General features: G+C 66.1%; 61 protein-coding genes (2 of these 61 only partly in view). 32 read left to right on the forward strand and 29 right to left on the reverse strand.

The window, feature by feature from the left end:
* Positions 1 to 551: the 5' end (the start) of a [protein-PII] uridylyltransferase gene (locus HCO70_RS18140; protein WP_172298777.1), read on the reverse strand. It extends 2269 nt beyond the left edge of the window; only the first 551 of its 2820 coding nucleotides appear in the window; the start codon lies at positions 549 to 551; the stop codon falls past the left edge of the window.
* Positions 511 to 1689, reverse strand: coding sequence for a penicillin-binding protein activator (locus tag HCO70_RS18145; protein WP_172298779.1), 1179 nt, complete (start codon positions 1687 to 1689; stop codon positions 511 to 513). Before HCO70_RS18145 ends, HCO70_RS18140 begins: the two co-directional genes overlap by 41 nt.
* A gap of 94 nt (positions 1690 to 1783) precedes the next feature.
* On the opposite strand from HCO70_RS18145, the gene rsmI reads away from it, so the two are divergent.
* The 4 genes from rsmI (at position 1784) to HCO70_RS18165 (ending at position 5020) form a co-directional block, all read left to right on the forward strand.
* On the forward strand, positions 1784 to 2641 hold the full coding sequence (rsmI, locus tag HCO70_RS18150; RefSeq protein ID WP_371742262.1) for a 16S rRNA (cytidine(1402)-2'-O)-methyltransferase: 858 nt from the start codon (positions 1784 to 1786) through the stop codon (positions 2639 to 2641).
* A complete protein-coding gene (locus HCO70_RS18155; RefSeq protein WP_172298783.1) occupies positions 2638 to 2991 on the forward strand; it encodes a YraN family protein in 354 nt (117 codons plus the stop codon). Before rsmI ends, HCO70_RS18155 begins: the two co-directional genes overlap by 4 nt.
* A gap of 167 nt (positions 2992 to 3158) precedes the next feature.
* On the forward strand, positions 3159 to 4106 hold the full coding sequence (gshB, locus tag HCO70_RS18160; protein ID WP_172298785.1) for a glutathione synthase: 948 nt from the start codon (positions 3159 to 3161) through the stop codon (positions 4104 to 4106).
* Complete coding sequence (locus HCO70_RS18165) at positions 4103 to 5020, forward strand: alpha/beta hydrolase fold domain-containing protein (RefSeq protein WP_172298787.1); 918 nt, start codon at positions 4103 to 4105, stop codon at positions 5018 to 5020. Before gshB ends, HCO70_RS18165 begins: the two co-directional genes overlap by 4 nt.
* Here HCO70_RS18165 and HCO70_RS18170 read toward each other — a convergent pair.
* Genes HCO70_RS18170 through cobU form a run of 4 tightly spaced genes read right to left on the reverse strand, consistent with a single transcriptional unit; the run spans position 4977 to position 8569 of the window.
* Positions 4977 to 6500, reverse strand: coding sequence for a YifB family Mg chelatase-like AAA ATPase (locus HCO70_RS18170; protein ID WP_172298789.1), 1524 nt, complete (start codon positions 6498 to 6500; stop codon positions 4977 to 4979). The two genes, HCO70_RS18165 and HCO70_RS18170, sit on opposite strands and share 44 nt — an antisense overlap.
* A 45-nt stretch (positions 6501 to 6545) precedes the next feature.
* Entirely contained in the window at positions 6546 to 7418 is an 873-nt protein-coding gene (locus HCO70_RS18175) for a glutathione S-transferase N-terminal domain-containing protein (RefSeq protein WP_172298791.1), read from the reverse strand.
* Between the two features lie 60 nt (positions 7419 to 7478).
* A complete protein-coding gene (locus HCO70_RS18180) occupies positions 7479 to 8039 on the reverse strand; it encodes a histidine phosphatase family protein (protein ID WP_172298793.1) in 561 nt (186 codons plus the stop codon).
* Positions 8036 to 8569, reverse strand: a complete 534-nt coding sequence (gene cobU / locus HCO70_RS18185; RefSeq protein ID WP_172298795.1) for a bifunctional adenosylcobinamide kinase/adenosylcobinamide-phosphate guanylyltransferase — start codon at positions 8567 to 8569, stop codon at positions 8036 to 8038. Before cobU ends, HCO70_RS18180 begins: the two co-directional genes overlap by 4 nt.
* A 98-nt stretch (positions 8570 to 8667) precedes the next feature.
* On the opposite strand from cobU, the gene HCO70_RS18190 reads away from it, so the two are divergent.
* The 11 genes from HCO70_RS18190 to HCO70_RS18240 all read left to right on the forward strand — a co-directional run bounded on the left by HCO70_RS18190 (position 8668) and on the right by HCO70_RS18240 (position 19700).
* Positions 8668 to 9546, forward strand: coding sequence for an RNA polymerase factor sigma-32 (locus HCO70_RS18190; protein ID WP_172298797.1), 879 nt, complete (start codon positions 8668 to 8670; stop codon positions 9544 to 9546).
* Entirely contained in the window at positions 9543 to 10367 is an 825-nt protein-coding gene (locus HCO70_RS18195) for a ChaN family lipoprotein (protein ID WP_172298799.1), read from the forward strand. The genes HCO70_RS18190 and HCO70_RS18195 overlap by 4 nt, the downstream gene beginning before the upstream one ends.
* A gap of 71 nt (positions 10368 to 10438) precedes the next feature.
* A complete protein-coding gene (gene coaBC, locus HCO70_RS18200) occupies positions 10439 to 11635 on the forward strand; it encodes a bifunctional phosphopantothenoylcysteine decarboxylase/phosphopantothenate--cysteine ligase CoaBC (protein WP_172298801.1) in 1197 nt (398 codons plus the stop codon).
* A gap of 25 nt (positions 11636 to 11660) precedes the next feature.
* Positions 11661 to 12131 (forward strand): dUTP diphosphatase, encoded by a 471-nt coding sequence (gene dut, locus HCO70_RS18205; RefSeq protein WP_172298803.1) that lies wholly within the window; start codon positions 11661 to 11663, stop codon positions 12129 to 12131.
* Complete coding sequence (locus HCO70_RS18210) at positions 12131 to 13168, forward strand: HesA/MoeB/ThiF family protein (RefSeq protein ID WP_172298805.1); 1038 nt, start codon at positions 12131 to 12133, stop codon at positions 13166 to 13168. Before dut ends, HCO70_RS18210 begins: the two co-directional genes overlap by 1 nt.
* Positions 13165 to 13644, forward strand: a complete 480-nt coding sequence (locus HCO70_RS18215; protein WP_172298807.1) for a GNAT family N-acetyltransferase — start codon at positions 13165 to 13167, stop codon at positions 13642 to 13644. Before HCO70_RS18210 ends, HCO70_RS18215 begins: the two co-directional genes overlap by 4 nt.
* A gap of 76 nt (positions 13645 to 13720) precedes the next feature.
* Positions 13721 to 14506: a transporter substrate-binding domain-containing protein gene (locus tag HCO70_RS18220; RefSeq protein WP_172298809.1), complete on the forward strand. Its 786-nt coding sequence runs from the start codon at positions 13721 to 13723 to the stop codon at positions 14504 to 14506.
* Between the two features lie 145 nt (positions 14507 to 14651).
* Positions 14652 to 15446, forward strand: coding sequence for an amino acid ABC transporter permease (locus HCO70_RS18225; protein ID WP_172298811.1), 795 nt, complete (start codon positions 14652 to 14654; stop codon positions 15444 to 15446).
* Between the two features lie 49 nt (positions 15447 to 15495).
* Positions 15496 to 15927, forward strand: a complete 432-nt coding sequence (locus tag HCO70_RS18230) for a DUF4399 domain-containing protein (protein ID WP_172298813.1) — start codon at positions 15496 to 15498, stop codon at positions 15925 to 15927.
* A 62-nt stretch (positions 15928 to 15989) separates the two neighbouring features.
* A complete protein-coding gene (locus HCO70_RS18235) occupies positions 15990 to 18017 on the forward strand; it encodes a M3 family metallopeptidase (protein ID WP_172298815.1) in 2028 nt (675 codons plus the stop codon).
* Positions 18018 to 18116: 99 nt separating this feature from the next.
* Positions 18117 to 19700: a pyruvate kinase gene (locus HCO70_RS18240; protein ID WP_172298817.1), complete on the forward strand. Its 1584-nt coding sequence runs from the start codon at positions 18117 to 18119 to the stop codon at positions 19698 to 19700.
* A gap of 119 nt (positions 19701 to 19819) precedes the next feature.
* Here the strand turns inward: HCO70_RS18240 and HCO70_RS18245 are convergent, their stop codons facing one another.
* From HCO70_RS18245 to HCO70_RS18255, 3 genes are all read right to left on the reverse strand, one after another.
* On the reverse strand, positions 19820 to 20683 hold the full coding sequence (locus HCO70_RS18245; RefSeq protein WP_172298978.1) for a cation diffusion facilitator family transporter: 864 nt from the start codon (positions 20681 to 20683) through the stop codon (positions 19820 to 19822).
* Positions 20684 to 20805: 122 nt separating this feature from the next.
* Positions 20806 to 21792: a hypothetical protein gene (locus tag HCO70_RS25115; RefSeq protein WP_172298819.1), complete on the reverse strand. Its 987-nt coding sequence runs from the start codon at positions 21790 to 21792 to the stop codon at positions 20806 to 20808.
* Between the two features lie 4 nt (positions 21793 to 21796).
* On the reverse strand, positions 21797 to 22306 hold the full coding sequence (locus tag HCO70_RS18255; protein ID WP_172298820.1) for an SH3 domain-containing protein: 510 nt from the start codon (positions 22304 to 22306) through the stop codon (positions 21797 to 21799).
* A gap of 145 nt (positions 22307 to 22451) precedes the next feature.
* On the opposite strand from HCO70_RS18255, the gene HCO70_RS18260 reads away from it, so the two are divergent.
* From HCO70_RS18260 to HCO70_RS18275, 4 genes are all read left to right on the forward strand, one after another.
* Positions 22452 to 23438, forward strand: coding sequence for a D-glycerate dehydrogenase (locus tag HCO70_RS18260; protein WP_172298822.1), 987 nt, complete (start codon positions 22452 to 22454; stop codon positions 23436 to 23438).
* Entirely contained in the window at positions 23435 to 24304 is an 870-nt protein-coding gene (locus tag HCO70_RS18265; protein WP_172298824.1) for a hypothetical protein, read from the forward strand. Before HCO70_RS18260 ends, HCO70_RS18265 begins: the two co-directional genes overlap by 4 nt.
* A 69-nt stretch (positions 24305 to 24373) precedes the next feature.
* The gene (locus HCO70_RS18270; protein ID WP_172298826.1) at positions 24374 to 25024 is read left to right on the forward strand and encodes a hypothetical protein; all 651 of its coding nucleotides are present in this window, start codon (positions 24374 to 24376) and stop codon (positions 25022 to 25024) included.
* 101 nt (positions 25025 to 25125) lie between these two features.
* On the forward strand, positions 25126 to 27627 hold the full coding sequence (locus tag HCO70_RS18275; protein ID WP_172298828.1) for an FAD-dependent oxidoreductase: 2502 nt from the start codon (positions 25126 to 25128) through the stop codon (positions 27625 to 27627).
* An 87-nt stretch (positions 27628 to 27714) separates the two neighbouring features.
* Here HCO70_RS18275 and HCO70_RS18280 read toward each other — a convergent pair whose 3' ends face one another.
* The 5 genes from HCO70_RS18280 to HCO70_RS18300 all read right to left on the reverse strand — a co-directional run bounded on the left by HCO70_RS18280 (position 27715) and on the right by HCO70_RS18300 (position 31814).
* Complete coding sequence (locus HCO70_RS18280) at positions 27715 to 28314, reverse strand: hypothetical protein (protein WP_172298830.1); 600 nt, start codon at positions 28312 to 28314, stop codon at positions 27715 to 27717.
* 26 nt (positions 28315 to 28340) lie between these two features.
* Entirely contained in the window at positions 28341 to 28475 is a 135-nt protein-coding gene (locus HCO70_RS18285) for an aa3-type cytochrome c oxidase subunit IV (RefSeq protein WP_172298832.1), read from the reverse strand.
* A 98-nt stretch (positions 28476 to 28573) separates the two neighbouring features.
* Positions 28574 to 29056, reverse strand: a complete 483-nt coding sequence (locus HCO70_RS18290; protein ID WP_172298834.1) for a DUF6173 family protein — start codon at positions 29054 to 29056, stop codon at positions 28574 to 28576.
* Between the two features lie 5 nt (positions 29057 to 29061).
* A complete protein-coding gene (locus tag HCO70_RS18295; protein ID WP_253913358.1) occupies positions 29062 to 30084 on the reverse strand; it encodes an MBL fold metallo-hydrolase in 1023 nt (340 codons plus the stop codon).
* A 20-nt stretch (positions 30085 to 30104) separates the two neighbouring features.
* The gene (locus tag HCO70_RS18300; RefSeq protein ID WP_172298838.1) at positions 30105 to 31814 is read right to left on the reverse strand and encodes an acyl-CoA dehydrogenase; all 1710 of its coding nucleotides are present in this window, start codon (positions 31812 to 31814) and stop codon (positions 30105 to 30107) included.
* A 101-nt stretch (positions 31815 to 31915) separates the two neighbouring features.
* Here HCO70_RS18300 and HCO70_RS18305 point away from each other — a divergent pair, with 101 nt between their 5' ends.
* Entirely contained in the window at positions 31916 to 32851 is a 936-nt protein-coding gene (locus HCO70_RS18305; protein WP_172298840.1) for an L-threonylcarbamoyladenylate synthase, read from the forward strand.
* A gap of 15 nt (positions 32852 to 32866) precedes the next feature.
* On the opposite strand, the gene HCO70_RS18310 is transcribed toward HCO70_RS18305, so the two are convergent.
* Positions 32867 to 33442: a YqgE/AlgH family protein gene (locus HCO70_RS18310; protein WP_172298842.1), complete on the reverse strand. Its 576-nt coding sequence runs from the start codon at positions 33440 to 33442 to the stop codon at positions 32867 to 32869.
* 115 nt (positions 33443 to 33557) lie between these two features.
* On the opposite strand from HCO70_RS18310, the gene HCO70_RS18315 reads away from it, so the two are divergent.
* A complete protein-coding gene (locus tag HCO70_RS18315; RefSeq protein WP_172298844.1) occupies positions 33558 to 34379 on the forward strand; it encodes a protein-disulfide reductase DsbD domain-containing protein in 822 nt (273 codons plus the stop codon).
* A 4-nt stretch (positions 34380 to 34383) separates the two neighbouring features.
* On the opposite strand, the gene HCO70_RS18320 is transcribed toward HCO70_RS18315, so the two are convergent.
* The 5 genes from HCO70_RS18320 to HCO70_RS18340 all read right to left on the reverse strand — a co-directional run bounded on the left by HCO70_RS18320 (position 34384) and on the right by HCO70_RS18340 (position 37469).
* On the reverse strand, positions 34384 to 34713 hold the full coding sequence (locus tag HCO70_RS18320) for an AzlD domain-containing protein (protein ID WP_172298846.1): 330 nt from the start codon (positions 34711 to 34713) through the stop codon (positions 34384 to 34386).
* Positions 34710 to 35441, reverse strand: coding sequence for an AzlC family ABC transporter permease (locus HCO70_RS18325; RefSeq protein ID WP_371742264.1), 732 nt, complete (start codon positions 35439 to 35441; stop codon positions 34710 to 34712). The genes HCO70_RS18320 and HCO70_RS18325 overlap by 4 nt, the downstream gene beginning before the upstream one ends.
* Positions 35428 to 36432 (reverse strand): hypothetical protein, encoded by a 1005-nt coding sequence (locus HCO70_RS18330; RefSeq protein WP_172298848.1) that lies wholly within the window; start codon positions 36430 to 36432, stop codon positions 35428 to 35430. Before HCO70_RS18330 ends, HCO70_RS18325 begins: the two co-directional genes overlap by 14 nt.
* Before the next feature lie 33 nt (positions 36433 to 36465).
* Complete coding sequence (gene greA / locus HCO70_RS18335; protein ID WP_172298850.1) at positions 36466 to 36936, reverse strand: transcription elongation factor GreA; 471 nt, start codon at positions 36934 to 36936, stop codon at positions 36466 to 36468.
* Positions 36937 to 37082: 146 nt separating this feature from the next.
* The gene (locus tag HCO70_RS18340) at positions 37083 to 37469 is read right to left on the reverse strand and encodes a VOC family protein (protein WP_172298852.1); all 387 of its coding nucleotides are present in this window, start codon (positions 37467 to 37469) and stop codon (positions 37083 to 37085) included.
* 185 nt (positions 37470 to 37654) lie between these two features.
* Between HCO70_RS18340 and HCO70_RS18345 the strand changes: the two genes are divergently transcribed.
* On the forward strand, positions 37655 to 39298 hold the full coding sequence (locus HCO70_RS18345; protein WP_172298854.1) for an electron transfer flavoprotein-ubiquinone oxidoreductase: 1644 nt from the start codon (positions 37655 to 37657) through the stop codon (positions 39296 to 39298).
* Between the two features lie 48 nt (positions 39299 to 39346).
* On the opposite strand, the gene HCO70_RS18350 is transcribed toward HCO70_RS18345, so the two are convergent.
* Both HCO70_RS18350 and HCO70_RS18355 read right to left on the reverse strand, forming a co-directional pair.
* Entirely contained in the window at positions 39347 to 39964 is a 618-nt protein-coding gene (locus HCO70_RS18350; protein ID WP_253913359.1) for a hypothetical protein, read from the reverse strand.
* Positions 39965 to 40082: 118 nt separating this feature from the next.
* On the reverse strand, positions 40083 to 40832 hold the full coding sequence (locus HCO70_RS18355; protein ID WP_172298856.1) for an SDR family oxidoreductase: 750 nt from the start codon (positions 40830 to 40832) through the stop codon (positions 40083 to 40085).
* A gap of 119 nt (positions 40833 to 40951) precedes the next feature.
* Here HCO70_RS18355 and HCO70_RS18360 point away from each other — a divergent pair, with 119 nt between their 5' ends.
* The 3 genes from HCO70_RS18360 (at position 40952) to HCO70_RS18370 (ending at position 44290) form a co-directional block, all read left to right on the forward strand.
* Positions 40952 to 41551 (forward strand): TetR/AcrR family transcriptional regulator, encoded by a 600-nt coding sequence (locus tag HCO70_RS18360; RefSeq protein WP_172298858.1) that lies wholly within the window; start codon positions 40952 to 40954, stop codon positions 41549 to 41551.
* A 191-nt stretch (positions 41552 to 41742) separates the two neighbouring features.
* The gene (locus tag HCO70_RS18365; protein ID WP_172298860.1) at positions 41743 to 43452 is read left to right on the forward strand and encodes a tetratricopeptide repeat protein; all 1710 of its coding nucleotides are present in this window, start codon (positions 41743 to 41745) and stop codon (positions 43450 to 43452) included.
* On the forward strand, positions 43445 to 44290 hold the full coding sequence (locus tag HCO70_RS18370; protein WP_172298862.1) for a 4-(cytidine 5'-diphospho)-2-C-methyl-D-erythritol kinase: 846 nt from the start codon (positions 43445 to 43447) through the stop codon (positions 44288 to 44290). The genes HCO70_RS18365 and HCO70_RS18370 overlap by 8 nt, the downstream gene beginning before the upstream one ends.
* On the opposite strand, the gene HCO70_RS18375 is transcribed toward HCO70_RS18370, so the two are convergent.
* Complete coding sequence (locus HCO70_RS18375; RefSeq protein ID WP_172298864.1) at positions 44287 to 45282, reverse strand: polyprenyl synthetase family protein; 996 nt, start codon at positions 45280 to 45282, stop codon at positions 44287 to 44289. The genes HCO70_RS18370 and HCO70_RS18375 overlap by 4 nt on opposite strands.
* A 58-nt stretch (positions 45283 to 45340) precedes the next feature.
* Here HCO70_RS18375 and HCO70_RS18380 point away from each other — a divergent pair, with 58 nt between their 5' ends.
* The 3 genes from HCO70_RS18380 to HCO70_RS18390 all read left to right on the forward strand — a co-directional run bounded on the left by HCO70_RS18380 (position 45341) and on the right by HCO70_RS18390 (position 46591).
* Positions 45341 to 45559, forward strand: coding sequence for a DUF2007 domain-containing protein (locus HCO70_RS18380; RefSeq protein ID WP_172298866.1), 219 nt, complete (start codon positions 45341 to 45343; stop codon positions 45557 to 45559).
* Positions 45546 to 46316: a tRNA1(Val) (adenine(37)-N6)-methyltransferase gene (locus HCO70_RS18385; protein ID WP_172298868.1), complete on the forward strand. Its 771-nt coding sequence runs from the start codon at positions 45546 to 45548 to the stop codon at positions 46314 to 46316. The genes HCO70_RS18380 and HCO70_RS18385 overlap by 14 nt, the downstream gene beginning before the upstream one ends.
* Positions 46317 to 46420: 104 nt before the next feature.
* On the forward strand, positions 46421 to 46591 hold the full coding sequence (locus HCO70_RS18390; RefSeq protein WP_172298870.1) for a YdcH family protein: 171 nt from the start codon (positions 46421 to 46423) through the stop codon (positions 46589 to 46591).
* Between the two features lie 66 nt (positions 46592 to 46657).
* Here the strand turns inward: HCO70_RS18390 and gcvA are convergent, their stop codons facing one another.
* The 4 genes from gcvA to HCO70_RS18410 form a co-directional block, all read right to left on the reverse strand.
* Positions 46658 to 47602: a transcriptional regulator GcvA gene (gene gcvA, locus HCO70_RS18395; RefSeq protein WP_172298872.1), complete on the reverse strand. Its 945-nt coding sequence runs from the start codon at positions 47600 to 47602 to the stop codon at positions 46658 to 46660.
* A 278-nt stretch (positions 47603 to 47880) separates the two neighbouring features.
* The gene (gene phbB, locus HCO70_RS18400; RefSeq protein WP_172298874.1) at positions 47881 to 48606 is read right to left on the reverse strand and encodes an acetoacetyl-CoA reductase; all 726 of its coding nucleotides are present in this window, start codon (positions 48604 to 48606) and stop codon (positions 47881 to 47883) included.
* Positions 48607 to 48696: 90 nt separating this feature from the next.
* Positions 48697 to 49872: an acetyl-CoA C-acetyltransferase gene (locus tag HCO70_RS18405; RefSeq protein WP_172298876.1), complete on the reverse strand. Its 1176-nt coding sequence runs from the start codon at positions 49870 to 49872 to the stop codon at positions 48697 to 48699.
* A 180-nt stretch (positions 49873 to 50052) separates the two neighbouring features.
* A complete protein-coding gene (locus HCO70_RS18410; RefSeq protein ID WP_172298878.1) occupies positions 50053 to 50883 on the reverse strand; it encodes an EAL domain-containing protein in 831 nt (276 codons plus the stop codon).
* 133 nt (positions 50884 to 51016) lie between these two features.
* Between HCO70_RS18410 and HCO70_RS18415 the strand changes: the two genes are divergently transcribed.
* Positions 51017 to 51586, forward strand: a complete 570-nt coding sequence (locus HCO70_RS18415) for a DNA-3-methyladenine glycosylase I (RefSeq protein ID WP_172298880.1) — start codon at positions 51017 to 51019, stop codon at positions 51584 to 51586.
* A gap of 90 nt (positions 51587 to 51676) precedes the next feature.
* Here HCO70_RS18415 and HCO70_RS18420 read toward each other — a convergent pair whose 3' ends face one another.
* Positions 51677 to 52240: a TlpA disulfide reductase family protein gene (locus HCO70_RS18420; RefSeq protein ID WP_172298882.1), complete on the reverse strand. Its 564-nt coding sequence runs from the start codon at positions 52238 to 52240 to the stop codon at positions 51677 to 51679.
* Positions 52241 to 52268: 28 nt separating this feature from the next.
* On the opposite strand from HCO70_RS18420, the gene argH reads away from it, so the two are divergent.
* From argH to HCO70_RS18435, 3 genes are read left to right on the forward strand one after another with little or no spacing between them, the layout of a single operon-like run.
* Positions 52269 to 53660: an argininosuccinate lyase gene (argH, locus tag HCO70_RS18425; RefSeq protein ID WP_172298984.1), complete on the forward strand. Its 1392-nt coding sequence runs from the start codon at positions 52269 to 52271 to the stop codon at positions 53658 to 53660.
* Complete coding sequence (locus tag HCO70_RS18430) at positions 53657 to 53794, forward strand: hypothetical protein (RefSeq protein WP_172298884.1); 138 nt, start codon at positions 53657 to 53659, stop codon at positions 53792 to 53794. The genes argH and HCO70_RS18430 overlap by 4 nt, the downstream gene beginning before the upstream one ends.
* A 4-nt stretch (positions 53795 to 53798) precedes the next feature.
* The gene (locus HCO70_RS18435) at positions 53799 to 54116 is read left to right on the forward strand and encodes a DUF2834 domain-containing protein (RefSeq protein WP_172298986.1); all 318 of its coding nucleotides are present in this window, start codon (positions 53799 to 53801) and stop codon (positions 54114 to 54116) included.
* A 102-nt stretch (positions 54117 to 54218) separates the two neighbouring features.
* Here the strand turns inward: HCO70_RS18435 and HCO70_RS18440 are convergent, their stop codons facing one another.
* Positions 54219 to 54227 carry the final stretch of a glutamine amidotransferase gene (locus tag HCO70_RS18440; RefSeq protein ID WP_172298886.1) on the reverse strand. It continues 726 nt past the right edge of the window, so only the last 9 of its 735 coding nucleotides appear in the window; the start codon falls outside the window, past its right edge; it ends in the stop codon at positions 54219 to 54221.

Here is a 54227-nt window from a genome sequence, read left to right on the forward strand (position 1 = left end):
ACGGTGCGGCTGGAATGGCCGACCTTCAGGTGCAGGTCCCAGAAGATGTAGAGCATCGATTCAATCGCGCTCTCGGCCCAGGGGGTGATCTTGTAGGGGGTCAGGAACAGCAGGTCGACATCGGAAAACGGCGCCATCTCGGCCCGGCCGTAGCCGCCGACGGCGAGCAGGGCGAGGCGTTCGGATTCCGTCGGATTGGGCAGCGGGTGCAGCCAGCGGCGGGCGACATCGAACACCGCCATCACGACGCCATCTGTCAGGTAGGCATAGGCCCGCACCGTCGGCCAGGCGTTCAACGGGTTGGCGGTGAAGGCGGCGGCGATGGCGTCACGACCGGATTGCAGCGCCGCCTGCAGGATCTCGACCGTCGCGGCGCGCACGGCCCGGCCGTCTTCGGCGGCCTTGCAGGCGCGGTCCAGGCTGGCGCGGACTGTGGCGGCGTCGAAGATCTCCGCCGCCGGACAGATCAGGTCGTCGGGCAGGTCGGCCGGTGTGGCCACCGGCTCCGGTTCAGAAACCAGGGCCGGTGAAGCTTCTGGGGGCGGGGTCAAGGACGCTCACCTGCTTGTCGATGATGGTGGCGATCGCCAGTCCGCGCTCGTTCGTGCCGTCGGGTTTCAGGCGGAAGATGCCGCTGACGCCGGCAAAACCGGAGGGCTGGGTCAGGGCGGTCACCGTCAGCGCATCGGCGCTGCCGGCGCTGGCCAGCGCGCCGATGGCGGCGATCCCGTCATAGGCCAGCCCGGCGATCGGATGCGGCGGCTCGCCATAGGCGGCGGAATAGCGGCTTTCGAACTGCGCATTGAGCGCGGGCGAGGGCAGCGCGAACCAGCCGTTCTGCAGCCCCGGCAGTTCCAGCGCGCCGGGCGGGATATCCCAGCGCTGCAGGCCGATGAACTTGGTGACTTCCTTGTCGACGCCGTTCTCGCTGACCAATTGCGACAGGATCGGCAGGGCACCGGCGGTGCCGGAGGTCATGAACAGCGCGTCGGCGCCGGTCGCCTGGACGGTGCTGGTCACCTGTTCGACCGCCTGCACGACGCCGTTCTGCGACAGTTCGAAGGTCACGTCGCCGCCGACGGTGGCGCCGGCGCGCGAGACCGAGGCCGCGATGGCATCGCGGCCCTTCCGTTCCGCAGCATCGTTGCCGTAGGCGATGACGAAATTGCGGCGGCCCTGGCCGACGGCATAGCTGACCAGCCGGCCGGCGGAATTCTCGAAGGTGTGGCCGAGGACGAAGACATTGCCACCGGCGATGTCGGTATTGTTGGAGAAGCTCAGCACGTTGACGCCGCGGCCCCGGACGGCGGTGCCGGCGGCGTTGGCGGCCGCGGCATAGACCGGCCCGAGTATGATCTTGGCGCCGCCGTTGACCGCCTCGCCGGCGACGGTTGCGGCGGTCTGGGCGTCGCCCCCGGTGCGGTAGACGCGCAGGTCGATCTCCACCCCCTGCAGGTCGCCCATCGCGAGCCGTGCGGCGTTTTCCAGCGAGCGCGCAAGCGCCTCGTCCCCCGCCTGGCCGGAGCCGGCGGGCACCAGCAGGGCCACGGGCACCGGCCGGCCGGTATTGATGCTGGGTCCGTCGAACCCGCCGATCGGGGCTCCGCCGCAGGCGGCAAGCCAGAGAACGCTGGAAATGGCAAGAAGGCGCACCGCTTTGCGGCGTGCCCGGCTGAAATAGGCAGTCATATTACGATCCAAGCTCCGGTGCTGCGCTTGCGGACCCGGCCAGACTATGCGCTACAACGGGGAGAGTAAACGTCTGCCTAATGTGGAGGCGCCCGTGTTGCCGGAGAAAAAGCAGCTGCCGCCGGGGCTTTATTTCGTGGCTACGCCGATCGGCGCTGCGCGGGATATCACGCTGCGCGCGCTCGACGTGCTGGCCTCTGCCGACGTGCTCGCGGCGGAGGACACGCGTACGTTGCGGCACCTGATGCAGCTGCACGGCCTGAGCGCCGGAGAGCGGCCGGTGATCGCCTATCACGACCATAACGGCGCCGAGGTGCGGCCGCGGCTGATTCGACTGATGCGGGAGGGGCGGTCGGTGGCCTATGCCTCGGAAGCCGGGACACCGCTAGTGGCAGATCCGGGCTATCCGCTGGCGCGGGAAGCGATCGCAGAGGGGCTGCGCGTGGTGCCGGTGCCGGGTCCGTCCGCGGTGACAGCGGCGCTGACCGTCGCCGGGCTGCCGACCGACCGGTTCCTGTTCGCGGGCTTTCCGCCGGCGGCCCCCGGCGCACGGGCGGCATGGATGCAGGAACTGAAGGCGGTGCCGGCGACGCTGGTTTTCTATGAATCACCGAAGAGGATTCACCGAACATTAGGTGAATTGTGCGAGGTGTTGGGAAGTGAGCGGCAGGCGGCTGTCTGCCGGGAACTGACCAAACGTTTCGAGGAGGTGCTGCGCGGTACGCTCTCGGAGCTGGAGGAACAGGTGGCGGAGCATCCGCCGAAAGGAGAAATCGTGCTGGTCGTGGATCGCGGCCGGGCGGTGGCAAGCGAAGAAGACATGGAGACGGCCTTGCGGGACGCCTTGCAGCAGATGTCGGTCAAGGATGCGGCGGCGGAAGTGGCGCGCGCGCTGGGCCTGCCCCGCCGTCAGGTCTATCAGGCAGCGCTGGAGTTGGAGAAACAGCGATGAGCGGCGCGCTGTCCTATCATGCGGGTGTTGCGGCCGAGGAGACTGTTGCCTCCGATTACCTGCGGCGCGGCTTTGCCCTGCGCGAAAGCCGCTGGCGCGGGCCGGGGGGCGAGATCGACCTGATCTTCGAGAAGGCCGGCGCGCTGGTCTTTGTCGAGGTCAAGAAGGCGGGCGATTTCGCGCGGGCGGCGGCGCGGATCACGCAGGCGCAGATTGCCCGCATCTACGCCTCCGCAGGCGGATACCTGGCGACGATGCCAAGCGGGATGGATACCGAAACCCGGTTCGACGCGGCGCTGGTCGATGCGACAGGGGCGGTGGAGATTCTGGAAAACGCCTTCGGGCTTTAGGGCGTTACTGGAAAACCCGGACCGCAGGCAACGTGCCGCGCATCCCGCTTCCGGGCCGCTGGTGGTGAGACTTTCCGCAGCCGGTTCCCGAAACGCCGCAGGCACCTTGCCTGCGGCAGGCGGCTACGCCATGTAGGGCGGGTACGCCGCTGCCCGGAGCCTGCCCCATGTCCCTGAAAGTTGCCATCCAGATGGATCCGATCGGACCCATCAACATCGACGCCGACAGCACCTTCCGGCTGGCGGAAGAGGCGCAGGCGCGGGGGCACGAGCTGTTCTATTACACGCCCGAGCACCTGTCGTGGCAGGAAGGCCGGGTCACGGCGACCGGCTGGCCGCTGACGGTGCAGCGGGTGAAGGGCGATCATTTCACGCTGGGCGAGCGGCAACAGGTGGATCTTGGCGATTTCGACGTTGTCTGGCTGCGCCAGGATCCGCCCTTCGACATGGGATACATCACGACCACCCACCTGCTGGAGCGGCTGATGCCCGGCACGCTGGTGGTCAACGACCCGTTCTGGGTGCGGAACTGCCCCGAGAAGCTGCTGGTCCTGCAGTTCCCCGAACTCATCCCGCCGACCACCATCGCCCGCGATCTTAGCGTGATCCGTGCCTTCAAGGAGGCGCATGGCGACATCATCCTGAAGCCGCTTTACGGCAATGGCGGCGCCGGGGTGTTCCGGCTGGACCCGAACGACCGCAACCTGTCCTCGCTGCACGAGCTGTTTACCGGCATGAGCCGCGAGCCGCTGATCGTGCAGAAATTCCTGCCCGACGTCTCTAATGGCGACAAGCGGGTGATCCTGGTCGACGGCGAGGCGGTCGGCGCGATCAACCGCGTGCCGCAGCCGGGCGAGACCCGCTCGAACATGCATGTGGGCGGCCGCGCCGAGAAGGTGGAACTGACCGCGCGCGACCGCGAGATCTGCGAGACCATCGGCCCGGTGCTGAAGGAATACGGCCAGATCTTCGTCGGCATCGACGTGATCGGCGACTACCTGACCGAGATCAACGTGACCTCTCCCACCGGCCTGCAGGAGCTGGAGCGGTTCGACGGCACCAACGCCGCCGGGCTGATCTGGGACGCGATAGAGGCGCGTCGCGCCGCGGCATGAGCGCGCGTCTGAGGACGCTGAACCGGATGCTGCGCGCCGGCGTGCGGCCCGTCGTCCGGCGTCTGCGCAACTGGGACCTGGCCCGCGGCATGTTCCGGACCGGCGCGATGCTGACCTTTCGCCGGGTAAAGGGCACGCGCTATGCGCCGGCGGAGGGCGTGCTGGCGCCCGGCCTGTGGGTCATGGGCGCGGAAGAACCGCTGCCCGGCGTGATCCTGTACCTGCATGGCGGCGCCTATATCGTCGGCAGCCCGGGCGGCTACTGGGAGCTTGCCGGCCGCCTGGCACGGCAGACCCGGCGCAGGGTCTACCTGCCTGACTACCCGCTTGCGCCGGAACGTCCGGCGCCGGCGGCGTTCTACGCGGCGGTGTCGTGCTGGCAGACGCTGCTCGGGCAGGGTCTGCGGCCGGAACAGATCGTCATCGGCGGCGACAGCGCGGGCGGCGGACTGGCACTGGCGCTGCTGTCGCATGTGCTGGGGCAGGGGCAGCGGCCCGCGGCATGTTTCGCCTTTTCGCCCTGGACCGACCTGACCATGTCGGGTCCGTCGCTGGAATCGAATGCCGAAAGCGACGTGCTGCTGCCCGTGGAACGGTTCGAGGAAATCCGCGACGTGGTGCGCGGCGCGCTGGCGCCGGACGATCCGCGTATCTCGCCCTTGTTCGCGTCGTACCCGAACTGCCCGCCGGTCTACCTGTCATGGTCCGAGACCGAGATCCTGCGCGACGACGCGCGGCGGATGGCGGAGCATCTGCGCCGCTCCGGCGCGGTGGTCGAGACCGAGGTGCAGCGCGACGCGCCGCATGTCTGGCAGCTGTTCCACGGCTGGGTGCCGGAGGCGAACGCCTCTCTGAACAAGACCGCCGCCTTCATTGTGTCAGCGCTTCCTTCGCCTCCGCGATCCGGTAGCTGACCGCCTCGGCGATGTGGGGCCGCAGCACGCCGTCGCAGCCCTCCAGATCGGCGATGGTGCGGGCTACCCGCAGCACCCGGTGATAGCCGCGCGCCGATAGTCCGAAGCGGTCGGCGACCCTCGACAGCAGCGCGCGGCCCGGCTCGTCGGGCGTCGCGACCCGTTCCAGCAGCGCGCCCTCGGTGTCGGCGTTGACGCGGACGCCTGTTGCGTCGACATACCGCGCCGCCTGTACGTCGCGCGCCGCAGCGACGCGGGCAGCGACCGCGGCGGAGCTGTCGCCCGAGTCGGGCAGGTCGAGATCGGTGTAGGCCACGGGCGGGACATCGATGCGAAGGTCGAAGCGGTCCATCAGCGGGCCCGAGATGCGGCCGATATAGTCGTCGCCGCAATTCGGCGCGCGGCCGCAGGCGCGGGACGGGTCAGAGAGGTAGCCGCATTTGCAGGGGTTCGCCGCGGCGACCAGCAGGAAGCGGCAGGGATAACGGACATGGGCGTTGGCGCGGGCGACGACGACCTCGCCGGTCTCGACTGGCTGGCGCAGGGTTTCGAGGACAGCGCGGGGGAATTCGGGGAACTCGTCCATGAACAGAACGCCATTATGGGCGAGGCTGATCTCTCCGGGCTTGGCGCTGCGCCCGCCGCCGACGATGGCGGCCATCGACGCGGTGTGGTGCGGTTCGCGGAAGGGACGGGTGCGCGAGATGCCGCCCTCGTCCAGAAGCCCGGCAAGCGAGTGGATCATCGAGGTTTCCAGCGCCTCGGCGGGGGAGAGCTGCGGCAGGATGCCGGGCAGGCGCGCGGCGAGCATCGACTTGCCGGAACCGGGGGTGCCGATCATCAGCATGTGGTGCCGGCCCGCGGCGGCGATCTCCAGCGCTCGCTTGGCGCGCTCCTGACCCTTCACGTCGCGCAGGTCGCGCGAATGGTTGTCGCGGGTGACCTCGCCCGGGTCGGCGGGCGACAGCATGCGCTGGCCGGTATAGTGCTGTACCGCCTCGGTCAGCGAGGCAGGGGCAAGCACCCGGACGGCACCGACCCATGCGGCCTCTGCTCCGCAGGGCTTCGGGCAGAGAAGGGTCCTGTCCTCCTCTCCGGCGGCCATGGCGGCGGGCAGGGCGCCGATGACCGGGACGAGGGTGCCATCGAGCGACAGCTCTCCGAGGGCCACGGTCTGTTCCACCTCGTCCTTCGGCAGGATTTCCAGCGCCGCCAGCAGCGCCAGCGCGATGGGCAGGTCGAAATGCGAACCCTCCTTCGGCAGGTCGGCGGGGGAGAGGTTGATCGTGATCCGCTTCGACGGCAGCGCAATGGACATCGCCGTCAGCGCCGCGCGCACCCGTTCCTTGGCCTCGCTGACCGCCTTGTCGGGCAGGCCGACCAGTGCGAAGGACGGCAGCCCAGCCGAGACCGCGCATTGCACCTCGACGATGCGCGCCTCGACGCCCTCGAATGCGACCGTATAGGCGCGCGCGACCATTCCGGACCCTCCGCTGGAATGGTTAACGGGTAGCAGCGCGGGCGTTTACGATTGGTAAATGGCCATGAATTTCGGCCAGGCTTCCGGGTCCTGCACGGTCTTGTCGCGGCAGCCCGGGTTGCAGAAGCCAAAGATCTTGCCGCCGAGCTCCAGGTAGTCCGTGACCGGCTTGCCGGAATAGGGGCAGGCGTCATTAACCGAGGGGCCCGCATCGACGGCGCGGGCGGGCAGTGGTTCCGGGCCAGGCCAGGGGCCGGTGGGCATGTCCTTGGCATAGGGAACGGGGTCGTATTTCACGGTCATCCCCATGGCGCGCCAGCGGCGGAAGGCGGGATCGGACAGCTGCGCATCGACATAGGCCCGCGCCTCTGCACTCACGGGCAGGCCGTAGCCGGCAACACGCGCGGCAACAGGGGCAAAGAACACGTCGGCCAGTGAATAGGGGCCGAAGAGCCAGGGCGTATCGGTGCCGTGGCGGCTGCGTGCGAGGGACCAGAGCGTTTCGATCCGGTCCAGATCGGCGAGCACGGCGTCGGAGGGCTGGAAGCCCTGATACTGATAGAGCAACTGCATCGGGCAGTCGCCGCGAAGCGCGGTGAAGCCGGAATGCATTTCGGCCACCATCCAACGCGCGAAGCCGCGCGCGGCGGGATCGGCAGGCCACAGCCCGGAATCGGGGTGACGCTCGTTCAGTGTTTCGGCCATGGCCAGCGTGTCGCCGATCACGGTGCCCTCGGGCGTCCGCATGACGGGGACGAGGCGTGCGGGGGCAAGCGGCGCAAGATCCTCGGCGAAAGTGCCGGAATAAAGCCCGACCATGTGGGTGCGGACGGGCAGGCCGAAGCCCTCGAACATCAACCATCCCCTGAGGGACCAGCTGGAAAAGGCGCGGTCGCCGATGAACAGATCGTATGTCATGGGCGCGACCCTAGCCGCGCTGCGGCGAAGTCGGGAAACGCTATTTTGTGGAGAAGGCCATCACGGCCTGTGATTAAGGACTTCCAGACGCCATACGCCGTCCCAGGAGAGGCAGGTCACCGACAGGTTGTCGATCTTGCGGGCGAAAGTGTCATAGGCCGACAAGCCGAGCGCACGCTGCACCTGTGTCAGGATGGTGCCCATATGCGCAACGAGGATGACATCCGGTCCGTTGCGGGAAACACGTTCGACGGCCGCATTCACTCGGTCGCAGAGCTCGTTCCAGCATTCGCCGCCGGGTGCGCTGACATCGCCCGGGGTTTCGTAGAAGGCGCGGATCAGCGGTTCGTCCTTGATATCGCCGAAGCGGCGGGTCTCCCAGTCACCGAAGTTCAGTTCCCGCAGGTCGGGGTCGTTGGGCAAGCGCGGGCGAGAGCGTTCGATGGCATCGGCGGTCGTAACGGCGCGCTGCAGGTCGGAGGAAACGACCGGAGCCTTTGGCAGATAGTCGGAAAGACGAGTAAGCCGAACCTCGTCGGACAGGTCCGCGGGCAGGTCCGTCCACCCGGTCATACCCTTCGCATGGGTCGGCCCGTGGCGGACCCACCAGAACCGCGTCACGTCAGATCTTTCGGCAATTCGCCCTTCAGCACCAGCGGCAGACCTGCCGTGACCAGAACGACGAGATCGGCCTGCGCCGCCAGTTGCTGATTTAGCAGACCCTGCGCATCCCGGAACCGTCGCGCCAGCGCGTTTTCCGGAACGATGCCGGAGCCGACCTCGTTCGACACGGTTACGACGGTGCCCTGATAGCCGTCGATCGCCTGCAAAAGGTGGTCGGTTTCCGCCTCGATATCGGCCCCCGCCAGCATCTGGTTCGACAGCCATAGCGTGGCGCAATCGAACAGGATCGTAGCGTGGGGCGGCAATTTGGCCAGTGCCTCGGCGGTTTTTCGCGGAGCCTCGACAGTGCTCCATCCGGCCCCCCGGCGACCGGCGTGAGCGGCAATTCTGTCTTTCATTTCATCGTCATAGGCTTCGGCCGATGCCAGGTAGATCCAGGGTGCCTTACCGTACGTTACGAGCGTTTCAGCGAAACGTGATTTCCCCGACCGGGAACCGCCGAGCACTAATATGCGTTGATAGGTCATCTAATGCCGCCGATTGATCCGGGTCCGGCCCTGACACGTAACAGGATCAACGGCGAAAGGTAAGCACCCGCCCCGGCGGGCTGACACAGGGATCGACCATGGCACTTGATACATTCAACGACCAGACACTGCCGCGCCGCGCCATGCAGGCCGAGCTTCTCGACGCCGATACCGAACGCGCGCTGGCCTATGCCTGGCGGGATCGGAGTGACGAGCAGGCCCTGCATCGCCTGATCACTGCCTACATGCGGTTAGCTATCTCGATGGCGTCGAAGTTCAAGCGTTACGGTGCGCCGATGGGCGATCTGATCCAGGAAGCGTCGCTTGGGCTGATGAAAGCCGCGGACAAGTTCGATCCCGACCGTGGCGTGCGCTTTTCCACTTATGCGGTCTGGTGGATCAAGGCGTCGATCCAGGATTACGTGATGCGCAACTGGTCGATGGTGCGCACCGGGTCCACCAGCAGCCAGAAATCGCTGTTCTTCAACATGCGCCGGGTTCAGGCGCGGCTGGAACGCGAGGCCGCCGCTGCCGGAACGTCGATCGACCAGCACGAGATGCGCGAACTGATCGCGACGGAAGTCGGCGTGCCGATCGCCGATGTCGAAATGATGGAAGGCCGGCTGTCCGGCTCCGATTTCTCGCTGAACGCCACGCAATCGGTCGAGGACGAGGGCCGCGAGTGGATCGACACGCTGGAGGATGACAGCCAGCAGGCCGCCGAGTCGGTCGAGCATGACAAGGACATCATCACGCTGCGAGGCTGGCTGGTCTCTGCCCTGGGCGACCTGAACGACCGCGAGCGGTTCATCGTGCGCGAGCGCAAGCTGCGCGAGGACCCGCGGACGCTGGAATCGCTCGGCAACGAACTGGGCCTGTCGAAAGAGCGGGTGCGCCAGCTGGAATCCGCAGCGTTCGGCAAGATGCGGAAAAACCTTGAAGCGCGCTCGGGCGACGTGCACGGCTTCTTTGTATGAAGCACCGGATAGCGATGACAGGGGCCGCCGGAATTCTGGCGGCCTTTTGCTGTGAAGCCTCGGCAGAGCAGATAACGCCTGAGGAATTGGCCGACCTGCCGCCTGCGGATGTGGTGATCCTCGGCGAGGTCCATGACAACCCGATCCACCACGCCAACCAGACTGCCGCCGTGGGCGCGATCGGGGCGAAGGCGCTGGTCTTCGAGATGCTGACCGACGCGCAGGCGCTGCAGGTACGGCCGCAGTTTCTGGTGTCGGAGGAGGCGCTGGAAGGGGCGCTCGGCTGGAGCGAAAGCGGCTGGCCGGATTTCGCGATGTATTACCCGATATTCGTGGCCGCAAAGGACCTGTCCTATTTCGGCGGCGCGCTGCCACGCGACGAGGTGCGCCGCGCGGTCGGCGAGGGCGCGGCGGCGGTGTTCGGAGACGGGTCGACGATGTTCGGGCTGGATCTGCCGCTGCCGGAAGAGGAACAGCTTGTGCGCGAGGCCGGGCAGCTGGAGGCGCATTGCGACGCGCTGCCCGAAGCGATGCTGGGCGGCATGGTCGAGGCGCAGCGCCTGCGCGATGCGGCGCTGGCGCGCGCGGTGATTGCGGCGTTCCAGGAGACCGGCGGCCCGGTCGCGGTGATCGCCGGGGCGGGGCATGCCCGTACCGACTGGGGCGTGCCGGCGGCGCTGGCGCTGGCTGCGCCGGAGCTGACGGTCCTGTCCATCGGGCAGATGGAGGCGCCGCCGGAAGGCGAGCCGCCCTATGACCTGTGGCTGGTGACGGAACCGGCAGAGCGCGACGACCCCTGCGCCGGTTTCGCGCAGGAGTGAGCCTGTCCAGTACCATTGCCCCTTGGAACGGCGCGGCCTAGAACTGTGCCGAAACCGAAAGGGCGCGGCCGATGCTGGCAGGCAAACGCATTCTTCTGATCGTCGGCGGCGGAATCGCGGCCTTCAAGGCGCTGGACCTGATCCGGCGGCTGCGCGAACGCGGCGCGACGGTGACGCCGGTACTGACCAGGGCGGCGGAGGAATTCGTGACACCGCTTTCGGCTTCGGCCCTGTCGGCGCAGAAGGTCTATCGCGACCTCTTCAGCCTGACCGACGAACACGAGATGGGGCATATCGAGCTGTCCCGCGCCGCCGACCTCGTGGTGGTGGCGCCGGCCACCGCCGACCTGATGGCGAAGATGGCGGGCGGGCATGCGAACGACCTTGCCTCGACGCTGCTGATGGCGACCGACAAGCGCGTGCTGATCGCGCCCGCGATGAACGTGCGGATGTGGGAGCATCCGGCGATGCAGCGCAACCTTGCCACGCTGCAGGGCGACGGCATCCTGACCGTGGGGCCGAACGAGGGTGACATGGCCTGTGGCGAATACGGGCCCGGGCGCATGTCGGAACCGCTGGAGATCGTCGCGGCGGTCGAGGCGGCGCTGGCGGACGGGCCGCTGAAGGGGAAGCATATCGTCGTCACCTCCGGGCCGACGCATGAGCCGATAGACCCGGTGCGCTACATCGCCAACCGGTCCTCGGGCGCGCAGGGCACGGCGCTTGCGCGTGCGCTGGCAGGGATGGGGGCGCAGGTGACCTTCGTCACCGGTCCCGCCTCAGTCCCGCCGCCGGGCGGGGTGAAGGTCGTGAAGGTCGAGACGGCGCAGCAGATGCTGGAAGCGGTGACAAGCGCGTTGCCCGCCGACGCCGCGATTTTTGCCGCCGCGGTGGCGGACTGGCGCATGGCCAGCGCGCAGGGCGAGAAGATCAAGAAGGACGGCTCCGGCAGGCCGCCGGTGCTGGAATTCACCGAGAACCCGGACATCCTTGCCACCGTTTCGCAGATGCCCTCCGGGCGCCCGAAGCTGGTGGTCGGGTTTGCCGCCGAGACCGAGACCGTGATCGACCACGCCACAGCGAAGCGCGCTCGGAAGGGCTGCGACTGGATCGTGGCGAATGACGTGTCGCCGGAAACCGGGATCATGGGCGGGACGGAAAACGCGGTGACGCTGATCACCGACACCGGCGCCGACAGCTGGCCCCGGATGTCCAAGGAACAGGTGGCGAACCGGCTTGCGAACGAAATCGCGGCGGCGCTGGGCTGATATTCGACACAACGAGAGGTGGGACGTGGGCGCACCGTTGCTGAAAATCCTGTGGGAAGACTGGGCCGACCGCGAGGTGGAGCTGCCGCATTACGCCACCGAAGGGGCGGCGGGTGCCGATGTGCGCGCCAACCTGCCGCCGGAAATCCGCGAGGCGGGCTTCACGCTGCAGCCCGGCGAACGCGCGGTGGTGCCGACAGGTCTGCGCATGGCGATCCCTGACGGGTACGAACTGCAGATCCGCGCCCGTTCCGGGCTGGCAAAGAACCACGGGCTGGGCCTGCCCAACGCGCCCGGCACCATCGACAGCGACTATCGCGGGCCGGTCGGGGTGCTGCTGATCAACTGGGGCGCCGAGCCCTACACGATTTCGCACGGAGAACGCATCGCGCAGATGATCGTGGCGCCTGTGGTGCAGGTGGCCTTCGAGGTGACCGACAGCCTCGACGAGACCGCGCGCGGGACTGGCGGCTTCGGGTCCACCGGGCGGCATTGATGGTCTGGGTGCTGGCAGCGGCGGCGGGGCTCTGGATCCTCGGGCGCGTGCTGGGTGCCCCGGTAAGCGCGCGCTGGATGATGGTCGCGCTGCTCTACCTCGCGGTGCTCGCGCTGCTGCTGATCGTGCCGGAAGGCCATCCGCTGCAGCGCAGTCTCGGAGGGTCCTACGGCGAATGGCTGGTGCTGGGGCTGCTGGCGCTGGCGGTTTTCGGTTACACGCAGGTGCTTGGCCGGCTGAAGGCGCGAGCGCCGGATCACGCGCCGAAGGTCGCGCCGGGCAGCTTCGCGCCCGGCGAGATCGACCGCTACGCCCGGCACATCATCCTGCGAGAGATCGGCGGTCCGGGTCAGAAGGCGCTGAAACAGGCGAAGGTTCTGGTGATCGGGGCCGGAGGGCTCGGGTCTCCGGCGCTGATGTACCTCGCGGCGGCAGGCGTTGGACGGATCGGCGTGATCGATGCCGACGTGGTGGAATCCACGAACCTGCAGCGCCAGATCATCCATACCGATGCGCGGCTCGGCATGCCCAAGGTTTTCTCGGCCAAGACCGCGATGAAGGCGCTGAACCCTTACGTGGACGTGCGGCCCTACAACCGGCGCCTGACAGAGGAGATCGCGGCGGATCTGATCGGCGAGTATGACCTCGTGCTGGACGGGACCGACAATTTCGACACGCGCTACCTGGTGAACCGCATCTGCGCCGGGGAGGGCAAGCCGCTGATCGCAGCCGCTCTGACGCAGTGGGAAGGGCAGATCAGCCTCTACGATCCGGCGAACGGAACGCCCTGCTACCAGTGCATCTTTCCGCAGGCGCCGGCGCCGGAACTGGCACCGTCCTGCGCCGAGGCGGGCGTGCTGGGGCCGCTGCCGGGTGTCGTCGGGTCGATGATGGCGGTAGAGGCTGTGAAACAGATCACCGGCGCGGGCAGCACGCTGGCGGGCCAGATGCTGATCTACGACGCGCTTTACGGCGAGACGCGGACGATTGCGCTGAAAAAGCGCGCCGATTGCCCGGTCTGCGGAGAGCGCGCGTGACCGACGATCTGCGCTGGGCCGAGCCCGAAGAAGCGGGCGCGCTGGCCGAAATGTGGTACGTCGCCTGGCAGGACGGCCATGTCGGCGTCGTGCCCGATGCGCTGGTCCGCGCCCGGTCGCGGGCAGCGTTCGATCAGCGGGTGCAGGACAATCTGCCCCGGATACGCGTGGCCGGGCCAGTCGGGAAGCCGCTGGGGCTGTGCATCACGCGGGAGGAGCAGCTTCACCAGCTGTTCGTGGCGGCGGAGGCGCGGCGAAGCGGGCTGGCGAGCCGCCTGCTCGCGGACGCGGAAGCGCGGTTGAAGGCGGAAGGCGTGCGGCGGTCCTGGCTGAAATGCGCGGCGGGCAACGAGCGCGCCGCGGCCTTTTACCGGACCCGCGGCTGGACCGTCGCGCGGACCGAGACGTCGCTGTTCGGACAGGAACTGGGCGAGGGCGTGCCGGTTGTCACCTGGATCTTCGAGAAGGATCTGTGACCCGCCGCCCCTTGCGCCTTCCGGCCAAGCCGCCATACGCTTTTCACCAAGATAACCGCCCAACAGGAGTTCCCCGATGAAACGCATTCTCCTTTCCGCCGCGCTTGCGCTCAGCGCCACCGCCGCCGCCGCGGCCGACCTGCCCGACCTTGGCGGCCGCACCGTCGTTGTCGTGACCGAGAACGCCTACCCGCCGCTGCAATTCGTCGATCCGTCCTCGGGCGACGCCATCGGCTGGGAATACGATGCCATGGCAGAGATCGCCGAGCGGCTGAACATGACCGTGGAGTACGAGAACATCAGCTGGGACGCGATGATCCCGGCAGTGTCGGACGGGCAGTACGATATCGGCATGACCGGCATCACGATCCGCGACGACCGGGCCGAGGTGGTCGATTTCTCCGATCCCTATATGCGGTCCGAGATGGTGATGATGGTCCGCGGCGACGAAGAGCGGTTCACCGACGCCGCCAGTTTTGCCGCCGATGACGACCTGCTGATGGCGGCGCAGCCGGGGACGACCCCGTTCTATGTCGGCGTCTACGAGGTTCTGGACGGCGACGAGGCCAACCCGCGCATCGTCAAGTTCGAGACCTTCGGCGCCGGGGTACAGGCGCTGAAAGCCGGCGACGTGGATCTGGTGCTGACCGACGGCACCGCAGGCGAGGGCTATGTCTCCGCCTCGGACGGCGGGCTGAAGATCGTGGGCGAAAAGCTGGGGACAGAGGATTTCGGCTTCATCTTCCCGAAAGGCTCGGACCTCGTGGAACCGATCAACGCCGCCATCGCCGACATGCAGGAAGACGGTACGCTGGACGAGCTGAACAAGAAGTGGTTCCTCGACTACAAGCTGGGTGAGTGACACTCGCTTTCGCAACCTGTCCCGGCCGGGCGCAAGTGTCTGGCCGGGACCCGGAAGCCCGGAAACCTCCTGGTCAGATTATCCGGAGTAATCCGGCGCGTTCTTCTTCAGGAAAACGGCCTTCCGACAGCCCGCAGCCTATCGAATGACCCCAACCCCGAAACCGGAAGAGGATTTCCCCTGGTGGCTCGTGGCCGCCGGGCTGATTGCCGCATATGCCTTCTACCGGATCCTGACGGACGATCTTTACACCCAGATCCTCGAAACCGTGTCCAGGGGCATCGGCATCACGGTGATGGTGACGCTGATCGGCTTCGGCTCCGCCTGTGTCGTCGGCCTCGGCCTCGCCACGGCAAGCCTGTCGCGCTTCATCGTGCTGCGGCAGAGCGCGCGGTTCTATATCGAGATCATCCGCGGCGTCCCGATCATCGTGCTCTTGCTCTACGTCGCCTTCGTCGTCGCCCCGGCGCTCGTCGCCGCCTGGAACTGGGTGGCCGGAAATCTCGGCCTCGAACCGATCCGCACTCGTGATTTCCCGTTGCTCTGGCGCGCGGTGCTGGCGCTGACCATCGGCTATTCCGCCTTCATCGCCGAGGTGTTCCGCGCCGGGCTGCAATCGGTAGACGAAGGCCAGATCGAGGCGGCAGAGGCGCTGGGTCTGAACGGGTGGCAGCGGTTCCGGCACATCGTGTTTCCGCAGGCGTTCCGCACGATCCTGCCGCCGCTGGGCAACGATTTCGTCGCCATGGTCAAGGACAGTTCGCTGGTCTCGGTCCTTGGCGTCGCCGATATCACCCAGCTCGGCAAGGTGACGGCCGCCAGCAATTTCCGCTATTTCGAGACCTACAACGTGGTGGCGTTCCTCTACCTATTGATGACGGTTTCACTGTCGCTCGGCCTGCGAAGGCTCGAACAACGGTTGAGGCGAAAACCCGGCTGACCTAACGTCGCGTTAAGGCAGAATCACAACTCAACCGGGAGGATTATCCATGCGCTACTTCGTGGCCGCTCTCTGCCTCGCCGCCGCGCCCGTCTGGGCCGGCGAAACCCCTGCGCCCGAAGGCGCATCCGTCTACTTCATCACGCCCACCGACGGCGAAGCCGTCTCCGGTCCCGTGACAGTCCGGTTCGGTCTGACCGGCATGGGCGTCGCGCCCGCCGGAACCGAGAAGGAAAACACCGGTCACCACCACCTCCTGATCGACCGACCGCCGCTGGGCGAAGGCGAGGACGGGATGGAAGAGCTCGACTACGCCATCCTCAACGATGACCATAACCGCCACTTCGGCGGCGGCCAGACAGAGGTGGTTCTGGAACTCGAGCCGGGCGAGCACACGCTCCAGCTGGTGCTGGGCGATGCCGGGCACGTGCCCTTCGATCCGCCCGTTGCCTCGGACGTGATCACCATAACCGTCGAATAGCCCTTTCAGCCGCCAACACGGCTGATACGGTGGGGGCGACACCGGAACAGGAGCCGCCCCCGATGACCAATCCGCTGCTGATCGACTGGGACACCCCGTTCGAGATGCCGCCTTTCGACAAGATCTCCGACGGGGATTTCGAGGAGGCGTTCGAAAAGTCGATGGCCGAGGCGAAGGCGGAGATCGCCCGCATCGCCGACAACCCCGAGCCGTCGACCTTCGCCAACACGATCGAGGCGCTGGAACGCGCCGACGAGCGGCTCGGCAAGGTGCTTTCGGTTTTCTATTCGCTCGCCGGGGCCGACTCGAACGAAAAACGCGAGGAGCTGCAGCGCGCTTTCTCGCCGAAGCTGGCGCAATACAGTTCCGAGATCACAATGAACGCCGCGCTGTTCGCGCGGATCGACACGCTGTGGAACGAACGCGACAGCCTCGGCCTGACTGACGAGCAGATGCGCGTGCTGTACCTGACCCGGCGCGGTTTCGTCCGTTCCGGCGCGCAGCTGGAGGGCTTCGCGCGCGACCGGCTGAAGCAGGTCAAGGAACGGCTGGCCGTGCTCGGCACCCAGTTCACGCAGAACCTGCTGGCGGATGAACGCGGCTGGTTCATGGAACTGGACGAGGCGGACCTTGAAGGCCTGCCCGAATTCGTCCTCGCATCCGCCCGTGCCGCCGGCGAGGAAAAGGGCGTGGACGGCCCCGCGATCACCCTGTCGCGGTCGCTGATCGTGCCGTTCCTGCAGTTCTCGCCCCGCCGCGACCTGCGCGAACGGGCATATCGTGCCTGGACATCTCGCGGCGCCAATGGCGGCGAGACCGACAACCGCGACATCGCGACGGAGATCCTGCAGCTGCGCGAGGAGCGCGCGAACCTGCTCGGCTACGACAGCTTTGCCGAATACAAGCTGGAAACCGAGATGGCGAAAACGCCCGATGCGGTGCGCGACCTACTGATGCAGGTCTGGGAACCGGCGCGGACCCGGGCCGAGGAGGACGCGCTGCGCCTTGCCGCCATGATGCACAATGACGGCGTGAACGGAGAGCTGGAGCCTTGGGACTGGCGCTATTACTCGGAGAAACGGCGCAAGGAAGAGCATGACCTCGATGAAGCCGAACTGAAGCCGTACCTGCAGCTGGAACGGATGACCGAGGCCGCATTCGCCTGCGCGAACCGGCTGTTCGGGCTGGAGTTCAGGGAAGTCGACCTGCCGAAATACCATCCCGACGTGCGCACCTGGGAGGTGACGCGCGGCGGCAAGCACATGGCGATCTTCGTCGGCGACTATTTCGCGCGCGGGTCAAAGCGGTCGGGCGCCTGGTGTTCCGCCATGCGGTCGCAGCAGAAGCTGGCGGGCGACATCCGCCCAATCGTCATCAACGTCTGCAACTTCGCCAAACCGGAAAAGGGCAAGCCTGCGCTCCTGTCCTACGACGACGCGCGCACCCTGTTCCACGAATTCGGCCACGCGCTGCACCAGATGCTGTCGGACCAGACCTACGAGTCGATCTCCGGCACCTCGGTCGCGCGCGATTTCGTGGAGCTGCCCAGCCAGCTTTACGAGCACTGGCTGGAAGTGCCGGAGGTGCTGTCGGAATTCGCGACCCACGCGGAGACCGGCGAGCCGATGCCGAAGGAGATGCTCGACAAGGTGATCGCCGCGGCGACCTACGACATGGGGCAGCAGACCGTGGAATACGTGGCCTCGGCCCTCGTCGATCTGGAGTTCCATTCCGGCGAGGCGCCGGACGACGCGATGGCGAAGCAGGCGGAGATACTGGACAGCATCGGAATTCCCAATGCGATCCGGATGCGTCACGCAACCCCGCATTTCAGCCACGTGTTCTCTGGCGACGGCTATTCGTCGGGCTACTACAGCTACATGTGGTCCGAGGTGATGGACGCGGATGCCTTCGAGGCCTTCGAGGAAGCCGGAGGTGCCTTCGACGCCGAGATGGCGAAGAAGCTGGAAACCTACATCCTGTCGGCGGGCGGGTCGGAAGAGGCTGACGTGCTTTACACCAAGTTCCGCGGCAAGATGCCAGGGGTGGAGGCGCTGCTGAAAGGGCGCGGGCTGCTCGACGCCGCCTGACCCCCGCGACGATCTGCGCCTTGCCCGGAGCGGCCGATTGTAATGCACCTGTCACCGAAGCGGCCTAGTGCTGCTTCGGACACTGGCGGGAGCCTTGGGATGGAAATCCGCGACATTCTGGATGGCGGCGCCTGCAAGCGCGACCTCGCGGAGGCGCTGCGCGCGCGGCTGACGGTGCTGCGCGCTCAGGCGCTGGCAGAGGCGGACGGCACGCTTGCCAGTTGGCGGCGCGCGGTGACGCGGCAGGAATTCCTGCCGTCCGTGGAAAACCTCGCGCTGTATCTCTCGCTGCGAAAGCTCGACCTGACAGTCGAGCAGGAGGCGCTGACCGCGCTCGGCCTGTCCTCGCTCGGCCGGTCGGAGGCGCATGTGCTGGGCTCGCTAGACGCCGTGATCGCGGCGCTGACCGCGATGGTGTCCGCCGCGCCGGTCGAAGGACCCGTGCATCGCGACAAGGCCGCCGCCCGCGACCGCATCGGCGCCCGGCGCGACGCGATCTTCGGCACGGACGTGCCGGAACACACGACGCGCATCCTGGTGACGCTGCCGTCAGAGGCGGCGACGGACCCGGACCTTGTGACCCGGCTGATCGCGGCAGGCGGGTCCACCGTGCGCATCAACTGCGCGCATGACGCGCCGGAGGACTGGGCGAAGATGATCGCCCACACCCGCGCCGCCGCAGAGGCGGTCGGACGCCGCGTGCCGATCCTCATGGACCTCGCCGGTCCGAAGGTGCGCACGCGGGATATGTCGATCCCGGCGGACCTGCTGGCGCGGGAGAAGAAGAAAAAACTCAAGCATCTCAAAGAAGAAGGGCTGGAGCTTTCGGATCTCGGGGGCCGGCTGATGCGCGGCGACCGGATGGTTCTGGCCGACACGCTGCGCGCAGATGAACGCCTGTTCACCGTAACGCTCAGCCATCCGGAACTGCTCGACCAGCTGAAGCCCGGCGCTATGGTCTGGTTCGACGACGGCAAGATCGGCGCCCATGTCGAGGCGGTGGAAGGCCGCCGCGCCGAGCTGGAGGTGCTGCACGCCCCCGCCAAGGGCGCGCGGCTGAAGGCCGAGAAGGGCGTTAACCTGCCCGGTGTTGCGGTCGACATTCCGGCGCTGACCGATGCCGACCGCAACGCGCTCGACTTCGTGGTCGGGCGTGCCGACATCATCGGCTATTCCTTCGTCCAGACCGCGCGCGACGTGCGCGGGCTGCAGGAGGCGATTGCCGCCCGACTGCCCGAAGGCGCCGCGCCGCCCGCGATCATCCTCAAGATCGAGACCGACCTTGCCGTGCGCAACCTTCCCCGGCTGATCGTGCAGGCGGGCGGCCGGATGCCGGTGGCGGTGATGATCGCGCGCGGCGATCTGGCTGTGGAGATCGGGCTGGAACGGCTGTCAGAGATCCAGGAAGAGATCCTGTGGCTCTGCGAGGCGGCAGAGGTGCCGGTGGTCTGGGCGACGCAGGTGCTGGAAGGACTGTGCAAGGACGGCTTTGCAAGCCGCGCCGAGACGACAGACGCCGCCATGGGCCAGCGCGCCGAATGCGTGATGCTGAACAAGGGGCCCTATGCCGAGGAGGCGGTGGCGTTCCTCGCGCGGGTGTTGCGGCGGATGAACCGGCACCAGTCGAAAAAGTCGCCGCGTCTGGCGCCGCTGCGCGCCTGGCGGGAGCCGGAGGGGCTTTAAACCGTGTTTCGGATCGCCTTCGGCGATCCGATCCGCCGGGGGGCTTTGCCCCCCAGACCCCCCAGGATACTTTTGACCAGAAGAAGCAGGCGGTGATTTGTCTTGGGCGCAACGCTTGCTCAGCGGCTCGGATCGTCCGGGTGCGGCATGACGCCAACGGGATCCTTGTGGATCATCACGTCCGCCTGCGGGTAGGCCTTGAGGATGGCGCGGCGCAAGCCGGCGCCGATGGCATGAGCCGCGTCGAGGGTCTGCTCGCCATCGAGTTCGATATGCAGGTTGACGAAGACGACCGAGCCGGCGGTGCGGGTCTTCAGGTCATGAAATCCGCGCACGCCTGGATAATCGCCCGCGATCTGCTCGATCCCGGCCACCATTTCCGGGTCGGCGGCGCGGTCCATCAACGCGTCCAGGGCGGATTTGCCGATCCGCAGTGCGCCGAAAACGAGCATGGCCGCGGCGCCGAGGGCGACGATGCTGTCGACCTGTCCGAGGCCGAACTGCGATGAAGCGATCAGCGCGAGGATGGCTCCCACCGCGGGAATGAGGTCGCCGAGGTAGTGCAGCTGGTCCGCCGCCACCACCTTGTTGCCGGTGATGCGGATTACCCGGCGCTGGTACAGCACCAGCGCCGCGGTCAGCGCGATGGAAAGGACCATCACACCGATACCCGCGGCCTCTGCCCCGATGGGCGAAGGCGGGCCGGAAATCAGCCGCGAAACGGCGCCCCAGGTAATTGCGGCGGCCGAGGCGAGGATCACCGCCGACTGCCCCAGCGCCGCCAGATCCTCGGCCGATGAATGGCCGAAGGCGTGATCCTCGTCCGCGGGCTTGGACGCGTAGACGATGGCGGCGAGGCCGCCCAGCGACATCATCAGGTCGAGGCCGCTGTCCACGAGGCTCGCGGCGACGGCCAGCGAGGAGGTAACGCTGAGCGCCCAGAGCTTCGACAGCACCAGGATAAGGGCGACCGAGGCCGACATCAGCCCCGCCGAAAGGTTGAGTCCGTGAGCCTTGTTGCGCGCCACGCCGATCGTTCCGCCAGTTACATTTTTTGATGGCCGTTGAATCGCAGACCCGGCCCGCGAGGCCAAGCCCGAAATCCCTAAAGAAAGACCTTGTCGCGGATGCGGGTCCAGGCGCGGCGGGTGAAATTGTCCTTTGCCGGCTCCAGGCAGGACTGGCCGAGGAACCAGTAAAGGTACTTTTCGTATGGGAATCCGTTCATTTCCTCGGACCCGTAGAGCAGCGCATCGCGCAGGTCGTTCTCGCGGCGCGGCGTCAAGGTTGCGTGCCAGTAGTCGGACTTGCCGCAGGTGATCACGCATTTGCGCTGCATCAGCGCCTCGAAGCCGGCAGAGGAGTTCTGCGTCACCACCATCCGGCTGGCAGCGGAAAGGTCATGGACAGAGGCGACAGTGACGGTGACGTTCCGGTAATCGGCGGCGATCTCGAACAGCGCCTTGCGGTCCTGTTTCGACTGATCGGGATGCGGCTTCACATAGATCCGCTCCTCGGCGCAGGTGGTGGCGGCGATCCGGATCATCGCCTCCGCCGTAAGGTAATGGCTGCGCCCCGGCCCCGTCGTTTCCGGCTGGCAGAAGACTGTGGCGGCAGCCGGCTTGAGGCCGCCGGGCACGCGCGGTTCCTGCGTCCGGTTCGAAACGTTCTCGCGCAGCATGTAGCCGGTGACGCCGTTGAAGAAGTACTCCGCATTTCCTGCGTCGACCTCCTGTTCGCAGAAGCGGGCAAAGCGCAGCGAGGAGTTCCAGCCGGTGCCCAGTTCGTCGAGATACCAGAAACCCCAGACATGGGCGGGATGGACATGCAGCTGTCCGGGGCCGTAGCCCGGCGGGCAGCCGACCATCAGGTGGATATGGTCCTGTTCCAGCAGCATGCGCGAGGCGGTGCCTTCGGCGCTGACAACGCGCGAGGGGATACCCTTGGCGGTGGCATGGCGGAAGGTCTTGACGAAGAATTCGTGGTCGCCGCGCTCTATCGGGTCGAGCCAGCCCGGGCCGGCGTGCACAACCAGCGCCTTGCCCCGGTCCGCCGACCCGGCGGCGCGAAAGGGGCGGGCGAGCACGTTCACGCGGTTACTCCGCCGAGGCGGTCATGTCGACCTTGTCGATGCCCCAGACCGCCTTGGCCGGCACCCAGCCGCGGTATCCTGCGGCCTCGACCTTACACCAGTCGAGTCGGCATTCGTCGAGATTGGCGACGACGCCAGCCTCAAGCGTTGCGTTCACCGGCGCGTTCGGATCGGGCTTCATCAGAAGCGATACCATGTCCTGTTCGACCAGCACCGTCCGCACCCCGGACAGCAGGGAATAGTGCACCCACCCGCCCATGCCGTCACGGTCGAGGATTCGGCGCCAGTGGCCGTATTCGCCGACGATCTTCAGCGGCATGTCGCGGCGCTTGAAAACCCAGTCGATCCGGTGGCTCAGCGACGGCCCGCGCCGCACGTTGGCCTCGCTCGCCTTGAGCGAAACGAAGCGGGGAATCGGCAGGTTGGTGACCGGCCCGCGTTCCTGTGCCGCGGCACATGCCGCCACCGCCACGGCCAGTACCGCGGCGGTCACACCCGTTCTGATGCGCCTCATGGTCGTCCCACTCGAAACCTGCTCTGTCACGGGCATTTTGCCGCCCATCCGGCACGGGGTTTTGCAACGCAATCAGTTGTGCCCCGCGTCCGTAATTGCCACTGTGCCAGCGACGGGTTCGAAAGGGAACAGGGGAGAGCCGGGAATGAGCCGTGAGCGTCTGAGTGTTGTCGTTACGCGACGGTTGCCAGAGGTGGTCGAAACACGGATGACCGAGCTTTTCGACGTGGAACTGCGCGACAGCGACGCTCCGCTGAGCCGCGACGAACTTGCCAGCGCGATGCGGCGGGCCGATGTGCTGGTGCCGACGATCACCGACATCATCGACCAGGGCCTGCTGGCGCAGGCGGGCGACAAGCTGAAGCTGATCGCCAATTACGGCGCCGGGATCGATCATATCGACGTCGCCACGGCACGGCAGCGCGGGATTCTCGTTTCCAACACGCCCGGCGTGGTGACAGAGGATACCGCGGACATGACCATGGCGCTGATCCTTGCCGTGACCCGGCGCATCCCCGAAGGGCTGGCGGTGATGCAGGCAGGCGAATGGACCGGCTGGACGCCGACCGCCTTCCTCGGCGGCCGCGTCGGCGGGCGACGGCTGGGCATTCTGGGCATGGGCCGGATCGGACAGGCGGTTGCGCGCCGGGCGCGCGCTTTCGGCATGCAGATCCACTATCACAACCGGAAAAGGCTGCGCCCGGAGATCGAGGAAGAGCTGGAGGCGACCTATTGGGATTCGCTCGACCAGATGGTCAGCCGGATGGACGTGATTTCCGTGAATTGCCCGCACACGCCCTCGACCTTCCACCTGCTGAACGCGCGGCGGCTGAAGCTGATGAAGCCGTCGGCAGTGATCGTGAACACCTCGCGCGGCGAGGTGATCGACGAGAACGCGCTGACCCGGATGCTGCGGGCGGGAGAGATCGCCGGCGCCGGGCTCGACGTGTTCGAGCGCGGGAAAGAGATCAACCCGCGCCTCCGTGAGCTGACCAATGTGGTCCTGCTGCCCCATATGGGTTCAGCCACCCGCGAGGGACGGGCCGAGATGGGCGAAAAGGTAATCATCAACATCAAGACCTTCGCCGACGGCCACCGACCGCCGGACCTGGTCGTACCGAGCATGGTATGAGGCGCGGCGCCCGCATCGTTCTGCTTCTGCTGCTCGGCGGGCTTTCCATCGCGCTGGTCTTTGCGCCGAAATACAATCCCGCCGTCTCGGTCACCGAGCGCTTCAACCGCGATGTCGCGGTGGCCAGCGCCGCGACATATGTGTCGCTGCGCGCGATCAATGCCGCACTGTCCGCCGTGCAGGAGGTGGAGGTCGGCGCCTCCTTCGGGGCGTCGGGCAGCATCCAGCCTCTGAAATGGCTCGAGCCGGTCGATGACACGGTCGAGCGCGTGTCGGAGCTGATCTTCGCCGTGGCACTGGTAAACGGTGTGCTGTCCATCGCCATCGGACCGGTTGCGGCGATCGGTTTCTTTCTGCTCGCCGTGGGGCTGATGGGCCGCTGCGGCTGCGAGGCGCACCGCTCCGGATGGTCCGCGGCGCCGCCGGGGCTGCGGCGCGCCTTCTATGGCTGCGGCGCGTTCGGATTCGCGCTGGCAATTGGTGTACCGTTCGCCTTTGCACTCGGTTCCTGGGCGGGTGACTTACTGACGGTGGAGCAGTGGAACGAGGCCAATGCGACGCTGAACGGCATCGCCGAAGAGGCGCGGACGATGATCGGCGACGTCGACGCGTCCGGGGTAGAGCGCGGCTGGCGCGAGTCGCTGTCCGCCTATCTGAGTGCGGGCGGCCTGTTCTGGGACGAGGCCGACGCGCTGCTCGCGGCTTCGATTGCCATGGGCGGGGTTTTGCTGCTGCGTCTGGTGGTCCTTCCGGCGGTGATCCTGGTGGCAATCCTGTACCTGATGCGAACCATGCTTGCGGCGCGCCAGACCATCAGGGTCGAGCTCCCACCCACTGGACAGGACAGCGTTCCGCCGCCACTCTGATCCCGTTCAGGCGGAGTACATTCCAGTGACGAATCCCTGTCCGGTCAAAGGATTGCGGAGGACCTAAGCATGATGCGGCGGGTCTTCTTGGTGCTGCTTCTGGCGCTGGCGGGCTGCAGTTCGCGCCCGATGGCCCCGGGTGAGCGTGCCTTTGCCGAGGACATGTTCGGCGGCACACTGGACGTGGACCGTGTCCGCGTCACCACTGGGCCCGGCCGCCCGCCACCGAGCGCCGCGCGGATCGCGCCGGAGAGGCTGAAGGAAATCGAGATCCGCCCCGGTCTTTGCGACCGCGTCGCGCCCGATCCGGGCCGGTCGGAACCGCCGCCGGCCTTTGCCCTATACGACCGCGTGCACCTGATGCCGGATTTCTACCGGCCCGACATGATGGCCGGCTGGCCCGAAGCGGTGCATGGGCCGCAAACCCTCGTCTTCGCGCATGAACTGGTCCATGTCTGGCAGTGGCAGAACCGGGGCCGCACCGGGTATCACCCGGTCCGCGCGGCGCTGGAAAGCATCGTCAACGGCGATCCGTATTTCTATGTCCCTGCGCCTGGCGAGGGGTTCCTGAAATATGGCTTCGAGCAGCAGGCAGCGCTGATCGAGGACTACATGTGCTACCTGATCGTCGATCCGGAGAACCCGAGGCGCGAGGAAATCCGGAAAATCATCTCGCCCTACTTCACCGTCGGCGAGGTCGCGGCCGCGACGGGTCGCTGACGCGCATGTCGCTTTTTTCTCACCAGAGGTCGGCTGCCCCTCGCTGCACTCACGCAAATTCTGCAAGGTAGGCGCCGAAGCAGCTTGCGGAGCCTTGCGCCATGAAGACCCATGTCAAAGCCCTAGTCGTCGGCGGTGGCGCCGTTGGCACCGGGATCGCCTATCACCTCGCCCGTGCCGGCTGGTCCGACGTGATGCTGCTGGAACGGGACGAACTGACCTCCGGCTCGACATGGCACGCCGCGGGGCTGCTGCCGCTGTTCAACATGAGCTACGCGACCAGCCACATCCACGACTACTCGGTCAAGTTCTACAAGACGCTGGAGGAAGAGACCGGGCTGAACGCCGGCTTCTACGTCGTCGGCAACCTGCGCATGGCGCAGACGCAGGACCGTATGGACGAGTACATGCTTTACGCCTCAACGGCGGAAACGGTCGGCATCCCCTATGAATGGCTGACCCCGGCGCAGATCAAGGAGCGCTGGCCGCTGGTCCGGACCGAGGACCTCAAAGGCGCGATCTACCACCCCACCGACGGTTACATCAACCCAGCCGACGTGACCCAGGCGATGGCCAAGGGCGCCCGGCAGCGCGGCGTGACGATCGAGCGCAGGTGGCAGGTCGACGGCTACGAATGGACCGGGTCGGAATGGAAGGTCTCGGTCACCAAGATGGTCGAGAAGGGCGGCAACCTCGTGCCCTCCGAAGAGACCGCGGTCATCACCGCCGAGCACGTCGTCACCGCCACCGGGAACCACGCACAGCGCACGGCAAAACTCCTGGGCATCAAGATCCCTGCGATACCGGTGGAACACCAGTACATCGTCACCGAACCCGACCCCGCGCTGGCCGAATGGCGCGCCGCGGGCAACCCGGAACACCCGGTGCTGCGCGATGCTGATGCCAAATGGTACGTGCGAGAGGAGCGCAAGGGCTGGATCCTCGGGCCTTACGAGGAAGGGGCACCCGCCCGGTTCGAATACAGCGTCCCGGACAGTTTCCGAGCCGACCTTTTCCCGCTCGACCTCGAGCGGATCGAAGAGGAATACATGTCGATGATCCACCGGATCCCGACGACCGAGGAACTGGGGCTCAAGGACGATTTCAACGGCCCGATCTGCTACACGCCCGACGGCAACCCGCTGGTCGGTCCGGCGCCGGGCCTCCGCAACATGTGGCTGGCCGAAGGGTTCTCCTTTGGCATCACCGCGGCGGGCGGTACCGGCTATTACCTCGCCCAGATGATGGTCGAGGGCGAGGCAGAGATCGACATGGCCTCCCTCGATCCTAAGCGCTACGGCAGCTGGATGACGACCGAATACGCGGCGCGGAAGAACGAGGAATGCTATTCCCACGTCTACGTGCTGCACCACCCGGACGAGGAACGCGAAGCCTGCCGTCCGCTGCGCACCGGCCCCGCCTATGATCGGCAGAAGGCCGAGGGGGCGCAGTTCGGCGTAGTCAACGGGTTCGAGCGGCCGAACTACTACGGACCGAAAGACGCGCCCTCGAATTTCGACCATGAGTCCAGAAGCTTCCGGCGCGGCGGCTGGTGGCAATACGCGAAAGACGAAGCGCAGGCGATCCGCGAAACGGCGGGGCTGATCGATGCCACCGCCTTTGCGAAGCATGTGATCACCGGGCCGGGGGCAGAGGCTTTCCTCGACTGGTTCACCACCAACAAGCTGCCCAAGCCGGGGCGCATCAACCTGACCTACGCGCTGACCGGGGCCGGAACGACGCGGACCGAGTACACGATCCTGCGCGAGACGCCGGAGCACTGGGTGCTGATCTCGTCCGGCGCGTGGCACGCCTACGACCGCGACAACCTGCTGAAAGCGGTCGAAGAGAAGGAACCCGAATTCGGCCGCATCAACGTCGAGGACTGGACTACGCGCTACGGCGCCTTCGCGCTGGCGGGTCCGAAATCGCGCGACATCCTGAAAGAGCTGATCAAGGATCCCGCCCCGGACACCGCGCTGTCGAACAAGCGCTTCCCGTGGCTTTCCTGCCGCAACATCGAGCTGGGCATGTGCCCCGTCGTAGCCGTCCGCGTCGCCTATACCGGCGAGCTGGGATGGGAGCTGCACCACCCGATCGAGTTCCAGAACTACCTGTGGGATCAGCTGGTTGCGGCTGGCGAAAAGCACGGGATGAAACTGGTCGGCGCACGGGCGCAGAACTGGCTGCGGCAGGAAAAGAGCTACCGCGCCTTCGGCACGGAGCTCGGCCGCGACGCGACACCGCTGGAGGCGGGGCTGGACCGGTTCGTCGACCTCGACAAGGACTTCCACGGCAAGCAGGCGATGCTGGACAAGGGCATCCGCTCGAAATGCGTGACGGTCCTGATCGACGGCCCGGCTGATGCCGATCCCTGGGGCCGCGAGGCGCTTTATGCCGACGGAACCAAGGTCGGGCGGCTGACATCGGGCGGCTATTCGGTGGCCTTCGCTAAGTCGATCGGCATGGGCTACGTCAAGCCGGAGCTCGCGGTGCCGGGACAGAAGCTGAAGGTGCGGATGTTCGACCAGCTGTGGGACGTCGAAGTGACCGAGGACAGCCCCTACGACCCGACCAACGCGGTGATCCGCGTCGACGGGTAGGACGGTTCATAAGGGGAAATTTGTCCCACGCAGGATACGCTTAAGAATTCCTGACGCTTCCGCAGTGCCGCCTGTTCGCGACACCAGCTACAACAGGTTCGCCGGCGCCCGGATCGTCTTGTTGTCCGCGGGAGAGTCGTCGTAGAAAACGTCCCGTTTCACGCCCGGCAGGTCATCCCAGGCCTTCATCAGCTTCAGCGGGCTGAAGCCGGAGGGCATGGTCTGAAAACCCGGCAGGCCGCGCAGGACGTCGGCGACGGCAATGGCGCAGTAGGATTTCTGCACCGGGCCGTGTTCCCGGATGCGTCGCAGGGCCTGTTCCGCCACTTCGGGGGACACCTCGACCTCCTGGATGACGACGTGCCAGGTCTCGCGGCCGTGGTAATCCTTGTAGAAGTCCACGGCCTTGTCGGACATGCCGAAGATGACGTCGTTGCGTTCGGGCAGGGCCGGGTGCTGGAAGGTGCCCGCGGGGTCGAAGATCGCCCGTTGCGAGGCGTTCACCATCAGCGCGGAATGGCCGCCGGATCCGGTACTGTTGGAAACGACGGTGAAAAGGGTAAGCGACGGCGGGCCGTCATCGCGGTAGATGGCCCGCGTGACCTCCTCGTCCGGCGCCCAGCTTGGCTCGGCGCCGCACGCGGCAAGGGCGAGAGGCAGGAAAAGGACAAGCAGAAACCGCCACACGGTGCTGGTCCCGGCTGACGTCGCGATCAGACGGTGAGCAGGCCGAGGAACAGCAGGAAGACGAGGACAATCGCCGCGCCGTAACCGACGGTCTTCACGAAGCCCTCGAAGGTCTTTTCCTGAGCGGTGATGTCCATTTCGCCGGGCTTGTAGTCGGCCATATCGCGTGTCCCCTGGGTCGTAATCGAAGCGTTGCTGTGGTCTTAGACGATTCCGGGCAGGCTGTCACGGGCCGGTGCCGCGCAAAAACGGCGCAGGATCACTCCGTTTCCGCGCCCGCTTCCGGCTTTTCCAGATCGGCGGCAAGGCGAAAGCCGATGCGGCGCGGCGCGTCCTCGGCCTGCGGTTTCGGGACCGCCCGCAGCAGCACGTTCAGCTGGCTGACATGCTGGATCAGCTGGTTGCGGCCGCCGGACGGGTCAGAGCCGTAAAAGGTCACGATGTCCGGATCGTAATAGCCCACGCCCTCGATCCGGATCACGCCGGCATCGGCGCCGGTAAAGCCCATCGCGACCTCGTGCTCGTTGTCGAGCTGCGCCTCGAAGTTGCGAATGTACAGGATCAGCCGTTCATAGGCCCAGCGGGCCGCACTTTTGCGCTCCACCGGCGTCTGCGCGGCAGGAGCGGGCAGCGTGAGGTCGCCACAGCTCGCTTCTTCTTTCGGGTCGGTATGGACGACATGGGCGCGCGGCATCGCGGCGTCCTCATGTGCTTCGGCGGTTGTACGGATGTCCTGCCCCATGGGGCCTAGTCTATCCGCTGCCACAGCCAGGCGCCATCCTGGCGCCGCCAGCGTGTGACTTCGCCCTGGAACAGCAGGTGGTTCAGGTGCGCCACCGCTTCCACCAGCGCCAGGCCGTAGATCGCCTCGGTGATGTTCGCCTTGAACAGGACCGGAAAGCAGTCGGCCGCGGTGCGCGGCACCGAAAGATACTCGCGCAGGCGGATCAGGGCCTGGTGGTGGTTGTCGATCAGCTGTTCCATCCGCGTCGGCAGGCCGGTGAAGGGCAGCTTGTGCCCCGGCAGCACCAGTTGCGCGTCGGTGGCATAGGGGCGCAGCCTTTCGCAGCTTTCCAGCCATTCGGCGACGGGGTCGGCATCCGGTTCGCTGGCATAGACGCCGAGATTTGGAGAGATCGAGGCCAGAAGCTGATCGCCGCCCAGCACCAGCTCGCCACTGCGGTCCCAGAGCGTCGCCTGTTCGGGCGCGTGGCCGTCACCGATATGCACGTCCCAGGTGCGGCCGCCCAGCCTCAGTGTGTCGCCTTCCTTGATACGGCGGAAGCCGAGAGGCAGCGGTTCGACCAGATCGGCGAAATTGAACGGGCGCGATTCGCGCTGGCGCTCGTAAAGATCCGGGTCCATGCCGGCGCTCTTCCAATAGGCCAGCGTCTCGCTGTCGGGCAGCGCCTGTTCGTCCAGCACCAGCATTCGCGCCACCAGCCAGGAGGTGCGCGTGGTGATCAGCTCAGCGCCCAGTTCCGTCTGGAACCAGCCGGCCAGGCCGATATGGTCGGGGTGGTGATGCGTGACCAGCAGCCGTTTCACCGGCTTGCCGCCCAGCGGCCAGTCGAGCAGTTTACGCCAGATCTCGCGGGTCTCGTCCGAGGCGACGCCGGTATCGACCACGGTCCAGCCGTCGTCGTCCTCCAGCGCGTAGCAGTTGACGTGGTTCAGCGCCATCGGCAGCGGGATGCGGATCCACAGCACGCCCTCGGCCACCTTGATGGCCGCCCCCGGTTCCGGAGGCGCCTCGTAAGGAAAGCTCATAGGGGCGTTGCCGCCATCCATCACGCCGTCATCGCCTCCGGTTCCATCTCGTAAAGACCGGCCGCGCCCTGGTGGACATGCGCGCAGAGCGCCGCGTGTTCCGGCAGCAGCCGCTTGATGTGGAACGCGGCCAGGGTGCGGCGGTCGCCGCCGCCGGCCACGGCAGCCGTCAGCAGGTAATGCGCGCCCAGCACACGGGCAAATGCCTTGAGGTAGGGCACAGCCCCCGCAAACCGGTCGTTCGGGGTCTCGCCGACCAGCCATTCGGTGGTCTCGCGCAGGGTCTCGGCGGCGTCCCAGACCGCCTGAGCAAGCTCCGGCTCGGTCCCGCGCGCGGCTTCGGCTCCGGCCTCGATCTCGTCGATCAGGCGGGCCGCGGCTTCACCGCCGTCCATCATCTTGCGTCCGACCAGATCCATTGCCTGAATGCCGTTGGTGCCTTCGTAGATCGCGGTGACCCGCACGTCGCGGGCGAACTGGGCGGCACCGGTTTCTTCGATATAGCCCATGCCGCCGTGAACCTGCACTCCCAGCTCGGCAACCGCAACCCCGGTATCTGTGCCGTAAGCCTTTGTGATGGGGGTCAAAAGCGCGGCGCGGGCCTGCCATTCGGGATCGCCCGTGGCGTTGCCCATGTCGATGGCGACGGCATTGGCCAGCGCGATGGACCGCGCGGCGGCAACCTCGGCCTTCATGGTCATCAGCATCCGGCGGACGTCGGCATGGTCGACGATGGTGCCGCGGCCATTTTCTACCAGCGAGCGGCCCTGCTTGCGTTCCAGCGCGAATTCCACCGCCTTCTGCAAGGCAGCTTCGGCCACCGCGATGCCCTGCACGCCGACGCCGAGCCGGGCATTGTTCATCATGGTGAACATAGCCGCCATGCCACCGTGTTCGCGACCAACGAGCCAGCCGGTGGCGCCATCATATTCCATGACGCAGGTAGGCGAGCCATGCAGGCCGGTCTTGTGTTCCAGGCTGACGACGCGCAGCGAGTTGGCCTTGCCGGGGTTGCCGTTGTCGTCCGGCAGATATTTCGGCACCAGGAACAGGCTGATGCCCTTGGTTCCGGGCACGCCGTCCGGCAGCCGCGCCAACACGAGGTGACAGACGTTGCCGGTAAAATCGTTGTCGCCCCAGGAGATGTAGATCTTCTGCCCGCTGATCGCGAAGGTTCCGTCGCCGTTTGGTTCCGCCTTGCTCCGCAGCGCGCCGACATCCGAACCGGCCTGCGGTTCCGTCAGGTTCATGGTGCCGCACCACTCGCCGGTCACCAGCTTGGGCAGGTAGAGCGCCTTCAGCTCGTCGGAGGCATGGTGTTCCAGCGCCTCGATCTGGCCCTGCGTCATCAGCGGGTTGAGCTGTAGCGCCAGGCAAGCGGAGCCCATCATCTCGTTGACGGCAGTGGTCAGGGTCAGCGGCAGGCCCATGCCGCCATGGTCCGGGTCGGCGCTGGTGGAAACCCAGCCGCCCTCGGCAATCGCCCGGTAGCCTTCGGCGAAACCGGGCGAGGTGCGCACGACGCCGTTTTCCAGCCGTGCAGGATGCTGGTCGCCGTTCCGCTGCAGCGGCGCCAGCACTTCTTCGCACATCCTGCCGGCTTCGGTCAGGACCGCGTCGGCCACGTCCTGCGTCGCCTCGGCAAAACGGTCGGTCTCGGCCAGACGCCCGAACCCCACCACATTTTCCAGCAAAAACTTGAACTCGCCGACCGGCGCACGATACGGCATTTCGCCCCTCCCGGCTTGGCAGCCCGAACCGGGGCCGCTACATCGCCACAGACCTATCACGCAGGATTGCGTTGCCGCAGCAAAGACGCCACGTCACGAACATGTCAGATACCGAGCGCCTTTTTCCCGACAATGCCGGGCTCGACCGTGCCGCCGAACTGCTGCGGTCGGGAGAGCTGGTCGCGTTTCCGACAGAGACCGTCTATGGCCTCGGCGGCAATGCGACGGATGACCGCGCCGTCGGCGGTATCTTCGCGGCGAAGGGCCGGCCGAGTTTCAACCCGCTGATCGTCCACGTGCCCGACATTGATGCGGCCCTCGCCATCGCCGAATTCGATGTGGGTGCAGAGCGGCTGGCCGATGCCTTCTGGCCCGGCGCGCTGACGCTGGTGCTGCCATTGCGCGCAGAGGCGGGGATCGCGCCGTTGGTCACCGCCGGTCTGCCGACGATTGCCCTGCGGGTGCCCGATCACCCGGTCGCGCGGGCGCTGCTGCAACGCGCCGGATGTCCGGTCGCCGCGCCGTCTGCCAACCCCTCCGGGCGGATCAGCCCGACGACGGCAGATCACGTATTGGCGGGCTTGGGCGGCCGGATCGCGGCGGTTCTGGACGGTGGCGCCTGCCCGGTGGGGGTCGAGTCCACCATCGTCGGAACGTACCCGCAGCCGACGCTGCTGCGGCCCGGCGGGCTGCCGGCCGAGGCGATCGAAGCCTGCCTTGGCGCGCCGCTCGCCGCCCATGGCGGCGGGATAAGCGCGCCGGGGCAGATGGCCTCCCACTACGCGCCCGATAGCCCGATCCGGCTGAACGTGACGGATGCGCGGCCAGGAGAGCGGTTGCTTGGCTTCGGGCCGATGGAAAGCGATCTGAACCTGTCACCGTCCGGCGACTTGACCGAGGCGGCGGCAAACCTGTTCCGGCACCTGCACGCGCTCGACGCCACGGCGGCGCCCATCGCGGTCGCGCCGATCCCCGAGCACGGGCTTGGCCGCGCGATCAACGACCGGCTGCGGCGCGCCGCCGCGCCACGGGACTAGGCTGTCTTCGAAGGGTCAGGCGCGCCCGGCCGCGGCCGAAAGCGTCAACGGGTCGATCCCCAGCGACTTCAGCGCCGCCACCCATTTCGAGGAATTGTCGGGCGCGAACACGATCTCGGGTGTCGCGTCGCAGGTCAGCCAGCCGTTCTGGTGGATCTCGTCCTCCAGCTGGCCCGGCCCCCATCCGGCATAGCCGAGCGCGAGGATGCGCTGGTCGGGGCCGCCGCCCGCCGCCATGTCCTGCAGGATGTCCAGCGTCGCGGTCATTCCGAACCGTTCGTCGACCTTCAGCGTCGTCGATGCGGTGGCGTAGTCACCACTGTGCAGGACAAAGCCGCGCCCATGTTCCACCGGCCCGCCGAAATAGACGCCAACGTTCCGGCTGCCGGTGCCGCGCGGGATCTCGAGCTGCTCCAGCAGGTCGTCCATCGCCAGTCCCGGCGCGGGCTTGTTGACGATCAGGCCCATCGAGCCGTCATCGGAATGGGCGCAAAGAAACACCACGCTCTTCTCGAAGTGCGGGTCGCCCATTCCGGGCATGGCGATCAGGAGCTTGCCGCTCAGATCGGTGAACTCTCCGCCGGGGGTCATGGGATCATCATCGCGGGATTCGAGGCCGGGCCGCAAGTGGGCGATTTATCACAGATCGCAGAGTATCGCCGGATTGTGATTTCCGCTTTACGAAGCGGTGCATAAATTAGCGCCGATGCTCAAACGCCTGCTCATATCCGGATTCCTGGCCCTCGGTCTTGCTCCCGCTCTCGGCGGCGCGGCGCTTGCCGGCAGCGGTTTAACGCCGGCGGCTCCGGCGGATATCAGCGTGCTTCCCGGCTGGCGCACGCCCAACGGCACGCATATGACGGCGCTGAAAATCACGCTAGCCCCCGGGTGGAAGACCTACTGGCGCGCGCCGGGCGATGCGGGCATCCCGCCGCGCTTCGACTGGCAGGGGTCCGAGAACCTGCAGCGCGTCCAGTTTCACTGGCCCGTGCCGCATGTGTTCGAGCAGAACGGCATGCGCACGGTCGGCTACAAGAACGAGCTGATACTGCCGATCGAACTGACCCCGCAGGCCGACGGCCAGGACATCATCCTGCGCGCTGCGGTGGAGCTTGGCGTATGTCAGGATATCTGCCTGCCGATGAACGTCCGTGTCTCGGCCGACCTGATGCCGGACGGCCCCGCGGATGCCCGCATCCGCGCGGCGCTGGCAAACCGGCCGTTCACCGCGGTCGAGATCGGGATGGCCGAAGCGAAATGCGCGGTGGAGCCGATCAAGGACGGTCTGCGCATCACCGCAACGCTGAACCTGCCAAGCCTCGGCGCGGGTGAGGTGGCGGTGTTCGAACATGCGGATCAGACGATCTGGGTCGCCGAGGCCGACGCGCATCGCGCCGGCGGCACATTGACCGCCGTGACAGAGATGGTTCCCCCGTCGAACAAGCCGTTTTCTCTGGACCGGTCGCAGATCCGTATCACCGTGCTCGGCGGCGATCAGGCGGTGGATATCGAAGGCTGCACCGGCTGAGCGGTCAGCCCAGCAGGTAAAGCAGCCCGTAAAGCACCGCCGCCCCGGCGAACACCGCCCATAGCAGGCTTTTCGTGATGTATCCGACAATCAACGTCGCCGCCGCCGCGGCAAGTCGCGCGGGATCGGTCTGGCCCCCGGTCGCCTGCGGCCAGATCACCAGCGGCGCCACCAGCCCCGGCAGAACCGCGACCGGCGTGTAACGCAGGTGGCGCAGGATCCACGGCGGCAGCTTGCGGTCGCCGATGATCCCGAGGAACGAGTAGCGGATCAGGAAGGTGCCGATCCCCAGGAGCACGATGATGGTCCAAAGCTCGGCATTGCTGACGTTCATTGCATGCGCGCCTCCAGCCAGAGTTCCACCCGCGCGCCGACGATCATCGCGACGACCCCCGCAACCAGCACGCCCAGTCCCGAAGGCAGCCACGCAAAGGCCAGCGCCACGAGGATCGAGGTCACCGCCGCCGCCACATGGGCCAGCGTGCGCAGCGCCGGGGCGATGATGCCGAGAAACGCGATGGGCACGATGAAATCCAGCGCGAATTCCGGCGGTATCCGGGTGCCGAAGGCGGCGCCGAGCCAGGTAAAGATGTACCAGGGCGGGCAGATCGGGGTAGCCACGCCAAGGAAATAGGCGATCCGGTTCGCCATCGGCATTGCCGGACGGTTCTCGTATTCCGCCTGTGACAGCGCATAGGTCTGGTCGACGTTGAAATAGGCGATCACCATCCGCAGCGGCGTCCGCGCGTCGCCCAGATAGGGAACAAGTGCCGCGGAATACATCGCCATGCGCAGGTTCACCGCCAGCGAGGCCGCCAGCACGATGTAAACCGGCGCGTGATCCTGCAATAGCTGGATCGCCGTCAGCTGCGCTGCGCCGGCGATCACGAGGACGGAAAAGCCCATGGTCTGCGTGATCGACAGCCCGGCTTCGACCGCGACAACACCGAAAAGCATCGCGAAGGGAACGAGGATGACAAGGAACGGCGTGCCGTGCCGCAATCCGCGCCAATAGGATTGCGCCGGCGTTTCCGCAAACGGCGCCGCCTCAGGCGAAGACACCGGCCACCCTTCCCAGCAGCATGAAGGCGCGCGCGGTGCGGGTGTCGGAAAGTTCGGCGAGTTCAGCGTCGGTTGCGGTCGGCTCAAAGGCCACCAGCATGGCGTCGAAGCGGCGCAGGAAATGGTGCACCGCGTCGCGGAATTCCGGGTCCTGCCGCATCCGGCCCGCCGACAGGGCCAGCGAGCTGCGGTCGCGCACGCCACCCAGCGCAGCGATGGTACGGCCGCGTTCGCCCGCGGCAAAGCGGCGCCAGATCTCGGGGCGGGCGCGGTCCGGAGTAAGGTCATCCATGTAGATGCCTTCCTCGGCCAGGCTGGTCAGCACGCCCTGCGCAGCAGTGATCAGCTGCGCGGTCTGCCGGTCGTGCAGGGCCAGCCGCAGGGCGCGGAAGCCCTCCTTGTCGTCGGCATTCTCGGGGAAATTCAGGGCGCGCAGGAAATCCGCAACGCTGACCGGTTCCGCCAGCGCCTCTGACGGGGTGCCGAGCGCCAGCGATCCCTGGTCGTCGGCGGTTCCGACCGGCCTTGTGGGCAGGGCATTGGCATCGGGCGGGCGAACCTGCGGCGAGTGGCGGATCGAGGTGAAGGTAGTCAGCGCGGTTTCCGCCTTTCGGGCGGTGCGGGCGATCTCTTCCAGTTTCTGTTCGACGGTTGGCTGCATCGCGCCCGCCGGCGGTGTCTGGGTCAGCACATAGCTTTCCCGGATCGCGTCGATGGCCGCCTGCAGGCGCGTGGATTCCTCGCGCATGATCCGCGAAGACCGGGCAGCCGCCGCGCCGATCCACATCATCGCCACGGGAAGGAACAGCACCAGCAGCATGAAGACGAAGTTCATCCGCTCCAGCGGCTGCCGGCCGTCCGGTTCGGAAAACAGGTAATAAAGGCCGACCAGCACGATCCAGAGCACCGACACGACGGCGGCGATGATCTCTGCGGCGCTGGATTTGCTGGGGCCTGAATTCCGGTAGGTGCGTCGTCTCGGCTTTGCCATCACGTATCTCGATACGGCCGCGCTGCGGGCCGCTTATTTGTAAGCGATGCTGAGCACCTCATAGCTCTTCTCGCCGCCGGGCGTACGCACCTCGACACTGTCGCCTTCATGCTTGCCGATCAGCGCGCGCGCGATCGGAGAGGCGATGTTGAGCTTGCCGCTGGAAATATCCGCCTCCGGCTCGCCGACGATCTGATAGGTCTTTTCCTCGTCCGTATCCTCGTCGACCAGCGTCACCGTGGCGCCGAACTTGATCGCGCCGGACAGCTTTTCGGGGTCGATCACGTCCGCCCGGCCGATGATCGCCTCAAGCTCCTTGATCCGGGTCTCGATAAAGCCCTGCTTTTCACGCGCGGCGTGGTATTCGGCGTTTTCCGACAGGTCGCCATGCTCGCGCGCCTCTGCAATGGCACGGATCACGGCCGGCCGTTCGACCGACTTCAGGGTCTTCAATTCGCTGTTCAGCACGGTATAGCCCGTGCGGGTCAGTGGTATCTTATCCATGGGTCCGACGATGTTTCGGAAGACAGGCTTGGCTGTCTACCTCATCGCATGGGACCGGAAAGTCAAGCGCAAGGCCGTGATTGCCCGCATCGCGCGAGCGGGGAAAAACACGATGCGGGCGATGAGATACGGCGGATCACGCCGGATCAGCCGGGATAGCTGACCACCTCGTATTCCACCCCGTCATGGTCGTGGAAATAGAACCGGCGGCCGGGCTCGTAATCGGCATGGCTGTGCGGTGCAAAGCCCTTGGCCTTTACCCGGTCCTCGATCTCGTCGAGGTCGTCGACGACGATGCCGACATGGTTCAGCCCGCCGACGGTGTAATAGCTGATATCCTTCTTCGGCTGCAGCTTGCCCGGATTGTAGATCGCCAGGTAACTGCCGTTGCTGCCGACATGCACGGTTCGGCCGCCATGGATCGCGTCGCCCTGCCAGCGCACGTCCCAGCCGAAGATATCGCACAGCCAGGCGGCGGTGGCGTCGGGGTCGGACACGGTGATGTTCGCGTGTTCCAGCGTAGATTGGGTCATGATCTCGTCCTCGAATCTAAGAGATTCGTCTTGTAATTCCTCAAGTTCACTTCAGGTCAAGACCCGTGTTAGCGCCCGACAGGCGGTTCGCAACGCAGTGTCGCGATTGACCCGCCGGTAAGCCGTCTTTACCTGTGTTTCGGACCCAGCGAACCGGGCAGACTTAGGACAGGGGATAGCGAGGCATGGCCGAGATCGAACGCGAGTCGATGGAATATGACGTGGTGATCGTGGGGGCCGGCCCAGCCGGACTTTCCGCCGCCATCCGTCTGAAACAGCTCGATTCCGACCTCAGCGTTGTGGTGCTGGAAAAGGGCTCCGAGGTCGGCGCCCACATCCTGTCTGGCGCGGTGCTGGACCCCTGCGGTCTCGACGCGCTGATCCCCGACTGGAAGGAAAAGGGCGCACCGATCACCGTGCCGGTGACCAGGGACAATTTCTATCTGCTGGGCGAGGGCGGCAAGATCCGCGTCCCCAACTGGCCGATGCCGCCACTGATGTCGAACCACGGCAACTACATCGTCTCGATGGGCAATGTCTGCCGCTGGGTGGCCGAGCAGGCAGAGGCGCTGGGCGTCGAGATCTTCCCCGGCATGGCCTGTTCCGAGCTGGTCTATGACGGCGACCGCGTGAAGGGCGTCGTCGCCGGCGTCTTCGGGCTGGAACCCGACGGCTCCTACGGCCCGAACACCGAGCCGGGCATGGAACTGCACGGCAAGTACGTGATGATCGCCGAGGGCGTGCGCGGATCGCTCGCCAAGGAGCTGATCGCGAAATACGAGCTGTCGAAGGACTCCGAGCCGCAGAAATTCGGCATCGGCATGAAGGAAATCTGGGAGGTCGACCCCGCCAAGCACCGCGAGGGCACCGTCACCCACACGATGGGCTGGCCGCTGGGCAAGAACGCGGGCGGCGGATCGTTCATCTACCACCTCGACAACAACCAGGTCTATGTCGGCTTCGTCGTGCACCTGAACTACGCCAACCCGTACCTGTCTCCCTACCAGGAATTCCAGCGCTTCAAGCACCACCCGGTGGTGAAGGACCTGCTGGAAGGCGGCAAGCGCGTCGCCTACGGCGCCCGCGCCATCACCGAGGGCGGCTATCAGTCGATGCCCAAGGCGGTCTTCCCCGGCGGCCTGCTGCTGGGCTGTTCCGTCGGGCTGGTCAACGTGCCGCGGATCAAGGGCAACCACAACGCGATGCTCTCGGGCAAGGCGGCGGCGGAACATGCCTACGAGGCGATCCAGGCGGGTCGCGAGGGCGACGAACTGACCGGCTACGATGCCGAACTGCGCGAAGGGCCCATCGGCAAGGACCTGAAGAAAGTGCGCAACGTGAAACCGCTATGGTCGAAGCGTGGCCTGCTGACCTCGCTGACGCTGGGCGGCTTCGACATGTGGACCAACACGCTGGGCTTCTCGCTGCTGGGCACGGTCAAACACGGCAAGACCGACGCCGCCGCCACCGGCAAGGCGTCGGATTACGCGCCCATCGACTATCCCAAGCCCGACGGCAAGATCAGCTTCGACCGGCTGACCAATGTCAGCTTCTCGATGACCAACCACGAGGAATCGCAGCCCTGTCACCTGCACCTCAAGGACCCCTCGATCCCGATCGCGGTGAACCTTCCGGAATACGCCGAACCCGCGCAGCGCTACTGCCCGGCGGGCGTCTACGAGGTGGTCGAAAAGGACGGCAAGCCGGAATTCGTCATCAACTTCCAGAACTGCGTCCACTGCAAGACCTGCGACATCAAGGACCCCAGCCAGAACATCAACTGGACCACGCCGCAGGGCGGGGACGGGCCGAACTATCCGAATATGTAAGGCGAGCGCCGAGTAACTGTCGGGGCGGCAGCAACCGCCCCAACCCGCTCAGTTCCCCGCCCGCTGCATCATCATCTCGTGGACCGCCTGCATGCCCCGGTCCGCCATCGCCGAGACCTCGGCGGCGTGGGTGTGCATCGCTTCCACCAGCTCCGGGTCTTCCGAGGTCTGAACCACGACGATCCCCTCGTCGGTGACGTCGATCTCGGTGTCGATCAGGTCGCCGCGTTCGAAGAAGATGTCGAGCGTGGGGCTCTGGATGAAGATCTGGGGGTCGTCGCCGGATTCGACGCGGCCGATCATGCCGGTGACATGGTTGACCAGCACTTCCATCACCGCCTCGTCGGAAGACCGGGTCACCGTGCGGATCCCGTTCGGCAGGTTGGTGACCTGGCGCGAAATCGTCGGGAAGTTGCGGAACATGACCGCCAGATCCGCGCTTTCCTCCGGGGTCGCGTTGAGGCCGCGAAGCCCCGGCATGGTGACCTCGTCATGGCCGGTGCCATCCGCGCCGTGCCCATGCATGCCGCCGCCCATGCCATGCCCGAACATCTGCGCCTCCGAGGCGGCCGGACCCAACAGGCAGGCGGCGGACAGTGCCATGATGGAAAATAGGCGGATGCCGGACAGGACGGAACGGAAACGCGGGCTACTCGGGAACGACATGCAAACTCTCCTTAGGGCAGGTCCGGGATCTGGATACCGCCCCGCCGCGGTGAATCCAAATGTTATATGCAAAACCACGAATTTGTTACAGGACGACCCGGTCCCTGCGCCTGGACCTTCACCATGGCATCGCCCCGCTGTTGGCGGAAAAGCTGCCCGTCGGGGTGCCGGGGTCCAACAGTGCCAGCCGGACGGGCTGCCGCGCGCCTTCCGCGACCGTCTGGGTGCCGAGGAAGGTATTGAGATCCGTCTTGGTAAAGCCGGGACAGACGGCATTGACCCTGATATTGGTGTCCTCGAGGTCGATGGCAAAAGCCAGCGTTACCGCGTTCAGAGCGGTCTTCGAGGCCGAATAGGTGCCGAATTTATCGCGGCTGGGATTGTCGGGCCGGGAATGTAGCGTCAGCGATCCGGCGCCGCTGGACACGTTCACGATGCGCGCATCGGGTGCTTCGCGAAGCAGCGGCAGCATCGCCTGCGTGACAGAGACGACGCCGAACACGTTGGTTTCGAAGACCGTACACAGTTCGTCCATCGCAACCGCACTCATCCGGGTCGCGGCGATGATATCGTCAAAGCTCCGCTCCGGGCCCCCGGCATGCGAGATGCCGGCATTGTTGACCAGCACGTCGAGGCGGCCGAACTCGCGTCGCACACGATCCGCCGCGGCGGCGACGGACACCTCATCGGTGACGTCGAGCTGGATCGCATGGGCATCGCCCTCGACCCCGGCGGCTGCGGTGTCGCCTTTTTCCAGGTCGCGCGATCCCAAAAGCACGGTGAAGCCGCGCGCCGCGAGTTCCCTTGCGATCTGGAACCCTATCCCCTTGTTGGCTCCGGTGACGAGGGCGACGGGTTTGTCCTGCATGGTGGCATCCCTTCATGGTTTGGCTTGGAAATGTCGCCGTTCCGGATTAGGTATCGGATAAACGGAACGTTGCTCCGTTTAAATACGGAACACTGTTCCGTTTTGCAAGAGGCGTATTCGTGAAGCCGGAAGATACAGGCGAAGACGGCGGCAAAGCGCGCGTGCTGCGCGCCGATGCGCAGCGCAGCACCGACGCGCTGCTGCAGGCAGCGAAGGAGGTTTTTGCCGAGTCAGGCGTGGACGCGCCCGTGCGCGAGATCGCAAAGCGGGCGGGCGTCGGCATCGGCACGGTGTACCGCAATTTCCCTAAACGGTCCGACCTGATCGCCGGGGTGTTCAGGCGCGAGGTCGATGTCTTCGCCGAGGCCGGGCAGGCGCTGGCCGGCAGCGATGCGCCATTCGAGGCGCTCGCGCGCTGGTCCGGACTCTACGTCGATTTCCTTGCCACCAAGCGCGGGCTTGGCGCGGCGCTCTATTCCGGAGACCCGGCTTACGAGGCGCTGCCCGGCTATTTCCGCGCGCGGCTGGAACCGGTGGTGCGTGACCTTCTGGAAAACGCCGCTGCCGCCGGCGAGGTGCGCAAGGATGTCGATCCCTACGAACTGCTGCGCGCTATCGGCAGCCTGTCGGCGACTGCGGAAACCGGAGGGGCAGAGACCGCGCGGCGCATGGTCGGGCTGTTGCTGGACGGGCTGCGCTATGGGGTCGAAAGGGGCTGACCGTGCCGCTCGAATCCACAGCCGAAATGCCGCCAGACGCCAATTGATGCACGCGCAGATTGCGTGCGGACTGCGCATTTGCCCAACTTTACCACACACCCGCGTGATGGGGGTGCAAAACCCCTTGCGCTCATTGCGTCGTAACCCCTGCCGGGATAGGCTTTCCGGAACCAGAAGAGAGGCGCATTTACGTGGCAGACCGTGTTTCCGCAAAAGCTCTGGCCCTGGCCATCGCAGGTCTGGGTGTGACCCTTCCGGCCGCCGCGCCCGCACAGGGTGTGGCCGGGTCCTACCTGGCAGGCCGTCACGCTTCGATATACAGTGATTTCCGCGCAGCAGCCGATTACTACGGTCGCGCCGTCATGGCGGATCCGTCGAACCCCTCGATCCTGGAAAGCGCCGCGATGTCCTACATGGCGCTGGGCGAGATCGACAAGGCCGCGAGCGTCGCGCGTCGTCTGTCGTTCCTTGAGGTCAAGAGCCAGATCGCCAACATGGCGCTGATCGCCGACGAGTTGAAGAACGAGGAATTCGACAGGGTCCTGACCGAGATGGAAGGCGGGCTTTCCATCGGCGAGGCGATGGACCCGCTGATCGTCGCCTGGGCGCAGATCGGCGCGGGCCGCATGTCGGACGCGCTCGACACGTTCGACACTCTGGCGGACAAGGAAGGGGTGGAGCTGTTCGGGCTCTACCACAAGGCGCTGGCGCTGGCGACGGTCGGCGATTTCGAGGGCGCGGCAGAGATCCTTTCCGGCGACACGGCTGGGCCGCTGAACCTGACACGGCGCGGCATCGTCGCCTATGCCGAAGTGCTGAGCCAGCTGGAGCGTAACCAGGAGGCCATCGACCTGATCGACAAGGCCTTCGGCGACGGTCTCGATCCCGAGCTGCAGGACATGCGCGACGACCTTGCCGCGGGCGAGGCGCTGCCGTTCACCGCGATCCGCAACGCCAAGGACGGCGCGGCCGAGGTCTTTCTTGTCGTCGCCGGCGCGCTGCAGGGCGAAACCGCCGATGGCTACACCCTGCTTTACAGCCGCGCCGCCGAATACCTGCGCCCCGGTTTCGTCGATGCGATCCTTTTGTCGGCGAACCTGCTGGAAAGTCTGGAACGCTACGAACTGGCGACCGAAGCCTACAGCCGCATCCCGCGCGATCACCCGGCCTTTGCCGCGGCAGAGCTGGGCCGTGCCGAGGCGCTGCACAAGTCCGGCAAGACCGAGGCCGCGATCGAGGTCATGGAGCAGCTGACGCGGCTGCAGCCCGAGAACCCGGCGATCTACGTGAATCTCGGCGACACCCTGCGCGGGCTGGAACGCTACGAGGAAGCCTCCAAAGCCTACGACTCCGCCGTCGCCCTGTTCGAAGAACCGGCCACGGGCCAGTGGCTGGTCTACTTCGCGCGCGGCATCACCCATGAACGCGAGGGCCGCTGGGAACAGGCGGAAAACGATTTCCGCAAGGCGCTGGAACTCAATCCCGGCCAGCCGCAGGTGCTCAACTATCTCGGCTATTCCTTCGTCGAGATGGGCGAGAACCTCGACGAGGCGCTGGACATGATCGAGCAGGCCGTCGCCGCCTCGCCGAATTCCGGCTACATCATCGACTCGCTGGGCTGGGTGCAGTTCCAGATGGGCCGCTACGACGATGCCGTGGTGAACCTGGAACGCGCGGCGGAACTGATGGCCGTCGACGCGGTGGTCAACGACCACCTCGGCGATGCCTACTGGGCCGTCGGCCGTCTGGTCGAGGCGCGGTTCCAGTGGAAACGCGCGCTGTCCTTCGAGCCGGAAGATGACGAGGCCGAACGTATCCGCCGCAAGCTGGAGGTCGGGCTGGACGCCGTCCTGCAGCAGGAAGGGCTGGAGCCGATCCGGATTTCCAACACGGATGGTTGAGGTCTTCGCTCCGGCGAAGATCAACCTGACCCTCCACGTCACCGGCCAGCGGGCGGACGGCTATCACCTGCTCGATTCCCTCGTGGTCTTTGCCGATATCGGCGACACGATCCGCGCCGAACCCGCCGGCGGGCTCAGCCTGTCCATCGACGGGCCGCAGGCGGCGGGGCTGTCGGCGGGAGCGGACAACCTTGTCCTGCGTGCCGCGCGGCTGCTGGACCCCGAAGGCACCGCCGCGCTGACACTGACAAAGCGATTGCCGGTGGCCTCCGGCATCGGCGGCGGGTCCACCGATGCGGCGGCCACGCTAAGGGCGCTGTCACAGCTGTGGGACAGGGCACTGCCCGACACCGGCACCACCGCCGCGCTGGGCGCCGACATTCCCGTCTGCCTCGCCGCGCACCCGGTCCGGATGCGCGGTACCGGAGAGCTGCTGACGCCCTGCCCGGCGCTGCCCGCGCTCGACGTCTTGCTGGTCAATCCCCGGGTCGAGGTCTCCACGCCGGCGGTCTTCCGGGGACTCGCCAGCAAGACCAACCCGCCGATGCCCGAAAATCTGCCGCACTGGCCCGACGCCGCCGCGTTCACCGGATGGCTGCGCGGGATGCGGAACGACCTGCTGCCTTCGGCCAGGGCGGTGTGCCCGGAGATCGACGAAGCATTGTCGCTGATCGCTGATACCGGTAGCGCCTTCGCGGGCATGTCCGGATCGGGTGCCACCTGTTTCGGTCTTTACCCGCCGGACGGGCGCAGTGCCGCCTCCGCAGCGGCAAAAATGACAAAGCGGCGCCCCGGCTGGTGGATCGCCGCCGGCAGCCTTCTGACAGACAAGTCCTAGCTGATCCGCTCCACCACGAAATCGGCGAGGTCGTGCAGCATGTCGCGGATCGCGCTTTGCGGCAGCTCCATCACTGCCGATTTCGCCTTCGCCGCCCAGTCGAGCGCCTCGGCGCGGGTCGCTTCCATCGTCCCGTGCTTGGCGAGCAGAGACAGCGCGCGGTCGAGGTCGCCGTCGCGCTGGTCGCCCTTCTCGATCACCCGCCGCCAGAAGGCGCGCTCTTCGTCATCCGCCAGGGCGACCGCCTTGATCACCGGCATCGTCAGCTTGCGCTCACGGAAATCGTCGCCGACATTCTTGCCCGTCGCCGCGCTGTTGCCGCCGTAATCCAGCAGGTCGTCGACGATCTGGAACGCGATGCCCAGAGCGTCGCCATAGGTATAAAGCGCGCGAATCTGCGCCTCCGGCGCGCCGGCGATCACGCCGCCGACCTCGGTCGCGGCAGAGAACAGCGCTGCCGTCTTGCCCCGGATCACTTGCAGGTACACGGCCTCGTCGGTCGACAGGTCCTGCGCCGCCGTCATCTGCAGCACCTCGCCCTCGGCGATCACTGCAGCGGCGTTCGACAGGATATCCAGCACGCGTAGGTTCCCGGTCTCGACCATCAGCTGGAACGACCGTGCGAAAAGATAATCGCCGACCAGCACGCTGGACTTGTTGTCCCACAGCAGGTTCGCCGTCGGCCGTCCGCGCCGCTGGCTGCTTTCGTCGACCACGTCGTCATGCAGCAGCGTGGCAGTGTGGATGAATTCAACGGTGGCGGCGAGGTTCAGGTGAAAGCGGCCGTCATAACCGCACATACGCGCGGCGGCGAGGGTCAGCATCGGGCGCAGCCGCTTGCCACCGGCCTCGACCAGATGCGCGGTAACTTCCGGAATCCGCGGCGCATGTTCCGATGCCATGCGTTCGCGGATCAGGCCGTTTACTTCGGCCAGATCGCCTGCCAGCGCTTCGGCCAGCCGTTCGTGCGGTTTCACAATTGCGTCCGTCATCCCTGCCGCAACCCATCCCTACTCGACATCGCGCCATACATATCTTTTCATTCCGGGGATGAAAGAACTTTTGCGCAGCACCGACCCGACCGTTATCGCCTATGCCACCGCCCTGCTTGAGGGCGAGGGGATTGAACCGTTCCAAATGGACGTTCACATGAGCGTGTTGGAAGGGTCAATCGGTGTTTTGCCCCGGCGCCTGATGGTTCGGGATCAGGATCTGACCGATGCGCGCCGGGTGATGCGTGACAATGATATCCCGCATGACGACCGATGAAGCGGCGCTGACGCGCGACCGGTTCCTGGGCGGCCGACTGTCTGTCTGGCAGCCGAAGCGCGGGCAGGGGTATCGCGCGGGCGTCGATCCGGTGCTGCTGGCGGCGGCGGTTACCGCATCTCCCGGCGACTCGGTGCTGGAACTTGGATGCGGTGCGGGGGTCGCCGCGCTGTGCCTTCAGGCCCGGGTCGGCGGGTTGGCGCTGACCGGGCTGGAGCTGCAGCCGGACTACGCGGAACTTGCCCGCCGCAACGCGGACGAAGCCGGGCTGCCGCTGCGGGTCGTGACCGGCGACCTGTCGCGGATGCCGCCGGAACTGCGTGCCGAAACCTTCGACCACGTGCTTGCGAACCCGCCCTATTTCCGGCGCGAGCGCGGAACCGCCTCGGCGGGCGGGCGCGAGACTGCGCTGGGAGAGTCGACGCCGCTGTCCGCGTGGATCGACGCAGCGGCGCGGCGGCTGAAACCCAGGGGAACGTTAACGGTGATCCAGAAGGCGGAAAGGCTGCCCGACCTGCTGGCGGCTTGCGATGACAGGCTTGGCGACCTTCGGTTGCTGCCACTCGCGCCACGCGCGAATCGCGAATCGGAGTTAATCCTCCTGCGTGCGCGAAAGGGCGCCCGCGGAGCGTTCCGGCTGCTGCCTCCCGTGATTCTGCACAAAGGCAACATTCACGAGAAGGATGGCGACAGTTACCGCGATGAAATTGGCGCCGTTTTGCGAGACAGTGCCGCGCTGCCGGTGGATTGGCGCTGACGAATCCGGCGATTAACGACCCGTTGACGCAATCACGTGACAGCTACGTGACAAGAATCGCGTTCTGTGCTGCAATCGGAATACCAGAACAAAGGAGGACGGCGATGAGCTTGAGTTCGCATCTCGAGGAACTCCGGAAGAAGCACGAAACATTGTCCGATCAGGTTGAGGATGCACTGCAGCATCCGAGCATGGACGCTCTTTCAATCACCGAACTCAAAAAGCAAAAGCTCCGCTTAAAAGAAGAGATCCAACGCCTTAGCGCTACGGCCTAGGGCGCCAGAGCCCCGGCCGATCCTGCCGGGATCGGCCGTGAAACCACATTTTCGTAGCCACCTGCGTCACGGGGAAGGCCCGGCGGCAGCCACGAACTTTCGTCCGCGGCCAAGGGCCTCGTCTGTCTGCGCCTCGGTGCGAAGCCAGTCGATGAACGCCTTCACGCGTGGCAGGGTCTCCGTCCCTTTCGGGCAGAGTACCCGAACCTGCGCCTCAGTCGTCAGGGCGACGGGGAAGGGGGCCACAAGCCGCCCGTCCTGCAGCGCGTCCGACGTCAGCGCAACGCGCCCCATCAGCACGCCAGCGCCGCTGAGTGCCGCGTCGATGGCGTGGTCACCCTGGTTGAAATGCGATCCGCCCAGCGGCCCGGCCTCGAACCCGTTCGCCCGGAACCATTCGGGCCAGTCGCAGCGCGGATTGAAATGCGCGATGGAGTCGTCGTGCAGCAGCGGCGCGGCAAGCAGGGACTCCGGCGTCTTGTAAGCCTCAGCCAGCGCCGGCGTCATCATCGGCGTGAACCAGTCTTCCAGTATCGGCATCGAGAACAGCCCCTCGTCGGGGCCGTATCCGTGGCGTATGGCCACGTCGACGCCGTCGCGCTCGAAATCCAGCACGCGGGCGGTGGCCGCAAACCGCAGCTCGATGTCCGGATGTGCACGCGCAAAGCCGAACATGCGCGGCGCCAGCCATTTCGCCGTAAACGCCGGCCCCGCCGTGACCGTCAGCGTCTGCGTGTCCAGAACCCGCCGCGCCGCCGCCCACGCCCCCTGCAGCGCCGCGAACCCGTCCTGCACGCCGGGATAAAGCGCCTTCCCCGCCTCCGTCAGCTCCACCGCGCGGTTCAGCCGGTGAAACACCGGCGCGCCCAGATGATCCTCCAGCGACTTGATCTGGAACGACATCGCCGCCGGCGTGACATGCAACTCCTCCGCCGCCTTGGAAAACGACATGTGCCGCGCCGCCGCTTCGAAGGCGCGCAGACTGGTCAGCGGAGGCAGGCGATCCGGCATTTCAGTAAAGTATACCTAAACCGAAACGCTGAAAACTCTCGTTTGTGCCTTTCTGGCAAAAAGCCCACATTCCACCCAGACAGAAATTCTTAAATGGAGAGCCTGTCATGATCGAACCGAACAGCAGCCTCCGCGCCCGCAAAGCCTATCGCGCCGCACATGTCGAGCGCAGCCGGGCGTGGTCGCAGATCGTCCGCCGCATCTTCAACCGCGACACGGACTGAACCGGAAACGCCAAGGGCCGGCCCGAAAGCCGGCCCTTACCGCATCAGAACACCTTACGAGAAGAACTGCGCCCCGTTCGGCGACAGCGTCGAGCCCGAGAAGAACCCGGCATCGTCCGATGCAAGGAACACCACCGTCCTCGCGATTTCCTCCGGTTCGCCAAGACGCCCCACCGGAATCTGCGGGATGATCCGCTCGTTCAGCACCTTCTCGTCGATCGCCTTCACCATCTCGGTCGCGATATAGCCCGGGCAGATCGCGTTCACGGTGATCCCCGCGCGCGCGCCTTCCTGCGCCAGCGCCCGCGTGAACCCGATATCCCCCGCCTTCGCCGCGGAATAGTTCGCCTGGCCCGCCTGGCCCTTCTGTCCGTTCACCGACGAGATGTTGATCACCCGCCCGAACTTGCGGTCGCGCATGCCGCCCCAGACATTGTGGGTCATGTTGAACATGCCGGTCAGGTTTGTGTCGATCACCTCCCGCCACTGTTCCGGCGTCATCCGGTGGAACATCGCGTCACGGGTGATCCCGGCATTGTTCACAAGCACTTCGACCGGGCCAAGCTCCTCCTCGACCTCGGCGATGCCGGCCTTGCAGGCCTCGTAATCGCTCACGTCCCACTTGTAGGTCTTGATGCCGGTTGCCTTGGTAAAGGCGGCTGCCTTCTCGTCATTGCCGGCGTAGGTGGCGGCGACCTCGTAACCATCGTCCTTCAATGCTTTCGAGATAGCTTCTCCGATGCCCCGGCTGCCACCGGTGACCAATGCGACGCGTCCCATAATTTCCTCCCGTTATTCTGAATGGGTGCAGGGAACATGATTAAGAATTGAAGTGCCTATGCGCAATAAAATTGCGCATAGGCCTTCGGATCAGGGGCGCTCCACGCACATGGCAACGCCCATGCCGCCGCCGATGCACAGCGTGGCAAGGCCCTTCTTGGCGTCGCGCCGCTTCATCTCGAACAGCAGCGTGTTCAGCACCCGGCAGCCCGACGCGCCGATCGGATGGCCGATGGCAATGGCGCCGCCGTTCACGTTCACGATCGACGGGTCCCAGCCCATGTCCTTGTTCACCGCGCAGGCCTGCGCGGCAAAGGCTTCGTTGGCTTCCACCAGGTCGAGGTCGTCGACCTTCCAGCCGGCCTTTTCCAGCGCCTTGCGCGACGCATGGATCGGACCCACGCCCATGATCGACGGGTCCAGCCCGGCGGTGGCGTAGGAAACGATGCGCGCCAGCGGGTCGATGCCGCGCTTTTCGGCCTCGTCGGCGGACATAAGCAGCACGACCGCCGCACCGTCATTGATGCCGGAGGCGTTCGCCGCGGTGACAGAGCCGTCCTTGGCAAAGGCGGGGCGCAGTTTCTGCATGCCTTCGATGGTGGCGCCGTGGCGGATGTATTCGTCCTTGTCGACGACGATATCGCCCTTGCGGGTCTTGATCGTGTAGGCGATCACCTCGTCGTCGAATTTACCGGCCTTCTGCGCGGCTTCGGCCTTGTTCTGGCTGGCCAGCGCGAATTCGTCCTGCTGGTCGCGCGAAATCTGCCATTTCTCTGCGACGTTCTCGGCGGTCTGCCCCATGTGATAGCCGTTGAAGGCATCCCACAGACCGTCCTTGATCATCGTGTCGATGAACGAAAGGTCGCCCATCTTCTGGCCCTGACGGATGTTCTGCGCATGGGGTGACATCGACATGTTTTCCTGACCGCCCGCGGCGACGATGCCCGCATCGCCAAGCTGGATGTGCTGGGCGCCAAGTGCCACGGCGCGCAGGCCGGACCCGCAGACCTGATTGATGCCCCAGGCGGCCGATTCGATGGGAAGGCCGGCGTTGACATGCGCCTGGCGGGCCGGGTTCTGGCCCTGTGCGGCGGTCAGCACCTGGCCCAGGATGGTCTCGGAAACCTCGGATTTGTCGATCCCGGCACGTTCCACGACGGCTTCCAGCACGGCCGCGCCAAGGTCATGGGCGGGGGTGTTGGCAAAGGAACCGTTAAAACTGCCGACGGCGGTGCGTGCGGCAGAAGCAATTACAACATTGGTCATGGCAGTCCTCTCCATCAGGTTGCCGGGCGAACCACGATCCCCGGTCAGAGAGACTGGGTTCCTCCACCCGTGATTGCCTTAGGGGTAGGGCCTGCACTTGGTTAATGCAAGGGAGTTGCCGGGCCGGAGAGCGCGACAGAGCGCAGCATCGAACCGCGCCCGCCGGTGCGGCAAAGCCCGTCAGCTTGCGGCGCGCGCCTGCGAGAACATTGCCCAGTTGGGATGCCGGGTCGGCGCCGCGAAGTAGAAGCCCTGCATGCAGTCTATGCCGATCTCGGCCAGCATTTCTGCATCCTCGGCATTCTCGACATTCTCCGCGACTGTGAACGCCTCGAAGTGATGGGCGACAGAGATGAAAGCCTGCACAAGCACCTGGTTGTCGGTGTCCAGGTGGATGTTGTGGGTGAACTGGCGGTCGATCTTCATGACGTCGAAGAACAGCTGGCGCAGATGCCGCGGCGCGTGGAACCCGGCGCCGAAATTATCCAAAGCGAAACTCACGCCGAAATGGTGCATGTCGTTCATGAAGTAATGCACGATCTCGGGCATCGTCATCGCCGAGGATTCGGTGATTTCCAGGATCAGGCGTTCGCCTGCTGTCGCTTCCTCGTCCAGTCCCTGGTGCAGCGCGGCGTGCCAGCGCGGATAGGCGATGGACCGGGCCGACATGTTGATCGACAGGCGGATCTCGGGGTGTTCGCAAAGCGCGTTCATCCCAAGCTCCATCGCGATTGTATCGATCTGACGGCCAAGCTCGTAATTCTCGGCCAGGTGGATGAAGTCGTCCGGCGGAATGATGCGGCCATTGGCATCCTCGATCCGGATCAGCCCTTCCCAGAAGGCCGGGCGGCCCGCATCGGAGGTCTGCATCACGGGCTGGAACGCCAGGGACACGCGGCGCTTGGCGACCGCCTCCTGCACGATCTCCAGGACGTCGCGCTGCCGTTCGGTCACGGCATAGGACAGCGGGCTGTCGGCCCCGTGCGGCGGAAGAAAAACGGTATTTGGCATGGCGTGTCGTCGTCCTTTTCGGAACGCTGCGCAGAATGCGCGTCAGCGGTTTACATTACGTGAAGATTCGCGTTTTGTTCGGTTTCTACTAAAACTTGAGTCAACTTCACATCGCTTTGAGGAATCACGGTAAATGGGCGAGCGGTGCAGCTGGTGCGGCGAAGATCCGCTTTACGTGGCCTATCACGATACCGAGTGGGGCGTGCCCGAATACGATAGCCGGGCGCTATGGGAGAAGCTGATTCTGGATGGTTTTCAGGCGGGCCTTGCCTGGATCACGATCCTGCGGAAGCGCGAGAATTTCCGGCAGGCTTTCGGCGGCTTCGACCCCGCCGTGATCGCGGATTGGGACGAGACCGAGGTGCTGCGGCTTCTGGCCGACGAGGGGATCGTGCGCCACCGCGGCAAGATCGAGGCGACCATCGGCAATGCCCGCGCCTTTCAGGAGATCGAGGCGCGCGAGGGGTTCTCAAGCTTTCTGTGGGACAGGGTCGGCGGCGCGCCGATCCAGAACCGGTTCACCGGAATGGATCAGGTCCCGGCGGAAACGCCATTGTCAAAGCAGATATCCAAGGATCTCAAGGCCGCGGGTTTCAGGTTCTGCGGGCCGACCATCGTCTACGCCTGGATGCAGGCCTGCGGCATGGTGAACGACCACATGGTCACCTGCCCGCGCCACGACGCGGTGGCTGCGATGGCGTGACGGCTGGTCGGGATATGGACTGTCCCCACCCTAGGTTAGCGCTAACGCGCCTGAAATCAATGACTTGACCCCCCGTCCCCATGGGGACGCCTACCTTCCGGCCCCTTCCAGCATCGCCTCGAACAGCTTGAAGGCCTCCTCGCTCGCCCAGTCCGCATCCCCCCGCAGCCGGGCGATCTCGTTCCCCTCCGGATCCACCACGATACTGATCGGCAGGGCCAGCACCGCCATCTGCCGCGCCAGCTGCTGCTTCGGATCGCGATAGAGCGGCAGGTTCTCGACCCCCACCTCCTCGAAGAACCGCTTCATCGCCGGCACCGGGTTCCGCCCCGTCGCGATGGTCACCACCTGGAAGTCATCCCCGCCGAATTTCTCCTGCAGCGCCGCCAGTGACGGCATCTCCAGCCGGCACGGCGCGCACCACGTGGCCCAGAAATTCACCAGCAGGTACTTCCCCTCGAACTGGCCGAAATCCACCGGGCTGTCGGCCTCGTCCACGAACCCCACCTCCGGCAGCGCCTCCGCTTCCGCGAAGACCAGCTTCCGCATGTCGCCTTCCCGCATCTCCTCCAGCGCCGAGATATCCGCCGCCCCGGCGGCGTTTGCAGTGAGACCAAGGCAGGTGTAGAGGACGGCGAACCGGAACCAGCGCATGAATATTTTCCCTCCGAAGGGCAGCCAGATGAACGACAAGAGCTCGAACGCCATGTGGGGCGGACGCTTCGCCGCCGGACCAGACGCGATCATGGAGGCGATCAACGCCTCGATCGGGTTCGACAAGCGGCTCGCCGCCCAGGACATTCAGGGCTCCCGCGCCCACGCCGCCATGCTGGCCGCGCAGGGCATCCTCACCGATAAAGATGCCGAGGCGATCCGGGAAGGGCTTCTCACGGTCTTGTCAGAAATCGAGGCCGGGACGTTCGAATTTTCGACCGCGCTGGAAGACATCCACATGAACGTCGAGGCCCGGCTGAAAGAGCTGATCGGCGAACCCGCCGGCCGCCTGCACACAGCCCGGTCGCGGAACGACCAGGTAGCCCTGGATTTCCGCATGTGGGTCCGCGACCAGTGCGACGCGGCGATGGAGGGGCTGCGGGCGCTGATGCAGGCGCTGCTGGCGCAGGCCGAGGCGGGCGCGGACTGGGTGATGCCCGGCTTCACCCACCTCCAGACGGCGCAGCCGGTGACCTGGGGCCATCACATGATGGCCTATGTCGAGATGTTCGGCCGCGACCTGTCGCGGTTCCGCGACGCCCGCGTCCGGATGAACGAAAGCCCGCTGGGCGCCGCGGCTCTGGCCGGCACATCCTTCCCGATCGACCGGCACATGACGGCTGAGACGCTGAAGTTCGACCGGCCGTCGGCCAATTCCCTCGACGCGGTGGCGGACCGGGATTTTGCGCTGGAATTCCTGGCGGCCTCTTCTATCTGCGCCATGCATCTCAGCCGCTTCGCCGAGGAACTGGTGATCTGGTCTTCCGCGCAGTTCCGGTTCGTGGCGCTGTCGGACCGGTTTTCTACCGGCTCCTCTATCATGCCGCAGAAGAAAAACCCCGACGCCGCCGAGCTGATCCGCGCCAAGATCGGGCGGATCCTCGGGACGATGGTGGCGCTGTTCACCGTGATGAAGGGGTTGCCGCTGACCTATTCCAAGGACATGCAGGAGGACAAGGAGCAGGTCTTCGACGCCGCCGACAACCTGATGCTGGCGCTGGCTGCAATGGAAGGGATGGTGCGCGACATGACGGCCAACCGTGCGAACCTGGAGGCGGCGGCGTCCTCCGGCTTCTCCACCGCGACGGATCTCGCCGACTGGCTGGTGCGGGAGCTGGACCTGCCGTTCCGCGAGGCGCATCATGTCACCGGGGCGCTGGTCGCGCTGGCCGAGACCAAAGGCTGCGACCTGCCAGATCTATCGCTGGAGGAGATGCAGGGCGTGCATGAGGCGATCACCGACGGGGTCTATGATGTGCTTGGCGTGCACAACTCCGTCGCCAGCCGGGTGAGCTATGGCGGCACGGCGCCCGATGAGGTGCGCAAGCAGGTCGCTCGCTGGAAGGAGCTTCTGGGATGAGATGGCTTTGGCTGCTGACCGCCGCGCTGCTGATGACCGCCTGCGGTGTCGACGGGCCGCCGGCGCCGCCGGGATCTGAAATCGATCCGCGCACCAGCAGCGCCGACGATGTCGATCCGGACGGGTTCTTCTGAGGTGATGTCGGGGCTGCGCGTTCTGTACCTGGCGCTGGCGATCTGGGGCGCGGTGCATCCGATGCTCTGGTTCGTGCGCTTCTGGAGTGCGGAGGGGTTCTCGCTGTCCGGGCTGATCGCGGCCTGGCATGTGAACGCGGCCAGCACCGGGCTGGTCTGGGACCTGACGATCGCGGCGATTGCCCTGACCGTGTGGATTCTGGCGGAGACCTGGGTGCGGAAGAACTGGTCGGCGCTCTGGGCGATCCCGGCGACATTCTGTATCGGGGTGAGCTGCGGGCTGCCGTTGTATCTTTTCCTGCGGGCCCGGCCGGTGACCTGATCGGGCGCCTGCGGCGCAAGCTTTCTGGCACTTCGTGCGGGTGGGGGCTCTGCCCCCGTCGCTTCGCGACTCCCCCGGGATATTTCCGGCCAGGAGAAGGGGTCAGCCGTA

It is taken from the genome of Pseudoruegeria sp. HB172150, from assembly GCF_013184805.1.
Lineage (GTDB): Bacteria > Pseudomonadota > Alphaproteobacteria > Rhodobacterales > Rhodobacteraceae > Psychromarinibacter.

Excerpts from the sequence above, each read along its gene's own strand:
- HCO70_RS18290 (WP_172298834.1), bottom strand. The coding sequence starts at position 29,056 with ATGGGGCAGGACATCCGTACAACCGCCGAAGCACATGAGGACGCCGCG.
- HCO70_RS18175 (WP_172298791.1), bottom strand. The coding sequence starts at position 7,418 with ATGACATACGATCTGTTCATCGGCGACCGCGCCTTTTCCAGCTGGTCC.
- HCO70_RS18415 (WP_172298880.1), top strand. The coding sequence starts at position 51,017 with ATGGGCGAGCGGTGCAGCTGGTGCGGCGAAGATCCGCTTTACGTGGCC.
- HCO70_RS18260 (WP_172298822.1), top strand. The coding sequence starts at position 22,452 with ATGAGCCGTGAGCGTCTGAGTGTTGTCGTTACGCGACGGTTGCCAGAG.
- HCO70_RS18270 (WP_172298826.1), top strand. The coding sequence starts at position 24,374 with ATGATGCGGCGGGTCTTCTTGGTGCTGCTTCTGGCGCTGGCGGGCTGC.
- HCO70_RS18375 (WP_172298864.1), bottom strand. The coding sequence starts at position 45,282 with ATGACGGACGCAATTGTGAAACCGCACGAACGGCTGGCCGAAGCGCTG.
- HCO70_RS18345 (WP_172298854.1), top strand. The coding sequence starts at position 37,655 with ATGGCCGAGATCGAACGCGAGTCGATGGAATATGACGTGGTGATCGTG.
- HCO70_RS18240 (WP_172298817.1), top strand. The coding sequence starts at position 18,117 with ATGGAAATCCGCGACATTCTGGATGGCGGCGCCTGCAAGCGCGACCTC.
- HCO70_RS18435 (WP_172298986.1), top strand. The coding sequence starts at position 53,799 with ATGTCGGGGCTGCGCGTTCTGTACCTGGCGCTGGCGATCTGGGGCGCG.
- HCO70_RS18265 (WP_172298824.1), top strand. The coding sequence starts at position 23,435 with ATGAGGCGCGGCGCCCGCATCGTTCTGCTTCTGCTGCTCGGCGGGCTT.
- HCO70_RS18330 (WP_172298848.1), bottom strand. The coding sequence starts at position 36,432 with ATGGCAAAGCCGAGACGACGCACCTACCGGAATTCAGGCCCCAGCAAA.
- HCO70_RS18230 (WP_172298813.1), top strand. The coding sequence starts at position 15,496 with ATGCGCTACTTCGTGGCCGCTCTCTGCCTCGCCGCCGCGCCCGTCTGG.
- HCO70_RS18195 (WP_172298799.1), top strand. The coding sequence starts at position 9,543 with ATGAAGCACCGGATAGCGATGACAGGGGCCGCCGGAATTCTGGCGGCC.
- HCO70_RS18255 (WP_172298820.1), bottom strand. The coding sequence starts at position 22,306 with ATGAGGCGCATCAGAACGGGTGTGACCGCCGCGGTACTGGCCGTGGCG.
- HCO70_RS18235 (WP_172298815.1), top strand. The coding sequence starts at position 15,990 with ATGACCAATCCGCTGCTGATCGACTGGGACACCCCGTTCGAGATGCCG.
- HCO70_RS18350 (WP_253913359.1), bottom strand. The coding sequence starts at position 39,964 with ATGTCGTTCCCGAGTAGCCCGCGTTTCCGTTCCGTCCTGTCCGGCATC.
- HCO70_RS18295 (WP_253913358.1), bottom strand. The coding sequence starts at position 30,084 with ATGAGCTTTCCTTACGAGGCGCCTCCGGAACCGGGGGCGGCCATCAAG.
- gcvA (WP_172298872.1), bottom strand. The coding sequence starts at position 47,602 with ATGCCGGATCGCCTGCCTCCGCTGACCAGTCTGCGCGCCTTCGAAGCG.
- HCO70_RS18315 (WP_172298844.1), top strand. The coding sequence starts at position 33,558 with ATGCTCAAACGCCTGCTCATATCCGGATTCCTGGCCCTCGGTCTTGCT.
- HCO70_RS18300 (WP_172298838.1), bottom strand. The coding sequence starts at position 31,814 with ATGCCGTATCGTGCGCCGGTCGGCGAGTTCAAGTTTTTGCTGGAAAAT.
- HCO70_RS18385 (WP_172298868.1), top strand. The coding sequence starts at position 45,546 with ATGACGACCGATGAAGCGGCGCTGACGCGCGACCGGTTCCTGGGCGGC.
- gshB (WP_172298785.1), top strand. The coding sequence starts at position 3,159 with ATGTCCCTGAAAGTTGCCATCCAGATGGATCCGATCGGACCCATCAAC.
- HCO70_RS18220 (WP_172298809.1), top strand. The coding sequence starts at position 13,721 with ATGAAACGCATTCTCCTTTCCGCCGCGCTTGCGCTCAGCGCCACCGCC.
- HCO70_RS18275 (WP_172298828.1), top strand. The coding sequence starts at position 25,126 with ATGAAGACCCATGTCAAAGCCCTAGTCGTCGGCGGTGGCGCCGTTGGC.
- HCO70_RS18170 (WP_172298789.1), bottom strand. The coding sequence starts at position 6,500 with ATGGTCGCGCGCGCCTATACGGTCGCATTCGAGGGCGTCGAGGCGCGC.
- HCO70_RS18410 (WP_172298878.1), bottom strand. The coding sequence starts at position 50,883 with ATGCCAAATACCGTTTTTCTTCCGCCGCACGGGGCCGACAGCCCGCTG.
- phbB (WP_172298874.1), bottom strand. The coding sequence starts at position 48,606 with ATGGGACGCGTCGCATTGGTCACCGGTGGCAGCCGGGGCATCGGAGAA.
- HCO70_RS18390 (WP_172298870.1), top strand. The coding sequence starts at position 46,421 with ATGAGCTTGAGTTCGCATCTCGAGGAACTCCGGAAGAAGCACGAAACA.
- HCO70_RS18305 (WP_172298840.1), top strand. The coding sequence starts at position 31,916 with ATGTCAGATACCGAGCGCCTTTTTCCCGACAATGCCGGGCTCGACCGT.
- HCO70_RS18380 (WP_172298866.1), top strand. The coding sequence starts at position 45,341 with ATGAAAGAACTTTTGCGCAGCACCGACCCGACCGTTATCGCCTATGCC.
- HCO70_RS18155 (WP_172298783.1), top strand. The coding sequence starts at position 2,638 with ATGAGCGGCGCGCTGTCCTATCATGCGGGTGTTGCGGCCGAGGAGACT.
- HCO70_RS18320 (WP_172298846.1), bottom strand. The coding sequence starts at position 34,713 with ATGAACGTCAGCAATGCCGAGCTTTGGACCATCATCGTGCTCCTGGGG.
- HCO70_RS18210 (WP_172298805.1), top strand. The coding sequence starts at position 12,131 with ATGGTCTGGGTGCTGGCAGCGGCGGCGGGGCTCTGGATCCTCGGGCGC.
- HCO70_RS18190 (WP_172298797.1), top strand. The coding sequence starts at position 8,668 with ATGGCACTTGATACATTCAACGACCAGACACTGCCGCGCCGCGCCATG.
- greA (WP_172298850.1), bottom strand. The coding sequence starts at position 36,936 with ATGGATAAGATACCACTGACCCGCACGGGCTATACCGTGCTGAACAGC.
- HCO70_RS18430 (WP_172298884.1), top strand. The coding sequence starts at position 53,657 with ATGAGATGGCTTTGGCTGCTGACCGCCGCGCTGCTGATGACCGCCTGC.
- HCO70_RS18405 (WP_172298876.1), bottom strand. The coding sequence starts at position 49,872 with ATGACCAATGTTGTAATTGCTTCTGCCGCACGCACCGCCGTCGGCAGT.
- HCO70_RS18165 (WP_172298787.1), top strand. The coding sequence starts at position 4,103 with ATGAGCGCGCGTCTGAGGACGCTGAACCGGATGCTGCGCGCCGGCGTG.
- HCO70_RS18225 (WP_172298811.1), top strand. The coding sequence starts at position 14,652 with ATGACCCCAACCCCGAAACCGGAAGAGGATTTCCCCTGGTGGCTCGTG.
- argH (WP_172298984.1), top strand. The coding sequence starts at position 52,269 with ATGAACGACAAGAGCTCGAACGCCATGTGGGGCGGACGCTTCGCCGCC.
- HCO70_RS18370 (WP_172298862.1), top strand. The coding sequence starts at position 43,445 with ATGGTTGAGGTCTTCGCTCCGGCGAAGATCAACCTGACCCTCCACGTC.
- HCO70_RS18355 (WP_172298856.1), bottom strand. The coding sequence starts at position 40,832 with ATGCAGGACAAACCCGTCGCCCTCGTCACCGGAGCCAACAAGGGGATA.
- HCO70_RS18420 (WP_172298882.1), bottom strand. The coding sequence starts at position 52,240 with ATGCGCTGGTTCCGGTTCGCCGTCCTCTACACCTGCCTTGGTCTCACT.
- coaBC (WP_172298801.1), top strand. The coding sequence starts at position 10,439 with ATGCTGGCAGGCAAACGCATTCTTCTGATCGTCGGCGGCGGAATCGCG.
- cobU (WP_172298795.1), bottom strand. The coding sequence starts at position 8,569 with ATGACCTATCAACGCATATTAGTGCTCGGCGGTTCCCGGTCGGGGAAA.
- HCO70_RS18145 (WP_172298779.1), bottom strand. The coding sequence starts at position 1,689 with ATGACTGCCTATTTCAGCCGGGCACGCCGCAAAGCGGTGCGCCTTCTT.
- HCO70_RS18245 (WP_172298978.1), bottom strand. The coding sequence starts at position 20,683 with ATGTCGGCCTCGGTCGCCCTTATCCTGGTGCTGTCGAAGCTCTGGGCG.
- HCO70_RS18285 (WP_172298832.1), bottom strand. The coding sequence starts at position 28,475 with ATGGCCGACTACAAGCCCGGCGAAATGGACATCACCGCTCAGGAAAAG.
- HCO70_RS18340 (WP_172298852.1), bottom strand. The coding sequence starts at position 37,469 with ATGACCCAATCTACGCTGGAACACGCGAACATCACCGTGTCCGACCCC.
- HCO70_RS18310 (WP_172298842.1), bottom strand. The coding sequence starts at position 33,442 with ATGACCCCCGGCGGAGAGTTCACCGATCTGAGCGGCAAGCTCCTGATC.